Origin of the sequence: Aeromonas sp. 1805 (assembly GCF_013085525.1) — a bacterium.
Classification (GTDB): domain Bacteria; phylum Pseudomonadota; class Gammaproteobacteria; order Enterobacterales; family Aeromonadaceae; genus Aeromonas; species Aeromonas hydrophila.
The window spans coordinates 3,307,741-3,363,137 of record NZ_CP038515.1 but is presented as its reverse complement, the minus strand read 5'-3'; the positions used below and the strand labels follow the sequence as shown (position 1 = coordinate 3,363,137).

General features: G+C 62.5%; 54 protein-coding genes and 1 pseudogene (2 of these 55 only partly in view). 32 read left to right on the top strand and 23 right to left on the bottom strand.

Going from position 1 to position 55,397, the window contains the following annotated elements; all coding sequences use genetic code 11:
* Positions 1 to 345, bottom strand: partial view of a beta-aspartyl-peptidase gene (iadA, locus tag E5E96_RS15840; RefSeq protein WP_171282575.1) — the 5' end (the start) only. The gene continues 786 nt to the left of window position 1, outside the view; 345 of the gene's 1,131 nt are visible here — the first part of the coding sequence; the start codon lies at positions 343 to 345; its stop codon lies off the left edge, out of view.
* A gap of 175 nt (positions 346 to 520) precedes the next feature.
* Between iadA and E5E96_RS15835 the strand changes: the two genes are divergently transcribed.
* On the top strand, positions 521 to 1,141 hold the full coding sequence (locus E5E96_RS15835) for an ACP phosphodiesterase (protein ID WP_171282574.1): 621 nt from the start codon (positions 521 to 523) through the stop codon (positions 1,139 to 1,141).
* Between the two features lie 36 nt (positions 1,142 to 1,177).
* On the opposite strand, the gene E5E96_RS15830 is transcribed toward E5E96_RS15835, so the two are convergent.
* The 3 genes from E5E96_RS15830 to arsC all read right to left on the bottom strand — a co-directional run bounded on the left by E5E96_RS15830 (position 1,178) and on the right by arsC (position 3,285).
* Positions 1,178 to 2,248, bottom strand: a complete 1,071-nt coding sequence (locus E5E96_RS15830; RefSeq protein WP_171282573.1) for a linear amide C-N hydrolase — start codon at positions 2,246 to 2,248, stop codon at positions 1,178 to 1,180.
* Between the two features lie 294 nt (positions 2,249 to 2,542).
* A complete protein-coding gene (locus E5E96_RS15825; protein ID WP_016350325.1) occupies positions 2,543 to 2,938 on the bottom strand; it encodes a DUF2069 domain-containing protein in 396 nt (131 codons plus the stop codon).
* Positions 2,935 to 3,285 (bottom strand): arsenate reductase (glutaredoxin), encoded by a 351-nt coding sequence (gene arsC, locus E5E96_RS15820; RefSeq protein ID WP_171282572.1) that lies wholly within the window; start codon positions 3,283 to 3,285, stop codon positions 2,935 to 2,937. The genes E5E96_RS15825 and arsC overlap by 4 nt, the downstream gene beginning before the upstream one ends.
* A gap of 60 nt (positions 3,286 to 3,345) precedes the next feature.
* Between arsC and E5E96_RS15815 the strand changes: the two genes are divergently transcribed.
* The gene (locus tag E5E96_RS15815) at positions 3,346 to 3,828 is read left to right on the top strand and encodes a TlpA disulfide reductase family protein (RefSeq protein WP_171282571.1); all 483 of its coding nucleotides are present in this window, start codon (positions 3,346 to 3,348) and stop codon (positions 3,826 to 3,828) included.
* Between the two features lie 119 nt (positions 3,829 to 3,947).
* Here the strand turns inward: E5E96_RS15815 and E5E96_RS15810 are convergent, their stop codons facing one another.
* Positions 3,948 to 5,402, bottom strand: coding sequence for a M48 family metalloprotease (locus tag E5E96_RS15810; protein ID WP_348981351.1), 1,455 nt, complete (start codon positions 5,400 to 5,402; stop codon positions 3,948 to 3,950).
* 128 nt (positions 5,403 to 5,530) lie between these two features.
* Between E5E96_RS15810 and E5E96_RS15805 the strand changes: the two genes are divergently transcribed.
* From E5E96_RS15805 to E5E96_RS15795, 3 genes are read left to right on the top strand one after another with little or no spacing between them, the layout of a single operon-like run.
* Positions 5,531 to 5,773, top strand: a complete 243-nt coding sequence (locus E5E96_RS15805) for a sulfurtransferase TusA family protein (RefSeq protein ID WP_017409936.1) — start codon at positions 5,531 to 5,533, stop codon at positions 5,771 to 5,773.
* A gap of 15 nt (positions 5,774 to 5,788) precedes the next feature.
* A complete protein-coding gene (locus E5E96_RS15800; RefSeq protein WP_011705564.1) occupies positions 5,789 to 6,859 on the top strand; it encodes an AI-2E family transporter in 1,071 nt (356 codons plus the stop codon).
* A 35-nt stretch (positions 6,860 to 6,894) separates the two neighbouring features.
* On the top strand, positions 6,895 to 7,701 hold the full coding sequence (locus tag E5E96_RS15795) for a MipA/OmpV family protein (RefSeq protein WP_171282570.1): 807 nt from the start codon (positions 6,895 to 6,897) through the stop codon (positions 7,699 to 7,701).
* A gap of 72 nt (positions 7,702 to 7,773) precedes the next feature.
* Here E5E96_RS15795 and E5E96_RS15790 read toward each other — a convergent pair whose 3' ends face one another.
* Positions 7,774 to 8,574, bottom strand: coding sequence for an alpha/beta fold hydrolase (locus E5E96_RS15790; RefSeq protein ID WP_171282569.1), 801 nt, complete (start codon positions 8,572 to 8,574; stop codon positions 7,774 to 7,776).
* Between the two features lie 112 nt (positions 8,575 to 8,686).
* Here E5E96_RS15790 and ppk2 point away from each other — a divergent pair, with 112 nt between their 5' ends.
* The gene (gene ppk2, locus E5E96_RS15785; protein WP_045526273.1) at positions 8,687 to 9,502 is read left to right on the top strand and encodes a polyphosphate kinase 2; all 816 of its coding nucleotides are present in this window, start codon (positions 8,687 to 8,689) and stop codon (positions 9,500 to 9,502) included.
* Between the two features lie 115 nt (positions 9,503 to 9,617).
* Here the strand turns inward: ppk2 and E5E96_RS15780 are convergent, their stop codons facing one another.
* From E5E96_RS15780 to yejK, 5 genes are all read right to left on the bottom strand, one after another.
* Positions 9,618 to 10,754 (bottom strand): ABC transporter ATP-binding protein, encoded by a 1,137-nt coding sequence (locus E5E96_RS15780; RefSeq protein ID WP_011705560.1) that lies wholly within the window; start codon positions 10,752 to 10,754, stop codon positions 9,618 to 9,620.
* A gap of 69 nt (positions 10,755 to 10,823) precedes the next feature.
* A complete protein-coding gene (gene malG, locus E5E96_RS15775) occupies positions 10,824 to 11,714 on the bottom strand; it encodes a maltose ABC transporter permease MalG (RefSeq protein WP_005299600.1) in 891 nt (296 codons plus the stop codon).
* Between the two features lie 12 nt (positions 11,715 to 11,726).
* The gene (gene malF, locus E5E96_RS15770) at positions 11,727 to 13,379 is read right to left on the bottom strand and encodes a maltose ABC transporter permease MalF (protein WP_024943710.1); all 1,653 of its coding nucleotides are present in this window, start codon (positions 13,377 to 13,379) and stop codon (positions 11,727 to 11,729) included.
* A 75-nt stretch (positions 13,380 to 13,454) separates the two neighbouring features.
* A complete protein-coding gene (gene malE / locus E5E96_RS15765; protein WP_011705558.1) occupies positions 13,455 to 14,636 on the bottom strand; it encodes a maltose/maltodextrin ABC transporter substrate-binding protein MalE in 1,182 nt (393 codons plus the stop codon).
* Positions 14,637 to 15,031: 395 nt separating this feature from the next.
* On the bottom strand, positions 15,032 to 16,081 hold the full coding sequence (gene yejK / locus E5E96_RS15760) for a nucleoid-associated protein YejK (protein ID WP_171282568.1): 1,050 nt from the start codon (positions 16,079 to 16,081) through the stop codon (positions 15,032 to 15,034).
* A 73-nt stretch (positions 16,082 to 16,154) separates the two neighbouring features.
* On the opposite strand from yejK, the gene E5E96_RS15755 reads away from it, so the two are divergent.
* From E5E96_RS15755 to hdfR, 10 genes are all read left to right on the top strand, one after another.
* Positions 16,155 to 16,382, top strand: coding sequence for a DUF1414 domain-containing protein (locus E5E96_RS15755; protein WP_011705556.1), 228 nt, complete (start codon positions 16,155 to 16,157; stop codon positions 16,380 to 16,382).
* A 43-nt stretch (positions 16,383 to 16,425) separates the two neighbouring features.
* Positions 16,426 to 18,276, top strand: coding sequence for a DUF3413 domain-containing protein (locus tag E5E96_RS15750; protein WP_139389220.1), 1,851 nt, complete (start codon positions 16,426 to 16,428; stop codon positions 18,274 to 18,276).
* 306 nt (positions 18,277 to 18,582) lie between these two features.
* Positions 18,583 to 20,745 carry a TonB-dependent hemoglobin/transferrin/lactoferrin family receptor gene (locus E5E96_RS15745; protein ID WP_171282567.1) on the top strand — a complete coding sequence of 721 codons (2,163 nt, stop codon included), beginning with the start codon at positions 18,583 to 18,585 and terminating at the stop codon, positions 20,743 to 20,745.
* A complete protein-coding gene (locus E5E96_RS15740; RefSeq protein WP_171282566.1) occupies positions 20,745 to 22,808 on the top strand; it encodes a prolyl oligopeptidase family serine peptidase in 2,064 nt (687 codons plus the stop codon). Before E5E96_RS15745 ends, E5E96_RS15740 begins: the two co-directional genes overlap by 1 nt.
* Before the next feature lie 32 nt (positions 22,809 to 22,840).
* Positions 22,841 to 25,255: a proprotein convertase P-domain-containing protein gene (locus E5E96_RS15735; protein WP_171282565.1), complete on the top strand. Its 2,415-nt coding sequence runs from the start codon at positions 22,841 to 22,843 to the stop codon at positions 25,253 to 25,255.
* A 59-nt stretch (positions 25,256 to 25,314) separates the two neighbouring features.
* Positions 25,315 to 26,688, top strand: coding sequence for a DUF1566 domain-containing protein (locus E5E96_RS15730; RefSeq protein ID WP_171282564.1), 1,374 nt, complete (start codon positions 25,315 to 25,317; stop codon positions 26,686 to 26,688).
* Positions 26,685 to 27,242 carry a DUF1566 domain-containing protein gene (locus E5E96_RS15725; protein ID WP_029301308.1) on the top strand — a complete coding sequence of 186 codons (558 nt, stop codon included), beginning with the start codon at positions 26,685 to 26,687 and terminating at the stop codon, positions 27,240 to 27,242. The genes E5E96_RS15730 and E5E96_RS15725 overlap by 4 nt, the downstream gene beginning before the upstream one ends.
* A 231-nt stretch (positions 27,243 to 27,473) precedes the next feature.
* Complete coding sequence (gene eco, locus E5E96_RS15720; protein ID WP_005299572.1) at positions 27,474 to 27,956, top strand: serine protease inhibitor ecotin; 483 nt, start codon at positions 27,474 to 27,476, stop codon at positions 27,954 to 27,956.
* Positions 27,957 to 28,258: 302 nt separating this feature from the next.
* On the top strand, positions 28,259 to 28,621 hold the full coding sequence (maoP, locus tag E5E96_RS15715; protein ID WP_016350309.1) for a DUF413 domain-containing protein: 363 nt from the start codon (positions 28,259 to 28,261) through the stop codon (positions 28,619 to 28,621).
* Positions 28,621 to 29,496, top strand: a complete 876-nt coding sequence (gene hdfR, locus E5E96_RS15710; RefSeq protein WP_016350308.1) for an HTH-type transcriptional regulator HdfR — start codon at positions 28,621 to 28,623, stop codon at positions 29,494 to 29,496. Before maoP ends, hdfR begins: the two co-directional genes overlap by 1 nt.
* Before the next feature lie 72 nt (positions 29,497 to 29,568).
* Here the strand turns inward: hdfR and tyrA are convergent, their stop codons facing one another.
* The 4 genes from tyrA to glpD all read right to left on the bottom strand — a co-directional run bounded on the left by tyrA (position 29,569) and on the right by glpD (position 34,890).
* Positions 29,569 to 30,708, bottom strand: a complete 1,140-nt coding sequence (tyrA, locus tag E5E96_RS15705; RefSeq protein ID WP_171282563.1) for a bifunctional chorismate mutase/prephenate dehydrogenase — start codon at positions 30,706 to 30,708, stop codon at positions 29,569 to 29,571.
* A 118-nt stretch (positions 30,709 to 30,826) separates the two neighbouring features.
* On the bottom strand, positions 30,827 to 31,900 hold the full coding sequence (locus E5E96_RS15700) for a 3-deoxy-7-phosphoheptulonate synthase (protein ID WP_171282562.1): 1,074 nt from the start codon (positions 31,898 to 31,900) through the stop codon (positions 30,827 to 30,829).
* A gap of 320 nt (positions 31,901 to 32,220) precedes the next feature.
* A complete protein-coding gene (gene glpQ / locus E5E96_RS15695) occupies positions 32,221 to 33,300 on the bottom strand; it encodes a glycerophosphodiester phosphodiesterase (RefSeq protein ID WP_135320110.1) in 1,080 nt (359 codons plus the stop codon).
* A gap of 102 nt (positions 33,301 to 33,402) precedes the next feature.
* Positions 33,403 to 34,890, bottom strand: a complete 1,488-nt coding sequence (glpD, locus tag E5E96_RS15690; RefSeq protein ID WP_011705543.1) for a glycerol-3-phosphate dehydrogenase — start codon at positions 34,888 to 34,890, stop codon at positions 33,403 to 33,405.
* 104 nt (positions 34,891 to 34,994) lie between these two features.
* Here glpD and E5E96_RS15685 point away from each other — a divergent pair, with 104 nt between their 5' ends.
* The gene (locus E5E96_RS15685) at positions 34,995 to 35,204 is read left to right on the top strand and encodes a hypothetical protein (RefSeq protein WP_171281269.1); all 210 of its coding nucleotides are present in this window, start codon (positions 34,995 to 34,997) and stop codon (positions 35,202 to 35,204) included.
* 7 nt (positions 35,205 to 35,211) lie between these two features.
* On the opposite strand, the gene E5E96_RS15680 is transcribed toward E5E96_RS15685, so the two are convergent.
* Positions 35,212 to 35,970, bottom strand: coding sequence for a DeoR/GlpR family transcriptional regulator (locus E5E96_RS15680; protein ID WP_011705542.1), 759 nt, complete (start codon positions 35,968 to 35,970; stop codon positions 35,212 to 35,214).
* Positions 35,971 to 36,071: 101 nt separating this feature from the next.
* Positions 36,072 to 37,427 (bottom strand): glycerol-3-phosphate transporter, encoded by a 1,356-nt coding sequence (gene glpT / locus E5E96_RS15675; protein WP_011705541.1) that lies wholly within the window; start codon positions 37,425 to 37,427, stop codon positions 36,072 to 36,074.
* A gap of 487 nt (positions 37,428 to 37,914) precedes the next feature.
* Here glpT and E5E96_RS15670 point away from each other — a divergent pair, with 487 nt between their 5' ends.
* Positions 37,915 to 38,763: an MIP/aquaporin family protein gene (locus E5E96_RS15670; RefSeq protein ID WP_011705540.1), complete on the top strand. Its 849-nt coding sequence runs from the start codon at positions 37,915 to 37,917 to the stop codon at positions 38,761 to 38,763.
* Positions 38,764 to 38,817: 54 nt separating this feature from the next.
* Positions 38,818 to 40,320: a glycerol kinase GlpK gene (gene glpK, locus E5E96_RS15665; RefSeq protein WP_171282561.1), complete on the top strand. Its 1,503-nt coding sequence runs from the start codon at positions 38,818 to 38,820 to the stop codon at positions 40,318 to 40,320.
* Between the two features lie 166 nt (positions 40,321 to 40,486).
* Here the strand turns inward: glpK and E5E96_RS15660 are convergent, their stop codons facing one another.
* Positions 40,487 to 41,389 (bottom strand): LysR substrate-binding domain-containing protein, encoded by a 903-nt coding sequence (locus tag E5E96_RS15660; protein WP_171282560.1) that lies wholly within the window; start codon positions 41,387 to 41,389, stop codon positions 40,487 to 40,489.
* A 192-nt stretch (positions 41,390 to 41,581) separates the two neighbouring features.
* Here E5E96_RS15660 and E5E96_RS15655 point away from each other — a divergent pair.
* From E5E96_RS15655 to E5E96_RS15630, 6 genes and pseudogenes are all read left to right on the top strand, one after another.
* Positions 41,582 to 41,968, top strand: a pseudogene (locus E5E96_RS15655) (DUF6404 family protein).
* 20 nt (positions 41,969 to 41,988) lie between these two features.
* Positions 41,989 to 42,354: a VOC family protein gene (locus E5E96_RS15650; RefSeq protein WP_171282559.1), complete on the top strand. Its 366-nt coding sequence runs from the start codon at positions 41,989 to 41,991 to the stop codon at positions 42,352 to 42,354.
* A 154-nt stretch (positions 42,355 to 42,508) separates the two neighbouring features.
* A complete protein-coding gene (locus E5E96_RS15645) occupies positions 42,509 to 42,799 on the top strand; it encodes a hypothetical protein (RefSeq protein WP_171282558.1) in 291 nt (96 codons plus the stop codon).
* Positions 42,800 to 43,210: 411 nt separating this feature from the next.
* Positions 43,211 to 43,507: a putative quinol monooxygenase gene (locus E5E96_RS15640; protein ID WP_171282557.1), complete on the top strand. Its 297-nt coding sequence runs from the start codon at positions 43,211 to 43,213 to the stop codon at positions 43,505 to 43,507.
* A 47-nt stretch (positions 43,508 to 43,554) separates the two neighbouring features.
* Entirely contained in the window at positions 43,555 to 44,358 is an 804-nt protein-coding gene (gene dkgB / locus E5E96_RS15635; protein WP_171282556.1) for a 2,5-didehydrogluconate reductase DkgB, read from the top strand.
* Between the two features lie 540 nt (positions 44,359 to 44,898).
* On the top strand, positions 44,899 to 46,071 hold the full coding sequence (locus E5E96_RS15630; protein ID WP_171282555.1) for an MFS transporter: 1,173 nt from the start codon (positions 44,899 to 44,901) through the stop codon (positions 46,069 to 46,071).
* A 63-nt stretch (positions 46,072 to 46,134) separates the two neighbouring features.
* Here the strand turns inward: E5E96_RS15630 and cydX are convergent, their stop codons facing one another.
* Genes cydX through E5E96_RS15615 form a run of 3 tightly spaced genes read right to left on the bottom strand, consistent with a single transcriptional unit; the run spans position 46,135 to position 48,974 of the window.
* Positions 46,135 to 46,248 (bottom strand): cytochrome bd-I oxidase subunit CydX, encoded by a 114-nt coding sequence (gene cydX / locus E5E96_RS15625; protein ID WP_005310033.1) that lies wholly within the window; start codon positions 46,246 to 46,248, stop codon positions 46,135 to 46,137.
* Positions 46,249 to 46,275: 27 nt separating this feature from the next.
* Complete coding sequence (gene cydB / locus E5E96_RS15620; RefSeq protein ID WP_011705533.1) at positions 46,276 to 47,403, bottom strand: cytochrome d ubiquinol oxidase subunit II; 1,128 nt, start codon at positions 47,401 to 47,403, stop codon at positions 46,276 to 46,278.
* Positions 47,403 to 48,974 carry a cytochrome ubiquinol oxidase subunit I gene (locus E5E96_RS15615; RefSeq protein WP_171282554.1) on the bottom strand — a complete coding sequence of 524 codons (1,572 nt, stop codon included), beginning with the start codon at positions 48,972 to 48,974 and terminating at the stop codon, positions 47,403 to 47,405. Before E5E96_RS15615 ends, cydB begins: the two co-directional genes overlap by 1 nt.
* Before the next feature lie 120 nt (positions 48,975 to 49,094).
* On the opposite strand from E5E96_RS15615, the gene E5E96_RS15610 reads away from it, so the two are divergent.
* Positions 49,095 to 50,534, top strand: a complete 1,440-nt coding sequence (locus E5E96_RS15610; RefSeq protein WP_171282553.1) for a PLP-dependent aminotransferase family protein — start codon at positions 49,095 to 49,097, stop codon at positions 50,532 to 50,534.
* 45 nt (positions 50,535 to 50,579) lie between these two features.
* On the opposite strand, the gene E5E96_RS15605 is transcribed toward E5E96_RS15610, so the two are convergent.
* Positions 50,580 to 51,221, bottom strand: a complete 642-nt coding sequence (locus E5E96_RS15605) for a tellurite resistance TerB family protein (RefSeq protein WP_171282552.1) — start codon at positions 51,219 to 51,221, stop codon at positions 50,580 to 50,582.
* 63 nt (positions 51,222 to 51,284) lie between these two features.
* Between E5E96_RS15605 and E5E96_RS15600 the strand changes: the two genes are divergently transcribed.
* From E5E96_RS15600 to E5E96_RS15575, 6 genes are all read left to right on the top strand, one after another.
* Positions 51,285 to 52,133 (top strand): EamA family transporter, encoded by an 849-nt coding sequence (locus tag E5E96_RS15600; RefSeq protein ID WP_171282551.1) that lies wholly within the window; start codon positions 51,285 to 51,287, stop codon positions 52,131 to 52,133.
* Positions 52,130 to 52,429 (top strand): hypothetical protein, encoded by a 300-nt coding sequence (locus E5E96_RS15595; protein ID WP_171282550.1) that lies wholly within the window; start codon positions 52,130 to 52,132, stop codon positions 52,427 to 52,429. The genes E5E96_RS15600 and E5E96_RS15595 overlap by 4 nt, the downstream gene beginning before the upstream one ends.
* A 20-nt stretch (positions 52,430 to 52,449) precedes the next feature.
* On the top strand, positions 52,450 to 52,920 hold the full coding sequence (locus tag E5E96_RS15590; RefSeq protein WP_101148800.1) for an acyl-CoA thioesterase: 471 nt from the start codon (positions 52,450 to 52,452) through the stop codon (positions 52,918 to 52,920).
* Between the two features lie 81 nt (positions 52,921 to 53,001).
* On the top strand, positions 53,002 to 53,157 hold the full coding sequence (rsmS, locus tag E5E96_RS15585; protein ID WP_171282549.1) for a pleiotropic regulatory protein RsmS: 156 nt from the start codon (positions 53,002 to 53,004) through the stop codon (positions 53,155 to 53,157).
* A 39-nt stretch (positions 53,158 to 53,196) separates the two neighbouring features.
* Positions 53,197 to 53,664, top strand: a complete 468-nt coding sequence (locus E5E96_RS15580) for a GyrI-like domain-containing protein (protein ID WP_103827700.1) — start codon at positions 53,197 to 53,199, stop codon at positions 53,662 to 53,664.
* A gap of 111 nt (positions 53,665 to 53,775) precedes the next feature.
* Positions 53,776 to 54,975, top strand: a complete 1,200-nt coding sequence (locus E5E96_RS15575; protein WP_171282548.1) for an MFS transporter — start codon at positions 53,776 to 53,778, stop codon at positions 54,973 to 54,975.
* A 22-nt stretch (positions 54,976 to 54,997) separates the two neighbouring features.
* On the opposite strand, the gene E5E96_RS15570 is transcribed toward E5E96_RS15575, so the two are convergent.
* A protein-coding gene (locus E5E96_RS15570; protein ID WP_171282547.1) for a LysR family transcriptional regulator crosses the window boundary here: on the bottom strand, positions 54,998 to 55,397 show its 3' end. 449 nt of this gene lie beyond the right edge of the window; the window shows 400 of its 849 coding nt (coding positions 450-849); the start codon falls outside the window, past its right edge; the stop codon is at positions 54,998 to 55,000.

Here is a 55,397-nt window from a genome sequence, read left to right as displayed (position 1 = left end):
CTCGCGCACCTTGCCGAGCACCTGAGCCGGGCTGCGGGTCAGGCTGTCGGTACCGAGCGCCGCCACCAGGGTGGTGACCCCTGCGCTCAGCGCCTCTCTTGCCGCCAGCTCCGGCGTGCGAAAACCAAAGCCCCCCTCGCCGCCACCGCCGGTGATGTGGGCCAGCGGATCCACCAGCCCGGGCACCAGATAGCGGCCGCGGCCGTCCACCCGCGTCAGCGGCCAGTCGGCGGGGACTGACAAGCCCCGGCCGAGCCAGGCGATGCGGCCATCGGCCACCAACAGATCCTGGCGGCCCTGCGCAGTCGGGCCATAGAGTTCGGCGCCCTCGATCAGGGTCAACATGTGCATGCTCCTCGTGATGATGATGGGCGCCACAAAGCGCCAGCCATGCTGCACTCTACCCAGGCGGCGGTCATGGAGGGAAGCACTTCCTCACGGTCAAGCGCCCGTTCCCGTAGGCAAGGGCCGCCGGATCCGCTAGGCTCAGCGACAATCCCCCTGGCTGACGTCACACTTCATGAACTATCTCGCTCACCTGCATCTGGCAGCCCATACCCACAGCTCCCTCACCGGCAATCTGCTGGGGGATTTCGTCAAGGGTGCCCTGCCGAGCACGCTCGGCACCGAACTCGACGAGGGGATCTGGCTGCACCGCAAGATAGACGCCTTTACCGACAGTCACCCCGAACACAGGGCGGCAGTGGCCTGCTTCGAGGCCCCCTGGCGCCGCTTTGGCGGCATCCTGGTGGACATGCTCTACGACCACTGGCTCAGCCTGCACTGGCCGCAGTTTCATGACGAGGCCCTGCCCCGTTTCCTGCAGCAGAGTTACCGGCACCTGCTGGTGGATGCATACAGCCTCCCGGATGGGTTGCCGCTGCCCCTCAGACGGATGGCGGAGCAGGACTGGATCGCCTCCTATCAGCACAAAGAGGGGCTGGCGCAGGCCCTCAACGGCATCGGCCGCCGGCTGCGCCGCCCCCTGCCGCTCGGCGATGCGCTGCTCACCCTCAAGGAGGTGCAATGGCATGAATGCGAGGCGGGCTTTCTGCGCTTCTACCCCCAACTGATGAGCCATAGCGTGCAGCAGTTGGTCCACTATCGCGAGACCGGCGGCCACGCCGGCTTGCGGCCATAAAAAAGGCCCCGTGAGGGGCCTTCTCTGGGCTCTTCATCAGGCCCCTGGCGTGGCTGGCAGGAAGGTGAACGCCTTGGCGGGCACAAACTTGTCCGCCGTTTCCCCCGCATAGAGCTGACGCTCGGTCAGCGGGAGTTTCTTGACCGGGGCGCCCGCACTCAAGTCCAGCTGATCCATGCTCACCCAGAAGGTGTTGGGCAGATGGGTCAGCTCGAAGAAGTAGCGGCGATGCTGTTGATCCGACACGCTGCGCCACAGGGTGGTGGAGATGTTGGGTTGATCCGGGGTGCTGATCCCCATGGGCACCGAGACGTTGCGCATCACGCTCATCACACCGGCCACGGCCTCATTGGCCTGATCTGTCTTGGGCAAGGTCTTGATATAAAAAGAGGCCCGGGCGAAACGATCCGCCGACCGGTTGGTGCCCGGCAGCATGGTGAGCCCGCCTATCTCCTCCCAGTACTCGTTGAGTGCCAGCTGCTTGTCGAACACGGGGGAGTTGGTCATCACTTGATAGCTGGGGTCATGGTGGATCTGCAACTTGCCATCCACGTACTGGAAAATGGCAGAGTCACCGCTGGCATCCGAGATGGAGAGGTGCAGCTGGCCCGGCTTGCCATCGGGCGTCAGGGTGGTCACCACATAGAACTCGTCCTTCGACAGGGCGGCGACCGCCTCGCTGACGGTGGCAAAATTGTCCAGCACATACTGGGCCCAGAGGGAGATGGAGAGCGTCTTGCGCGGATCCTTGTCGCTCGGAGTCACATACTCGGACTCGGTCAGATAGAGCAGGTTGGCCACCAGCCCCTTTTCGTTCATGCCATCGGCGGTGCCCGCGTCAAACCCCGCAGCGACCAGGGAGCCATAGCGCGCGTTCCACGTCATGGAGTGCGGCCCGGCCGCCCCGCTCCGTTCGATGCCGCGCGGCAAGGCCCAGAGGTTGGTCGGCATGGCGGCGCGCCAGTCCATGGTGCGGCCGGTCACCACCAGACCGCCGTCGCCCTGATAAACGGCGCGGGTGCAGGCATCGGCCAGCGAGCTGACCGACAGGGCCATGGTCAAGGCCAACAGGGTTTTCTGGAACAGGGGGCGGGATTGGCGTTTCATAGGGTGCATCACTCAGGCTGGTGAAAACGACAGGCTAACGGCGGCCGCTGTATGGGAGCTTAATGAGGATAGTCAGCCGCCCACCCCCCTCCCACCTCGCGGCGGCCAAGATGTGATCAGGTCGACATAGTTGCTGCAAGATCAGCGAGATACAGCGGACATCTGCGCTGCCAGCAAGATTTTAACCCACCCGCTGTCACGTCAACCCCGGTCGTGTCATGCCAGGGCAGCGCATCCATAAAAAAACCGGACTCCAGGTCCGGTTTGCACAGGGCAGGCGCGCTGACGCGAGCCTCAGTGATCCTGCGCCGAAGGCTCACCCTTCTTCTTGCGAATGCTCAGGCCCAGCTCGCGGCCGCGCAGGCGGGCGTAATAGATGGTGCCGATAAAGGCGAGCACGGTGAACACCAGCTCCACCACCGCCAGCCACCGCTCCCCCTCATCCGTGGTGATCAGGGTCAGGGCGTGCAGGAAGTAAGGCATCAGCACGAAGTTGCCCCAGGCGTGGGTGTAGGGGTTGCCCTGCACGATCCCCTTGAGCGGGAACAGCAGCGGCACCGTCCAGATCACCGGCAGCAACCAGGGGTTGAGATCCGGGTGGGGCGAGAGCCACAGATGCCAGAGGATGACCCAGCCCAGCAGGCCGAAGAAGCCGACCAGGGTCAGCAGGCGGGCGAAGCGGGTGCTCACTTGAGGATCTCCAGCACCTGCTCGGGCGGACGACCGATGCGGGCCTGACCGTTCTTGATGACGATGGGCCGCTCGATGAGCTTGGGATACTGGCGCATGGCGCGAATGAGATCATCGCCGCTCACCTCGCCAAGCCCCAGCTCCTTGTAGAGATCTTCCTTGGTGCGCATCAGCTGACGCGGATCGCTGAACCCCAGCTGGCTCAGCAGGGTGCGGATCTCTACCTCGCTCGGGGCCTGCTCCAGATAGAGCACCACATCCGGTGCGATCCCGTGCTGTTCCAGCAAGGCCAGGGTTTCACGGCTCTTGGAGCAGCGCGGATTGTGGTAGATTTGGGTCTCGCTCATGATAACTCCCTGATTAATCGCAAGATGGGACAAGAAACGGCGCTATTGTAGGGGAAACTGATGGTCAGGGTAAGCGCGAGAGTGCAGGAATTGAAACGAATTTGTTGGCTGATTGTGGCCGGCCTGCTGACGGCCTGCAGCCCGCCCCCTCCGTTCACCGACAGCCAGAACCAGCCGGTGGTCCTGGCCGACTTTGCCGGCAAGCCGCTGTTGGTCAACTACTTCGCCCCCTGGTGTGCCCCCTGCCTGCGTGAGATACCGCTGCTGGAGGCGCTGACTCATGAGGGGCAGATCACCGTGGTGATGGTCAACTACGACCCGGCCACCCCGGCCGAGCTCGCCAAACTGGCCGGGCAGTACCACATCAAGGTGCCGCTGCTCATCGCCCGGCAGGAGGCGAGCCTCCCCTTCCCCCACCCCGCCGGGCTGCCCACCAGCTATCTGCTCGATGGTGAGGGCAAGCTCCAGCAGACCCTGGTGGGCGAGCTCAACCCATCGCGACTCGAAGCCCTCAGGGCACCCGTCAAGTCGATTGGCCACTGACGCCAACGCCGCTGGTAGCGGCGCCAGCCGGCTGGCGTTCCCGCCATTCTCTTCGCCATCATAAAACAACAAGGGCGCACCGAGGTGCGCCCTTGTTGTGGGTGAGAGCCACTGGCCCGTCAGCCCTTGAGGCTGTCGAGATCCTTCTTGGCCCGCTCCAGCTCGGTGATGCGCGCCTCCAGCCTGGCCAGGGTCAACTTGTCGTTGGTGGTGCCGCGCGCCACGATCAGCTCGTCGATGGCCGCCTGGTAGTCACCGCGCAGGGAGAGCATCTCGGCCCGTGCCATGTGCAGATCGGTCATCCTGCCCGCCTTGCGATAGGCATCGGAGAGCAGGCTCCAGGCCAGGTTGTTCTCTTCGTGCTCGCGAGCATAGGGGTCGAGGATGGCGATGGACTTCTTGTAGTTGCCCCCTTCCAGATAGGCGTTGCCGAGGTTCACCACCACCACCTCGTTGTCCGGCATCCGGGTGCGGAACTTCTCGAGCCGGGCGATGGCCTGGGCGCTGCGCCCCTTGGCCAGGTCGATGTCGGTGAGGGCATCCACCACGAACAGATCTTCCGGGTGGCGAGTCGCCAGCTCCTGCATCAGGGCGTCGGCCTCGTCGGTGCGCTTGAGCTGCAGCAGCGCCAGCGCCTTGCCGTAGGTGGCCGCATCCTTGAGCGGGTAGTCCCCCTTCTGCAGGCGGTTGTCAAAATAGGTGAGCAGGGCCTGCGGGCTCTCGGTGCCAAAACGCACCTGGATGCGCACCTTGGCCAGCCAGAAGTCGAGGCTCGGCGGCAGATCCCGACGGCCATAGCTGCCCGCCCGGGCGCGCGCCTCGCTGATCCGGGTCTCCGGCAGCGGGTGAGTCAGCAGCATCTCAGGCGGCTTGCTGGCGTAGCGGTACTCGGCCGCCAGCTTCTGGAAGAAGTTGGCCATGCCCATGGGATCGAAGCCGGCGTCGTAGAGGGTCTTCATGCCGATCCGGTCCGCTTCGTATTCGTTGTCGCGGGTGTAGTTGATGGCCGACTGCATGGAGAGACCGAGCGTGGTCTGCAGCGCGGCGATGCCCGCGGTGGGGTTGATCACCGCCAGCGCGATGGATCCCACCAGCCCGGCCAGGGTCATGGCGGAGCTGCTCGCCTGCGCTTCCATGTAGCGGGCGATGTGGCGCTGGGTCACGTGGGTGATTTCGTGCGCCAGTACCGAGGCGAGTTCGCTCTCGCTGTCGGCATAGAGAAACAGGCCGGTGTGCACCTTGACCCGCCCGCCGAGGAAGGCGGCCGCGTTGATGCTGGGGTCGTTGATGAGGAAGAAGGTGAACGGGAAACGCACACCATCGGCGTTGGAGAGCAGCCGCTGGCCCAGATCGTCGATGTACTGGCTCAAGACGGGATCATCGATGATCGGCAAGCCGGCCCGGGCAAAACGCATGAAGGCGTTGCCGTAGCGCACCTCCTGCTCGATGGGCAGGGCGGCCACCCCGGCGGTGCCGATGTCGGGAAGCTGGTTGTTGGCCTGAGCATGGAAAGTGGCACCCATCAGGGAAGCCAGCAGGGGGAGCGATGCCATCAGGGGGGAAAAGCGTGCCACGTTATCTCTATCTCCAATCAGACCCTACCGGGACACCGGCAGAATACCCTTGCCCATCAAGGGCTACAAGCGTTGTTTCGCGCTCTCATCACGGCCATAATAGCCGCCTCACGCGCGATGGAGCCTCCATGGAATACCTCGACCTGACCCCCTGGCGCTGCCCCGAGCCGCTGATCCGGCTCAAGCTCTGGCTGCGTCAGGCCAACGCCGGTCAATCCCTGTCCATCCGGCTGGCCGATGCCGGCTCCCGGCAGGACATTCCCGCCTATCTGCAACGCCAGGGTCATGCCTTCACGTTGCAGGAGGCGCCAGACAATACCCTCTCTTTGCAGTTGGTGGTCGGGGCAAAGCACCACGGCAAGCCCCAGTAACCTAAGGATGTCGCCATGTTAGAAGTCATCAAGCGCTGGTATCAGACCCGTTTCTCCGATCCCGATGCCGTCACCCTGTTTCTGCTGCTGGTGGCCTGTTTCGCCGTGCTCTGGTTGTTCGGTGATCTCTTGGCGCCGCTGCTGGTGGCGCTGGTGATGGCCTACCTGCTGGAGTGGCCGGTGAGCCGGCTGCAGCGGGCCGGGCTCTCGCGTACCCTGGCCACCAGTCTCATCCTGCTGTTGTTCATCGCCCTCACCGCCATGGCGTTCCTCGGGCTCATCCCGACCCTGGCGAGCCAGGGGCTGAACCTCGCCAAGGAGTCCCCGGCCATGCTCTCCCATGCCCAGGACTATGTGCGCACCCTGCCGGAGCAGTATCCCGAGCTCATCAACGTCACCCTGGTGGAGACCATCATCGACAACATCCGCCAGCGCATCCTGACCGGGGGCGAGCAGCTGGTGAGCGCCTCCCTCAGCTCCCTCATCAACGTGGTGGCCATCCTCATCTACGCCATCCTGGTGCCGCTGATGGTGTTCTTCATGCTCAAGGACAAGCAGATCCTGATGGGCGGACTGCGCCGCTTCCTGCCACGCAACCGCACCCTGGTCAACCGGGTCTGGGTGGAGATGAACGAGCAGATCCTCAACTACATCCGCGGCAAGGTCATCGAAATCCTGATCGTCGGGGTGATCAGCTATGTGGCCTTCGCCATGCTGGGGCTGCGCTACTCGGTGCTGCTGGCGGTGGCGGTCGGCTTCTCGGTGCTGATCCCCTACATAGGCGCCGCCGCAGTGACGGTACCGGTGGCCATGGTGGCCCTGTTCCAGTGGGGACTGACCCCGGAGTTCACCTGGCTGATGGTGGTCTACACCGTTATTCAGGTGCTCACCGGCAACGTGCTGGAGCCCATCCTCTTCTCCGAGGCGCTCAACCTCCATCCGGTGGCCATCATCATCGCCGTGCTGGTGTTCGGCGGCCTGTGGGGATTCTGGGGGGTCTTCTTCGCCATTCCCCTCGCCACCCTGGTCAAGGCGGTGCTCAACGCCTGGCCAAAACGTGAAGATCTGCCGAGCGCCGCGAAATAACCAACTTCCCATGCAATCGTGACAACGGAGTGTCCATGACCTTTTTGCGTCAAATCAGAGCAGCAGGGCTGACGGCCCTGCTCCTCGCGGCCGCCATGCCCGCCCGTGCCGATATCGACCTTGGCGCCATGGATCTGCTCACCAGCGACAGTCCCACCAGCCCGGTGCCACAAGGCTTTGTCGCCGGTGCGGCGCTCATCGGGGGACAAGCTCGCTATGAGGCGCAGGATAATGCCACCTACGCCATCCCGGGCTTTATCTACTTCGGCAAGCAGTTCATGTTTCTCGGCGATCGGGCGCGTTACTACTTCCACAAGGACGAACATGTCGCCCTGTATGGCTATGGCCGGGTGCGTTTTGGCAATCTGGATCCCGAGGAGTCGCCCGCCTTCATCGGCATGGAACAGCGCAAATGGCAGCTGGAAGGCGGGATCGGTGGCAACATCATCACTCCCTACGCCCTGCTGACCGTGCGGGCCAACAGCGACATCACCGGCCGCAGCAAGGGTCAGGAGCTACTGCTGTGGGCCGACTTCCCCATCCAGCGCGACAACCTGCTGATCATGCCGGGGATGGGGCTGATGCTGCGCAGCGACAAGATGGCCAACTACTACTTCGGCGGCATCTCCGAAAGCGAGGCCACCGCCCAGCGCCCGGCCTGGGATACGGGCTCAACCCTCTCCCCCATGGCGGCGCTCATCACCAGCTATCGCTTCAGCCCCAACTGGATTGGCATGTTTGCCATGAACTACGAATTGTATGATCGGGATATTAAAAGCAGCCCCATCGTCCAGCATGATAGCGAACTCTATGCAGGATTTGCCCTCGGCTATATCTGGTAACTGTGATTCGCCGTGAAATACGAACAAACAAAAGGGAGCCCTCGGCTCCCTTTTTCATCTGCGGCGCACGCCTTAGAGCGCAGCCAGAAACGCGCCGAGCTGCTCATTGACGAAGGCGGGGTTCTCCAGCGAGGCGATGTGGCCAGCCGCCGGGACCTCTTTGAACGGGCAACCCAGCACCTCGGCCATCAGATAGCCTTCCAGCACCGGCCGCGCCTTGTCCTGACTGCCGGTCATCACCAGCGCAGGCACGCTGATCGCTTCCAGCCACTCGATGCGATCCTCGCGGGTCACGAAGCTGCGGCCCACCGCCACCATGGCGGCCACCTTGTCGGCCGGCCAGGCGGCGAGGCGCGCCTTGAAACCGCTCATCAGGTCGGCATCCGGCTGGTCGGCAAAGAACAGCGGCGCCACCTGCTCGACGATGGGGGCCGGGATGGTGCCAAGCTGCTCGATCATCGCCAGCATGCCGAGGTAGCGCTCGCAGGTGATCTGCGGCTCAAGACCGACAAAGCTGTCCATCAGCACCAGGCCCTTGAGGCGCGCGGGAGCCATGCGTGCCAGCTCGACGCCCCACATGCCGCCGATGGAGAGCCCCACCAGCACGAACTCATCGATGCCGAGCGCATCGAGCAGCGCCAGATGATCGCGTGCCAGGGTCGCCAGGGTGCAGGCCCCTTCGGGCAGCGCGTCGGAATCGCCGTGGCCCCACAGCTCGGGCACGATGCAGCGATACTGCCCCTTGAGGGCCTCGACTTGCGGCGCCCACATGGCGCTGTCCCACAGGTAGCTGTGACCAAACAACAGTACCGGGCCCTGCCCCTCGTCCAGATAGGCCATTTGGCGGCCCGCGATCTCCATAAATTGCTTCATGTTTTCTCCTGTTTCTGGTGCCGACTATTGACGGGGCGGCAGTGTAGCACGACCCTCTTGGCAGTGACGCCTGCCTGGTGCAATCTGGAAAAGTGTCAATAAGGAGAAGAACATGCCGAAGGACAAGAGCAAGAAACGCCCGCGCCTGGACAAGAAAACCTACGAACACCACCTCGCCCATCTGCAGGAGGAGCTGGTCAAGCTGCAGGAGTGGGTCAAGCAGGAGGGGCTCAAAGTGGTGGTGCTGTTCGAGGGCCGCGACGCCGCCGGCAAGGGGGGCGTCATCAAGGCGATCACCGAGCCCCTCAACCCCCGGGTCTGCCGGGTCACGGCGCTGCCCGCCCCCTCGGATCGCGAGCGCTCCCAGTGGTACTTTCAGCGCTATGTGGCCCACCTGCCCGCCGCCGGCGAGATGGTGCTGTTCGACCGCTCCTGGTACAACCGGGCCGGGGTCGAGCGAGTGATGGGCTTTTGCAGCGACAACGAGTATCGCGAGTTTCTGCGGGCCTGCCCCGAGTTCGAGCGGATGCTGATCCGCTCTGGCATCACGGTGATCAAATACTGGTTCTCGGTCAGCGACGAGGAGCAGGAAAAACGGTTCAAGGAGCGGATCAACACCCCCATCAAGCGCTGGAAGTTCAGCCCTATGGACCTGCAGTCCCGCTCGCGCTGGGTGGAGTACTCCCGCGCCAAGGACGACATGTTCACCTACACCGACACCGAGGATTGCCCCTGGTTCGTGGTGGAGGCGGACGACAAGCGCCGCGCCCGCCTCAACTGCATCTCCCACCTGCTGGGCAAGGTCCCCTATGAGGCGATCCACTACGAGCCCATCACCCTGCCCCCCATCAACACCGAGGGGTATGAGCGCCCGCCGCTGGCCAACCAGCACTTCGTGCCCGACATTACCGCCGCACTCGAGGGCTGAGCCTTGCCACCTCGCCTGCCGTTCTCGCCAAACGGCAGGCAATAAAAAGCCGGTCTTGCGACCGGCAAAAAGGCATTGAATCTAAAGAAAGGAAAACCTCGGCAGCCGCCCCTGGTCAGGTGCGGATGTATTTGGCCGTGCGCGGGAAGGCTTGCTCCTTGGCATCGAACAGGTAGCAGGCTTCGGCCGGAATGCCGACGCTGTACTGCTGACCGGTGGCCACGTCCACGTCGGAGCTGGCCTTGACGGTGAAGTCGTGGCCTGCAACGTCCATGTAGACGAAGGATTCGGCCCCCAGGTGTTCAGCCACCTGTACCACCCCGCTCACCTTGCTGTCGGCATGGGGGTGATCCAGCGGCACCAGGTGCTCGGGACGAATGCCCAGCTCCACCTTGTCGCCGACCGCGCCGCTGCGGGCATCAACCCGGGCACGCACGGTATCGCCGGTGGTCAGCTTGACCACGCACTCCTGCTCGCCAATCTCCACCAGCTCGCCAGCCAGGAAGTTCATCTTGGGAGAGCCGATGAAGCCGGCCACGAACTTGTTGTCCGGGTTGTGGTAGAGCTCGAGCGGGGTGCCGAACTGCTCCAGGTTGGTGGTCGCCTCGCCCTTGAGCGGGCTCAGCACCACGATGCGGTTGGCCAGGGTCATGGCCTCCACCTGGTCGTGGGTCACGTAGATGATGGTGGAGTTGAGCTCCTTGTGCAGCTTGGCAATCTCGATGCGCATCTTGACCCGCAGGGCGGCATCCAGGTTGGATAGGGGTTCGTCAAACAGGAACACCTGCGGCTGCTGGACGATGGAGCGACCGATGGCGACCCGCTGGCGCTGACCGCCGGAGAGTGCCTTGGGCTTGCGGTCCAGCAGCGGCTCGAGACCCAGGATCTCGGCGGCGCGCATCACCCGCTTGTGGATGTTCTCCTTGTCCATCTTCTTGAGCTTGAGGCCGAAGGCCATGTTCTCGTAGATGTTCATGTGCGGATAGAGGGCGTAGGACTGGAACACCATGCCCACGTTGCGCTCTACCGGCGGCACGTCGTTCATGTAACGACCGCCGATGGTCAGCTCGCCGCTGGTGATGTCTTCCAGACCTGCGATCATCCGCAGCAGGGTGGACTTGCCGCAACCGGACGGACCGACGAAGACGATGAACTCCCCTTCCTTGATGGCCAGGTTGATATTGCGCAGGGTGTCCTTGTGAACAGCCGGGTCGTAATTTTTGCGAACGTTGTTGAGTACTACTTCAGCCATGTCGAGCTCCGCTCTTGAATCTTTGCAAATCGTGATGGCGGGGGGAGTCGGCTCCCCCGGCCATGAACCTTAACCTTTCACGCCGCCGGCAGTGAGACCACCTACCAACCAGCGCTGTGCGAGCAGGAACACCACTGTGATGGGGAAGCCCGACAGCACGGCGGCTGCGGCAAAGTCGCCCCACAGGTAGTTCTGCGGATAGAGGTACTGCTGAGCCCCGACCGCCAGGGTCAGATTGTTCACATCCTGCAGCAGGATGGAGGCCATGGGCACCTCGGTGATGGAACCGATGAAGGCCAGGATGAACACCACCGCCAGGATGGGTACCGACAGCGGCAGCAGGATCAGGCGGAATGCCTGCCACGGGGTGGCACCGTCGATGGCCGCCGCCTCCTCCAGGGAGGAGTCGATGGTCTCGAAGTAGCCCTTGATGGTCCAGACGTGCAGGGCGATGCCGCCCATGTAGGCCAGGATCAGGCCGCCGTGGGTGTTGAGACCCAGCCAGGGGATGTAGTCACCAATCTTGTTGAAGAGCGCATAGATGGCCACCAGTGCCAGCACCGCCGGGAACATCTGGAAAATCAGCATGCCCTGCAGGATGGTGGACTTGCCACGGAAACGCAGGCGGGCAAAGGCGTAGGCACAGGTGGTGGAGAGCACCACGATCATCAGGGCGGTGATGCCCGCGATCTTGATGGAGTTCCACAACCAGGTCAGCACCGGGAACGGCGGCGGCGTGATGCTGCCGTCGGCGTTGGTGATGGACATGCCCAGCGCCAGCTTCCAGTGATCCAGGGTCGGGTTGGAGGGGATGATCTCCCCTACCGCGAAGTTGCCGTTTCTAAACGAGATGGCGATGACCATGATCAGCGGGAAGATGATCAGTGCCAGGAAGCCCCACATCACCAGGTGGGTTGCCCACACCCGGTATTTGACTGATTTGGGTTGTACGATTGCCATGTTGAAGCCTCCTTACAGTTGCTTGTCGGCTTTGGACAATTTCAGGTTGAGCAAGGCCAGCGCACCCACGATGAGGAAGATGGCGGTGGCGATGGCACTGGCCAGACCGTAGTCCTGACCACCCGAGCCCTGGAACGCGATCCGGTAGGTGTAGCTCACCAGCAGGTCGGTGGTACCGGCCGGGGTGCTGGCGCCTATGATGTCCGGCGCGCCGTTGGTCAACAACTGGATGAGCACGAAGTTGTTGAAGTTGAACGCGAACGAGGCAATCAACAGCGGCGTCAGCGGCTTCATCAAGAGCGGCACTGTGATCTTGAAGAAGTTCTGCACCGGACCGGCACCGTCCATGGCGGACGCTTCATAGAGATCTTCCGGAATGGCTTTGAGCAGGCCCATGCAGAGGATCATCATGTAGGGGTAGCCAAGCCAGGTGTTGACGATGAGGATCATCACCTTGGCCAGGAAGGGGTTGGTATACCAGTCCGGCTTGATGCCGAACGCCGCTTCCAGGAACAGGTTGATCTCACCGAAGTTCTGGTTGAACAAGCCCTTGAACACCAGGATGGAGATGAACGCCGGGATGGCATAGGGCAGGATCAGCATGACCCGGTAGAAGCCGCGCCCCTTGAGGGACTCCCACTGCACCAGACAGGCCAGCACCATGCCGATGGCCAGGGTGAAGCCCACCGAACAGGCGGAGAAAATCACGGTCCAGATGAAGATCTGCAGGAACGGTGCCTGGATACCCGGATCGGTGACGATGCGGGCGAAGTTCTTCCAGCCCACGCTCACCACGAAACCTGGCGCTACGCTCTTGCCGACAAACTGGCCCTGCTCGTCGATGTATTGATAGAAGCCGGTGTCGCCGTTGGGCAGCATCAGCTCGCCGCTCTGGTTGTCACGCAGCAGGTTGCTGTCTTTGATCACCACCCCGGACTTGAGCACGGCACCGTCCAGCAGACGGGTGTACTGCTGCTTCTGGGCGGCGAACTTGCGCAGGCTGCTCAGGGTCAGGTGGGTTCCGCCATCCGGCAGCACCAGATCGAGTGCGCTCAGGTGGGTGCGATGGTCGACGATGGCCCGGATGGGAGCCACCTTGTCCACGGCCTCCCCTGCCAGGTGTTGCAGTTGAACAACTTGCACCGGTTCATGGACTCTGCCCTCGCGGACAGCCAGTTCACGGGCCTTGTTGCTCATCAGGGTAACGGGTTGACTGATAAAGGATTGGTCGTCCTGTTTCAGCAGCAGCTGAAACTGATTGTTCTCACCACCCAAGAGGGTGAAATCGAATTCACCGCCCGCCACCTTGTAGGTTTTTTTCAGATGGTAATCCCGCGCCTGCTCGATGGAGAGCAGGTTGGATCCCGAATAGTTGGTGAAGGCGATGCCGATCGTGTAGGCAAGAGGGAAGATGATAAAAACAACCATGCCGGCCACACCGGGGAAGATATAGCGGTGGGCATAGGTCTTCTTGTTCATGAAGACATACAGACCGACGGAGACCACCACCAGATCCAGCAGAGCGAATACCCACTCACCGCTGGCGTACATCATCACGGCTGCATAACCGTTGAGGATGGCTACCAGAGCAGCAATGGTCCACTTAAGCCAGGTGTGCTTATCCTTCGGACCGGCATAGGATTCAATAGAAGGTACTACTTCCATGCCAATTAACCTTTATAACGCCAAGAGAGATTTGAGAGAGTGGGAGGCCATTGCGGCCTCCCGGGTAGTGCGTGCTTACTGAACGATACGCTTGGCAGCGGTATCCAGGGCTTCGTCAACGCTCTGACGGCCGGAGGTTACGTTCTTGAGGGCAGTTTCGAAGGAGGACCAGAAACGGCTCATCTCAGGCACGGACGGCATCGGCTCGCCATTCTGGGCGTTTTGCATGGTTGCCTTGATGTGCGGATCGGATTCCAGGGTCTTCTGGAAGGACTTCAGCGCCACGGCGCCCAGCGGCTTGTCGGCGTTGACCGGTGCCAGACCGGCGTCGGTCAGCAGGTAGTTTTCCAGGAACTCGATGGCCAGATCCTTGTTCGGGCTGGCGGCGTTGATGGTGGCACCCAGTACGCCGACGAAGGCCTTGGCCGGTTTACCCTTCAGGGTCGGCAGCGGCGCTACGCCGTACTTGATGCCGCTCTTGTCCAGGTTGCTCCAGGCCCAGGGACCGTTGATCATCATGGCCACTTCGCCCTTGTTGAACTTGGCGTCCATCACACCGTAGTCGATGCCTTTTTCCAGGTGACCGGACTTGATCATCTCGGAGATGTAGCCGACACCAGCCTTGGCACCCGCGTTGGCGACGCCGGTGTCTTTCACGTCATAACCGGTAGCGGTTTTCTTGAAGGCATAACCACCGTTGGCAGCCACCAGCGGGTAGCTGAAATAGGGGGTGTCATAGGCCCACATGATGGCGCGCTTGCCGTTCTTCTTCAGGGTCTCGTCAATCTTGGCGATCTCTTCGAAGGTCTTCGGCGGCTCCGGCAGCAGATCCTTGTTGTAAATCAGGCTGACCGCTTCCACGGCAACCGGGTAGCCGTAGGTCTTGCCATCGACGGTCATGGCATCCCAGGCGAACTGTTCAAACTTGGCTTTGGTGGCTGCATTCGGGGTCACGGGGACCAGCAGACCGGCCTTGACCCACTCACCGTAACGGTCGTGAGCCCAGAAGAAGATGTCCGGACCGTTGCCGGTGGCAGCGGCTTGCTGGAATTTCACTTCCACCTGATCAGGGTGCGCAACCGTCACCTTGATGCCGGTTTCGGCTTCAAACTTCTTACCTACTTCGGCCAGACCATTGTATCCCTTGTCACCGTTAATCCAGATGGTCAGTTGACCTTCGTCAATGGCGGCAGTGGCAGAGCAAGCCACGCCCAGAGTAGCCAGACCGATCAGGGATGACAGCAATTTCTTTTTCATGAGCCTTTCCTTGTATTAGTTCCGCGCTGTAAGAGCATTGTGTGCGAGATGAATATTATCCCAAGCCGTTACCGCCTCACATGACGCAACTCGCATTTTTGAAACGCAATTACGTATTTTCTTCCAGAAAGTTCTGAAAACATTTTCTTATTTCAGGGGGTTATCGCTATTTATTGGCATATTTATCGCCAAATTAAGAAATTAAATTACCAAAGAGAAATAAAAAAACATGAATGAAAGGGTTTTCACCTCACTGAAAACCCTTTCACGGGGATTATTCTGTTTAATTTGTTAACAAAGCACCGAGTTGGTTTCGCTGCTGCCTACCCCGTTAAATAAAAAGACACCGCAGCGAAGTGCGGTGTCTTTTTGCCAAAACTGGAAAGCAGATCACATTACGACTGGCGCAGCAGCTGATCCTTGAGGTTGGGCGGGACCCCCTTGATGGTCAGGGTATCGGTCTGGGGATCGTAGAACACCCGGCTGTTGAGCAGCTTCTGCTCGAAGCTCAAAGTCAGGCCGCCACCGGAGCCGACGAACTTGGTCAAGCCGCGCAGGGTCGAACGGTCGGCCGGGAAGCGATCTTCCAGCTCGTACTCCTGACCGATGAAGCTGTAAAAATCGAGATCGCCATCGCCCGGCAATTCCGCCGACAGCTCCTTGATCTCGATCTCTTCACCGGCGCTGGCCTGCTCGGTGCAATATTTGAAGACCTGTTTCTTGTAGTCGTTGCGCTCGGCTGGCTCGAGCTGGCGGCTGTCGCAATAATCGTCCACCGCCTGCAGCAGCCCCTTATTCTGGATCTTGGCATCCATCCCCTCGCGGGCACCCAGTAGATCCATGAAAAAGTCACCCAGCTTGCGACCGACCCGACCCTTGCTGAAGGTGATATAACGGCGCGAATCCGGCTGGGTTTTCCATTCGGTCAGATCGATGCGGGCCACCAGATTCAATTTGCCGATATCCAGATACTGGATGTGACGCAGCTCCAGCGCCTCGCTGACGGTGACGCTCTCCTTGCCCTCCAGCAGGGCGATCATCAGATAATCCACCCCCACGTAGTTGTATTTGGCAAACAGCAGCACCCCCTGCTCGTCAAGGGCGTGCTCCACCAGCTGCTTGACCAGCAGTTGGGTCATCTCGACCGAGAAGGGGACGAAGTCGGTCTGTTCGCCGAGCAGCCGTTCGAGGGCGATGCGAAAGAGCGGAGAAGGCTGTTTGGGGACGCTCTCCCCCTCCGCCAGCTCGGCGACGGCGGCCTCGGGGTCGGCAAAGAAGCCGAAGCCCTTGCCCCCCTTGCCGTTGTAAATGCGATGCAGCTCCGCCATCAGCCCCTGTACCGCCTCATCGGCAGGCAGAAGCTGGCTGCGGGTGTCGGCGTGAGGTTGACCATCGCCGCCCTGGCGCAGGGAGTGAAGAATGATCTTGTCGATATCGAGACTCATGTCACAAAGCCATAGTGTTAGCCGAAAGGGTGAAGTATTATAAGGCGCTTTGAACCGAGATGAACCCAAGATTATGCCCATCGTATCAAAGTACAATAACGAGCAGTTTGACGCCCTGATGAACGACCTGATCACCGCCCTGGAGAAGCACAAGGCGCCGGTGGATCTGAGTCTGATGGTGCTCGGCAACCTGACCACCAATATCATCAATGGCATGGCCCCGGCCCAGCGTCAGGCGATCACCGAAAAATACATCCAGGCGCTCACCGCCTCGGTGGATCATCGCCACGATGCTCACTGAGTCTCTTCGCATTCTTTGATGTTTTTCAAGCAGATGGATCACTATGGTCGAAACCGGCAACCCCTATCGTGATAATGTTTCTCGCCTGATCACCTGGGGGCATTGGTTCTCCTTCTTCAACATCATTCTGGCCATGCTGATTGCCACCCGCTACCTGGGGGCGATCAGCTGGCCGTCGACCACGCTCGGCGTGACCTATCTCATCATCAGCTGGATCGGTCACTTCTCGTTTCTGAGCTTTGTCACCTATCTGTTGACGATCTTCCCCCTGAGTTTCGTGCTGCCCAAAGAGAAGCCGCTGCGCTTCATCTCGGCCATCATCGCCACCCTGGCGCTGGTGCTGCTGCTCATCGACACCCAGGTGTTCCAGCTGTTCAAGTTCCACCTCAACGGCCAGGTGTGGCAGTTGCTGCTGGATCAGGCTCAGACCGAGGAGGGCTCGATCTGGAGCATCATCTTCGTGGCGGTGCCCACCATCTTCCTGGTGCAGCTGCTGCTGTCGGCCTATGTCTGGCGCAAGATCAACAAGCGCAAGCGCCGTCAGTACGGCAATCAGGTGGGGCTGGCCCTGCTGGTCTGCTTCATCCTGACCCACGTGGTCAACAGCTGGGCCGATGCCACCCTGTATCAGCCCATCACCATGCAGCGCGCCAACTTCCCGCTCTCCTACCCGATGACCGCCAAGAGCTTCCTCGCCAAGCACGGCTGGCTGGATCTGGATCAGTACGAGAAGAAGGCCGAGTCGCAGGATGGTGACAATGCTAGCCGCTTGCGCTACCCGCTGCGTCCGCTCAGCGTCAACGCCCCGCTGACCCACAAGAACCTGCTGATCGTGGTGGTCGACTCCCTGCGGGCCGACATGCTCAACAACATCAACATGCCCAATCTGCAGCGCTATGCGGATCAGCACCTCAACTTTGCCAACCACATGAGCGGTGGCAACGACGATGTGATGGGGATGTTCAGCCTGTTCTACGGCCTGCCGGGTCACTACTACGACGACATTCGCAACGACAAGACGCCGCCGGTGCTGTTCGACGAGATGCTGCGCCAGGACTACCAGTTCGGCCTGTTCGGCGCGCTGGAAGATGCCCAGAAGTACCGCCAGAGCATTCTCTCCGGCCTGCGCAAGCAGGTGTTCGTCTCCGAGCAGACCGACGACACCCAGCTCATCGGCGACTGGCAGCAGTGGCTTGCCAAGCGCTCGCCAGACAGACCCTGGTTCTCGCTGGTCTATCTGTCGAGCCCGGGTGACTACCAGCTGCCGGCCAACGTGAAGGGGCCCTTCCAGCCGGAGCTCACCAAGTTCAACCCGGCCACCGCCTATCAGGCCGAGAATCTGGTGAAGCTGGAGAACCGCTACAAGAATGCGGTCTTCTATACCGACCAGTTGCTGGAACAGATGCTGGCCAAGCTGCAACAGCAGGGGCTCAGTGAGCAAACCATCGTCGTGGTCACCGCCAACCATGGTCAGGAGTTCAACGAGACCCAAAACAACAGCTGGGGCTATGGCACCAACTACTCGCCCTATCAGGTGCAGGTGCCGTTCGTGCTGGCCTGGCCGGGCAACGATACCCTGCCGACGAGCCCGGTGAGCAGCCACCTGGATCTGGTACCGACCCTGATGCAGAGCATGCTGGGAGTGCGCAATGCGCCACGGGACTACAGCATCGGCCGCAACCTGTTCGACACCAGCCCGCGCAACTGGCTGCTGGCGGGGGATCAGCGCGACTTTGCCATCTATCAGGGCAACACCATCACCCACTTCAACAAGCAGGGTGACTTCGAGCTGCTGGAGCGAAACAGCTACCGTCCCATCAAGCACGGCACCCCCGACATGGGCGTCATGATCCAGGTGATGAACGAGCTGAACCGCTTCTATCGCGCCCCCTGATAGCCGCCTCATGCCCCTTGAAAACCCGCTCCTGCAGCGGGTTTTTTATTGCCGATATCACCTTGGCATGAGCTGCCAAGCCTTCGGCCAACACCTTGCCACCCTCCGCCGTTTCATCCCCCGTCTGCCCGCCTTGCGCCCTGCAGGCGCAAACGTTGGCCCGCTTTGCTACTGATGCCTTCATCAAAAAATGCAGTCTGATCAGGATCATAAAAACAAAATGATAATGATTATCAATCGTTGATCTAACTGGACCTCTCTGCAATAATCCGCGGCCTTCAGGCTTAAATAATAATTATTCTCAACATGAAAACGCTGCTTCACTACTGGCCCATGCTGCTGTCCGGTACAGCGCTGGCCGCCGGCGATCCCGCCGGCATAGACACCTCCGGCACCACCCCGCCCAAGGCGCGCGAGACCATAGTGGTCAAGGGTCAGCGGGTCGAACAGAAACTGTCCGACATCTCGGGCTCCATCACCGTCATCACCGAAGAGGATCTGGAGCGCCAGATCGCCACCGAGCTCACCGACGTGTTCAAGAACGAACCCGGCGTCTCGGTAACAGGCTCGGCGGGCCGGCCGCAAAACATCAGCATCCGCGGCATCGGTGGCAACCGGGTGCTGATCATCAAGGACGGGGTCCGGGTCAGCGACGGCTTCGGTGCCGACGATCTCAACGACAAGGTGGGCCGCTTCAGCTTCGATCTCGATGACGTCAAGCAGATCGAGGTGGCCAAGGGAGCCGGTTCCGCCCTGCACGGCTCGGACGCCATCGGCGGCACCGTGGTCATCACCACCAAGCAGCCGGAAGATTACCTGCAGGGGCAGGATGCCTACCTCAGCAGCAAGGTGCTGCACGACGGCAGCAGCGACAAGCAGAAACTGAGCGCCACCGGCGCCGCCCGCTGGGGCGAGAGCGCCCACCTGCTGCGCCTCTCCGGCTGGCAGGGGCACGAGACCGCCAACTACGACCAGAGCCGCATCCCTGCGGACCTCGACGGCCTCAGCGCCTCCACCAGCTCCAGCCTGACCCTCAATGAGCAGCATCTGCTGCGCCTCGAACTCGACTACTTCGAAGACAATGCCAAGCGGGATCAGGGGCCGCGTGAAATGCCCCAGCCCGACGGCAAGTGGCAGGTACGCCAGTATCGCGAGAACGGCACCCAGCGCTCCCAGGGCGGCAAGCTGAGCTGGGAGGCGCAGGATCTGGGCCACCCGCTGGCCGACCGCTTTACCTGGAACCTGCACGGCAACTACGCCAAGAACACCGCCAACAAGCGCAGCCTGCTGCAAAATGACGAGCTGAGCGGCTACCCCCGCTATCGCAGCGAGCGGGAGCTGGCCACCTTCACCGAACAGCTGATCGGCAGCGAGCTGGATATCCGCCGCGATCTGGTCACCGGCCCCATCGAGCACAAGCTGAGCTACGGCATCGAGCTGGCGCGCACCCGGCACGAGCGCCCGGTGGAAAAAATGATGCTGGAAGCCGGCATTCCCCAGCCCACCCAGTCCGCCCCCTTCAGCAGCGCCCGCACCGATCGGGCCGGCATCTGGCTGGGAGACGTGGCGACCCTGGGCCAGTGGCAGTTCACTCCGACCCTGCGCATGGATCAGCAGTGGCTGAGCCCGCAGGATGGCCGGGGCGAGAGCAACCACAGCTGGCATATCTCGCCGAGCCTGGCCACCAGCTACCGCTTCAACGAGCAGTGGCGCAGCTGGCTGAGCTACGCCAACGGTTTCAGCGCCCCCTCCTACGACAAGGTGTACGGCAACATCCCCCACTACTTTGCCCTGCCGCCGTTCGAGATCATCGCCAACCCTAACCTCAAGGAGGAGACCAGCCACAGCTTCGAGTGGGGGGTGAGCGGCGAAGGGGATGAGTGGAGCATCAAGCCGGCGCTCTTCTACAACCGCTACTACAACTTCGTCGACTGGCGTCAGGTGGGCTTTCGCCTGAGCGACGGGGTCATGCTGCGTCAATACCGCAACGTCGCCAAGTCCGAAACCTGGGGCGCCGAGATCGCCGCCAGCTACTGGCTGACCCAGCAGTGGGAGCTGGCCACCAAGCTGGGCTGGGTCGACGGCAAGACCAGCCAGGGCGAATCGCCGCGCAACCTCACCCCGCTCGAGGGCAACACCCGCCTCAGCTATCAGGCCAACGACTGGAGCCTGGGGCTGCAGGCCGACTACGCCGCCGCCATGAGCCGGGTGCCCAGCTGTGGCAACAGCCTGACCCAGCAGCAGGGCGAGTGCCTGAAGAGCGCAGGCTGGCTCAGCTTCGCCCTGACCGCCGACTGGCAGATCACTGACGCTCTCAAGGCCAACCTCAAGCTCGATAACCTGCTCGATACCCGCTACACCCGCTATCAGGACGTTGCCGGGCTGGAAGCAGGCACGGATGCGGGCCTCTACACCCAGACGGGCCGCTCCCTGAGCGCCAGCCTGCGCTACACCTTCGTGGGGCTCTGATGCACGCACTCCTGATGCTGGCCAGCCTGCTGGCCAATCCGGCGCCGGTCCAGCCTGCCGATACCCAAAGCCAGGCCATCCCCACCTCGGCACCGCTCGTGGCCCCGCTTATTCCTCACCGCCCGTTGCCTATGCCGGGGGAGCGGGCCCGGCTCGATCCCTATGGCGGCTGGCGCGACGACAGCCGTCAGGATCCCGCCCTGCTGGCCCTGCTGGGCGAGCAGAACCGCTGGACCGAGCAGCAGCTCGCCGCTCAGCGGCCGCTGGAGCAGGCTCTGCAGGCCGAGTGGCAGGCACAAGAACGCGGCGAGCCCATGCCGCAAGAGTGGCTGAGCGAGGCGGGCAGCCAGTGGCGGATGGAAGCCGACGGCAGTCTGTGGCAGCGAGACGGCGAACAGGCTGAGCCCCGCCAACGGCTGGCGGCCCGCCAGCCGGCCAGCGGCTACTACGAGCTCGCCAGCTGGGCCCTGCACCCGAACGGGCGCTGGCTGGCCCTGGCCGAAGATCTGCAGGGCGATCGGGATTACCGCATCACCCTGCTCGACCTGGTCGACGGCAAGCCCCTGGCCATCCTGACGCACAGGGCCAGCGATCTGCTCTGGAGCCTGGACGGCAAGACCCTCTACACCATCACCAACGAACCCCGCACCCTGCGCCCCTGGCAGCTGTGGGCCTGGCGCGATGGCAAGGAACAGCAGATCCACCAAGAAGCGGATCCCGCCTGGCTGCTGAGCCTCTATCGCACCACGGATCGACGCCACCTGCTGCTGCAGAGCAACAACCACGACAGCGCCGAGCAGTACCTGCTGGACGCGGGCACGCCGGCTCTGCTCAAGGCTCGTCAGGCTGGCCTCGAGTACTACCTGGATACCCAGGGGGAGCGGGTGCTGCTCAAGAGCAACCGGGACGGTGCCCTCGGCCTCTATCAGGTGGCCGACCTGAGCCAGGTGGCCAAGGGAGAGTGGCAACCGCTCTGGTCTGGCGAGCAGAGGAGCCTCGAGAAGTGGCGCCTGTTTGCCGACTACACGGTGCTGCAGTATCGCCATCACGGGGATGACTGGCTCGACGTGCTGGATGGCCGCGGCCGGCTCAACCATCGCCTGCTGCTGACCGAGGGGGCCGGCACGGCCTGGATCCAGGGTGCCCACGACCCCGCCAGCGGGCAGATCCTGATCCGCCGCCAGGGCATGGCCGAGCCGCCGCACCAGCGCCAGCTCGATCTCGCCAGCGGCCGCTGGCTGCCAGACGCCCGGGCCGCCCTCCCCTCCCCCTACCAGAGCGAGCGCCGCTGGGTGGTGGGCAAGGATGGCGTCAAGGTGCCGGTATCCCTGGTATGGCGCAAAGATATTCACACCCCCAAGGCGCTACTGCTGTACGGCTACGGCGCCTATGGCACCCCCATGCGCCCCTACTACCAGCCACAGGTGCTGAGCCTGCTGGATCGCGGCTTCGTCTACGCCATCGCCCACGTGCGCGGCGGCGGCATGCTGGGGGATGCGTGGTATCTGGCCGGGCGCGGTCGCCACAAGCAGCACAGCGTGGACGACTTCCTGACCGTGGCCGCTGCGCTGGCCCGGGATCCCGCCATCGACCCCGCCCGGCTGTTTGCCATGGGCGGCAGCGCCGGCGGCCTGCTGGTGGCGGCGGCCCTCAACCAGGCACCGGCCCGATTCGCCGGGGCCGTGCTGCAGGTGCCCTTCGTCGATCTCATCGGCACCATGAGCGATCCCGAACTGCCGCTCACCCGCCAGGAGTACGCCGAGTGGGGCAACCCGGCCATTGCCGCCGATTACGCCGCCATGCACCGCCTGAGCCCTTACGACAACCTACATGCGGCTCCCTATCCCCCCGTCTATGTGACGGCCGGGCTGCACGACAGTCAGGTGCCCTACTGGGAGCCGCTCAAGTGGGTGGCCCGCCTGCGGGAACACAGCACGGGAGCGGGTCCCTATCTGCTCAGCACGGCCCTCGACGGCGGCCACCGCACCAGCCCGGGCAACGCGCGCCAGCAGGTGGCCCGCGAGTACGCCTTCCTGCTCACCCTGGCGGGTGCCCGCCGGTGATCCCTTTTCTCATTTTTGTGTTGGAGTAAACCATGAAGCCCTCTTCCCTGGCCCTCTGGCTGGCGGCAACCCTGCTCTCCCAGCCGCTGCTGGCGGCCGAGCTGCAGTTTGTCGATGAACAACCGCTGACCACGACGCCGAAGCTCTGGCTAGAACAGCGCCTGGGTGTGAGCCTGGCCCCCGACTACGAGCGGGCCAGTCTGCTCGGCCATCACTACAGCTTCCGCCAGCTGGTCAACGGCCTGCCGGTGCCCACCATCCAGGCCGCCGTCAGCGTCGATCAAACAGGCAAGCCCTGGCGCATCTATCACAACAGCCGGCCGCTGCAGAGCAGCGAACCCGGCTGCGACGCCGCCGGCACTCTGGATCCCCTGCTGGAGCAGCTGCGCGATGGTGGCAGCGACATCGACACCCTTGGTCCGGTCGAAGCCTGGTACTGGCGCGACGGCGACACCCTGGTGCCGGCCCTGCGCCAACGGGTACGCGAGCATCAGGCGGGCAACGCCAAGGCCAGCTATGTGCAGCTCTTCGCCAGCTGTGACGGCAGCCGCGAGCTCGGTCGCTGGATGGATGCGGCCAGCACCCAGGCCAGCCGCATCGCCGACGCCGGCGACACCCAGCTGGAGGCTCGGGTATTCGATCCGGATCCCCGTACCCAGCTGCGCGACGCCAGCCTGGTCTGGCACGAAGCCCTGCAACTGGCGGACGCCGCCTATCAGGACAAGGTGCCGCTGCCGGTCACCCTGGCGGGTGGACGCTATCTGCTGAGCGGCCCCCACGCCCGGGTGGTGGATGCCATGGAGCCGGACACGGCCCCCTTCAGCGCCGACAGTCCGCAGGCGTTTCGCCTCACCCGCGATGATCGCGGCTTTGCCGACATCAACGCCTACTACCACCTGGATCTGGCCCAGCGCCACCTCAAGCGCCTCGGCTTTGCCGATCTCATCCCGGGGGCGCTCGACATCGACACCGAAGCCGGCTATCAGGACAACTCCCTCTACGATCCGTTCGAGCGCAGGCTGGAGCTGGGCCGCAGCGGCGTGCCCGATGCCGAGGATCCCATGGTGATCTGGCACGAGTTCGGCCACGCGGTGCAGCATCACATAGTGCCGGATCTCGGGGACGAGGCTGACTGGGGCGCCATCGGTGAAGGTTTCAGCGACTACCTGGCCGCCAGCCATCGCCAGCGCAGCGAAGCCGGCCGCCAGTTCGAGCCCGCCATGGTGTTCAACTGGGATGCCCGCTTCACCGACCGCACCCCGCGTCAGCTGGACGATCTGCGCGCCCGCTACCACCCGGATTACAACTACCCGGCCCACCGCACCATCAACGGCAGCAATGGCGACCAGCTGTGGGGCACCCCGCTGTTCCAGGCGCTGCTGGCCGCGGTCGCCGAGCAGGGCGAAGGGGCGCGGGACGAGTTTGATCGCCTGATCATCGAGTCCCACTTCGGTCTCGGCCCGGCCATCCGCATGCCGCAACTGGCCCGCATCACGGTGGATACCGCCGCCCGGCTCTACCCGGCGCGCCCCTATGCCAGGCTGCTGGAGCAGGCGTTTCGCCAGCACAGCCTGTTGCAGGCACCGGTCAATGTCGGCCTCAGTGATGGCGGCGTCATCGAGCTGGGGCAGCGCCAGTCGGTGCAGCTGACCCTCACCAACCAGGGCAAGGCGCCGGTCACCCTCAATGAGCTGGCTCTCACCCTGCCAACCGGGTTGCAGGCCGATCCTTACAGCTGGCAACCGGCGACCCTCGCGGCGGGTGCCAGCATGACCACCACCCTGCGCCTGCTGGCCCAGAGCCCGCTCGCCTGTGGCGACGAGGTGGCGCTGCCGGTGAGCCTCGCCATGAGCGGCACCAGCCCGACCGAGCGCCAGTGGCAGCAGTCGCTGACCCTGCCCATCGGCGCCCCCATCGTCAGCCGTGCCAGCGGTCAGCCGCTCACCTTGAGCGATGCCATGAGCGACGAGGTGCGTGGCCTCAGTGAAACCAGCCTGCTGATCGAGAGCAGCGAGGCCAGGGTGAGCGATCGGCTGCAACTGAACCTGGATCTGCAACACCCGGCGCTCGATGAGCTGGAGATCTGGCTCAACTCCCCCTCCGGCACCCGCATCCAGATCTGGAACAAGGGCTACAGCCCATTGCCGCGCCTCAAGGGGGTGTTCCCCACCGAGCTGCTGCCCCTGCAGCCCTTCAGCGCGCTGGAAGGGGAGCCGCTGGCCGGCCGCTGGACCCTGGAGATAGTGGACAGCAAGCCCGGCAATCGGGGCCGCATCAACGGTTGGAGCATCAGCCAGCGCACCGGCGCCCAGTGCAGCAAGCCGATCACCCCGCCCGATGACGGCATCATCCACTTCCAGGTGGACGACGGCAGCGGCGGCGGGGCAGCCAACCTGCTCTGGTTGCTGCCGCTGGCACTCTGGCGCCGCCTGCGCCAGCGCACCTGAATCCACCCCATCCATATATAAGAAGAGGGGGCCAAGGCCCCCTTACCCAAGGACAAGAGATGACACCACATTACTCCCGCCTGGCCTGCCTGCTGGCCCCCCTGCTCACCGCCTGTGGCGGTGGCGGCTCGGACGAGGCGCCGCTGGCGGTCCCCGACTACAGCCTGACCGTGACCCTGCCCGAAGCCGGCACCCTGTGCGTCAACCTCAACCAGAATGCATCTTGTGATGCGGGCGAGCCCGGTGTCAGTGGCGCGGCCGGTACTCACCGGTTGAGCGGCAGCGCCCCGGCCCTGTTGACCAGCCCGCTGCTGTTCTTGCCGAGCAATCCGGCCACCCCCATGCTGCTGCACCCCGCCGCCCGGCTCGACGGCCAGCATCTGACCCCCAGCCCGCTCAGCACCCTGCTGCAATACCGCATCGCCGAGGGGCAGCCCCCGAGGCAAGCCCTCGACCAGCTGCTGAGTGCGCTGGCGCCGCTGCAACCGGACCAGGATCTGGCCGCCCTCTCCCGGCTGAACGACTTCAACCTGGCGCTGGGCCAGCTGCTGCAGGCGGTCGTCGAGACCGAACTACAGGCGCAGGAGGGCTTCTCGACCGCCACCCTGCATATGCTGGTGTGGCCGGCCATCGGCAGCCTGCTACCCGAGCTGGCCAGCCACTTTGCCCTGCACGGCGAGCTGGCCAGCCAGCAAGCAGACGTCCGCGCCCGGCTGCTGCAACAGCACTCCCATCCACTGATCACCGGCAGTGGCGTCACCACCTACACGGACGGGGTCGACTACCTGCTCACCCAGGAGCCCGCCGATCACCCGGGGCAGGAGGCCAGCCTCAACAAGGCGCCGTTGCGCTATCGCAAGCTCGACGGCCAGGGTCAGCCGCTGGCCGATGACGCCCCCGCCTGGGAGTGCGTGGAGGATCTCAATACCGGCCTGGTCTGGGAGAAGAAGCTCGATGATCCCGCCAGCCCGCGCGATCTGCACCGCACCTTCGCCTGGGAGCTTGGTGACTATCACCCCACCCAGGAGGAACGTGACTACGCCTGCCCGGATGGCGAAGCCATCTGCACCACGGAGCAGTACCGCCAGTGGCTCAACGCCCAGCAGCTGTGCGGCATCACCAGCTGGCGCATGCCCCACTCGCGCGAGCTGATGAGCCTGCAGCACTACGGCTCCCTCGCCCGCCAGGACGGCCAGCCGGTGAGCATGGACGTGCGCTACTTCCCCGATGTCGGCACCACCAGCAAGGATTTCAGCGGCTACTACTGGAGCCAGACCCTGACCCCTTCGCGCCGGCTGGAGAGCGCTCCCATCAGCGCCATCGCCCACATCTTCCTTGGCGATGACGCCGGCACCGACTACGCCACCACAGTTCAAAACAGCGATGATGCCAACGGTCTGCAACTGCGACTGGTGGCGGAGGTAACCCGATGAACCGCTTGATGTTGACCCTGCTGCTGACCCTTGGCAGCCCCCTCGCCCTGGCCACCGCCATCTGTGATGACAACATGCCCAGAACCAGCCCCACCGCCCGCTTCATCGACCGCGGCAACGGCACCGTCACGGATCGCTCCACCGGCCTGACCTGGATGCGCTGCCAGCTCGGCCAGACCTGGCGCAACCAGAGCTGCCAAGGCGAGCCGACCCGGCTTTACTGGCAGCAGGCCCTGCTGACCGCCGAGCGGATCCGCACCGAGCCGAGCCATGCCCTCTACAACTTCGGCGGCCACGGCGGCTGGCGCCTGCCCACCATCAAGGAGCTGGCCAGCGTACTGGAGTCCGCCTGCTACAAGCCGGCGCTCAACGAAACCATCTTCCCCCGCGCCATGGCCGGCGAAGGAAAAGAGGTGAACGACGGCTATGTCTATCTCTGGTCCTCCACCCCGGTACCGGCCAGCAAGGGGGTCGCCTATCTGGATATCACCAGCGGCGCCGTCGGCATGCGGGCGCCCGGCGCCTGGGCCAAGCAGGTATTGCTGGTGCGCTGATGAAGCCGGGTGGCCAGGGGATCCCGATGAGCACAGGATCCCGGCTGGCCACCCGCGTTTGCCACCCGGCCTGTTGTTCAGCCGAACTTCCGTCCTGTCAGAAAATAGCCAGAACACGTCATTGTGTGCCGGATCTGCGTCATTTTACGCAGTTTTTACGTAGCAGATCGCTGGCATGAAACGGGCAGAGCGGTTAGTCTAGCGGCGTTGAACCAACCCCATGAGGTACAGATGAAAACCGTATTGCGTTTTAGCCTGCTGGGCGCCTTGTTGCTGGGCGGCCATGCCTTCGCCGCCGAACCGAAAAAATTTGATATCAGCATGTTCCCGGCCGCCGAAGTGAACCAGGAACGTGTGGTGATCCGCCTGCCGGAAGTCGAGAACGAAGCCGACATGATGGTCGAGCTGCAGGTCGGCAAGAAAATGATGGTCGATTGCAATGTGCCGCGCTTTGCCGGCAACCTGGAACAGCACAGCGTCAAGGGCTGGGGCTACAACTACCTGATGCTCGGCAAGGTGTCCGATCCCATCAGCACCCTGATGGCCTGCCCGGATGGCCAGAAGAAAGAGACCTTCGTCCAGATCTACGGTCAGGGCTTCTTCGTGAACTACAACTCCAAGCTGCCGTTCGTGCTCTACGTACCGCAGGAGTATGAAGTGCGCTACCGTCTGTGGCGTGCCGACACCCTGGCTCAGCCAGCCATGATAGAGTGAGTCTCCATCGAGACCAAACCTCCCGCTTTGGTTCATGAATACAACAAAATAGAGCGCCGAATGGCGCTTTATTTTTAGCCAAATGTCGTCTGACCAGAGGCTCCAACCTTTACAGAACCTGACATAACTCCGCTTTTTTTCTCACTTTTTTGCCCTTCCCCCCGGCTCAGACCCACTGGATCATGGCTAAACCGCTTTCGATTAAAAATATTTATCCATATAGTGAAAAAATTGATTTTGCACTCTGCGACGGCCTGATGATACTTGCCCGCAAAGGTCAAACTAACCAGAAAAAGAGCACTATGAGCTTCGAATCAGACAAGCGTTTCAACGACTTCAAACATTTTCCCCGTGGCCTGCGTCGCAGTGGCGAATTCACTGTGGCCGAAGCGGACAGTCTGGAAAAATACGGCACCGCCATGCTCGCGCTCTATCAGGGCAACCTGGCCCCGCGCGATGACGTAGAAAGCGCCTTTATCGAACAGGTCAAATCCGGCGCCGCCGGCAGCAACCCCCATGCCAAGGTGTGGTTCAAGTATCTGAAGGTGATCGGTCCCAAGCGCGTACACCGTCTGTGCACCGTCGCCGGCGGTGCCAACGAGGAGACCGGCGGTGGCGGCTTTGAAGGTGGCAGCGGTGGTGGCAGCGACGAGTCCATCGATTAATGGATACCGAACTGCTTCGGACGTTTATCGAGGTCAGCAAGACCCGGCACTTCGGCCGGGCAGCTGAAAATCTCTACCTGACCCAGTCGGCGGTGAGCTTTCGGATCCGCCAGCTCGAACAGCAACTCGGGGTCAGTCTGTTTGCCCGTCATCGCAACAACATCCGCCTGACCGCCTCCGGTGAGCGTCTGCTGCCCTACGCAGACGCCATCTTGCATACCCTGGGCCGCGCCAAGCAGGATGTGGCCCTCTCTCCCGGTTTCAGCCAGCAGCTCGCCATCGGCGCCCCCGCGGTGTTCTGGGAGCTCGACTTCAACGACTGGCTCAACCATGTCTATGCCCTGGCCCCCGGCCTCGCGGTGCGGCTCGAGACCGCCTCCCGCGAGCACCTGTGCCGCCAGTTGCTGGAGCGCTCCCTCGATCTCGCCCTGCTCTCCGAGCCGACCAAGATCGACGAGATTGCCCTGCACCCCATCGGCGAGCTGGTGTTCGAGCTGGTGAGCCGGGATGCCGCCGCCAACGCCGACAGCCTGATGCAGATGCCGCACATTCATCTGGATTGGGGCACCAGCTTCGAGCCCCAGCCCAGCCGCTTGCAGAGCCTGCAAAAAACCCCGGTGCTGCACTCGAGCTCTGCCAACATGGCGCTGCAGTTCGTGCTGGCCAACGGTGGCGCCGCCTATCTGCCAAGGCGCATGGTGAGCCCCTTCCTGGAACAAGGGCGTCTGCACCTGGTGGAAGGCGCCCAGGCCTTGAGTCGCCCGCTCTACCTCGCCTATCTGGAAAAATCCGATCGGCGGGAGCTGATCGATCAGTTGCTGACCCTACCGCTGGGCTGGGATGGCGCCGATCTGCGCTTGCCGCAGCCAGAATAAAAACGCCGCAGCACGCAAGCGGGAGTGCAAAAGCAAAAGGGGCCGACAGGCCCCTTTTGCTTTTCGTTATTCTCAGCCGTGATGGCGACGATCGTTGGCCTGCGCCAGCAGGGTGCGGCTTTCACGCAGGAACTCGTCCGCCCGCTCACCGAAGAAGCCGGAAACCTGGCTGAAGGCCTCGATGAAGCCCTCCCGGTCCCCCCGCTCCAGCAGACCCAGCGCCTCGCCGAAGTTCTGATAGTAGCGGCGGATCATCGCCAGATTCTGCGGCGACGACAGTATGATGTCGGCGTAGAGGTGGGGATCCTGGGCGAACAACCGTCCCACCATGGCCAGCTCCAGCCGGTAGATGGGGGAGCTCAACGCCAGCAGGCGGTCGATGTTGGCCTGCTCGCGGGAGAGGTGCCAGCCGTAGGCGAAAGTGGCAAAGTGGCGCAGCGCCTGGATGAAGGTCATCGCCTCGTCGTGGGCCTTGGCCTCCACCTGCTGCAAACGCGCCCCCCAGATGGTCATCTGCTCCAGCAGCCACTGGCTGGCGGCGGGCTCGCGCCCCTGACAACAGACGATCACCTGCTTGGCGAGGCTCGCCACATCCGGCCCGAACATGGGGTGCAGCCCCAGCACCGGCCCCTGGTGTACCGCCAGCATATGGGCAAGCGGTTCACTCTTGACGCTGGTCACGTCCACCAGCAGGCAGTTCTCAGGCAGGTTGCCGAGCCGATCGATCACCTCGCAGGTGACGTCGATGGGCACCACCACCATCACCAGCCCGGCCCCGTGCAGGATCTCGTCGGCGCGCGGCCAGTCGGCCTGACCCAGGGTCTCGACCCGGTAGCCCGAGAGGCTGAACAGGTTGCCGAACAGGCGGCCAAGCTGCCCCTCGCCACCGATGATCACCACCTTGCCGAGTTCAGGCTTCATGCACTTGAAGTGGTGCTCCTTGTCGCTGGCGGATTCCAGAATATAGGATTCGCGCATCACCCGGCGCAGCACGTCTTCGATAAGGTCCCCCGGCACCCCCAGTGCCTCGGCCTCGGCGCGGCGGCGGGCCAGCATGCTCGCCTCCCGATCCGGTGCATAGATGGGCAGGCCGTGCCGGCTCTTCACTTCCCCTACTTCCCCCACCAGGGCGAGACGGGCAGCCAGCAGATCAATCAGCTGCTTGTCCACCGCATCGATTTTGTCCCTGAGGGCATTCAACTCTTCAGCCATATCCGGTCCCTGCGGCGCCGCCCGCAGCGACGCCCTGTGATTCAAGAGGCAACGAGGTGTCACCGCCTCGGCCGGTGACACCTCGATTGTTCAATCAGTGCTGACAAGATACCACGGCTTATGCCTTGGTTCTGGCCAAAAGTGGTGCCGCCAGCTGGCTGTGGCAGCGGGCCAGCAGCGCATCCGTGGTCTCCCAGTCGATGCAGGCATCGGTGATGGAAACGCCGTAGCGCATCTCGCACTTGGGCTGCTCGCTGGACTGGTTGCCTTCGAACAGGTTGGATTCGAGCATCACCCCGATGATGGAGCGGTTGCCCTCCTGGATCTGGTGGATCACGTTGTCCGCCACCTTGGGCTGCAGGCGGTGATCCTTGCTGGAGTTGCCGTGGCTGCAATCCACTACCAGGCCGGGCAGCAGGCCTGCCTTCTCCAACGCCTCTTCCGCCAGCGACACATTGACCGAGTCGTAGTTCGGGTGCTTGCCGCCGCGCAGGATCACATGACCATCCGGGTTGCCCTGGGTCTGCAGCAACGCGACCTGGCCCTGCTGGTTGATCCCCATGAAGGCGTGGGGGCTGGAGGCCGCCTGCAGCGCATTGATGGCAGTGCCCAGGTTGCCGTCGGTGCCATTCTTGAAGCCGACCGGCATGGAGAGGCCGGAGGCCATCTCCCTGTGGGTCTGGGATTCGGTGGTGCGGGCACCGATGGCCGACCAGGAGAAGAGCTCCGCCAGGTACTGCGGGCTGATGGGGTCGAGCGCCTCGGTCGCCAGCGGCAACTCCAGCTCGGCCAGCCAGCAGAGCAGCTCGCGGGCGCGGTGCAGCCCCAGCTCCACGTCGAAGGTGCCATCCAGATTCGGATCGTTGATAAAGCCCTTCCAGCCGACCGTGGTGCGCGGCTTCTCAAAGTAGACCCGCATGACAATGTAGAGAGAGTCCTGATAGGCGTCATGCAGCGCTTTGAGTCTGGTTGCGTACTCTTTGGCGGCGTCCATGTCGTGGATGGAGCAGGGACCACAGATCACCAGCAGTCGGTGATCGCGACGGTGGATGATGTCGGCGATGGTATTGCGGGCCCCTTGCACGAATGCCAGCGCGCGCTCGGAGATGGGCAGTTTCTCCTTGAGCTGGGCAGGCGTGATCATCACTTGTTCGGACTGGATATGGATGTTGTTCAGGGGATCTCTTTGCATGTTCTCATTCTCTCTACTGTTTCAAGCCAACCGCACCGACCGTTCATTTTTATTTACACAAAGTCAGTACTTTGTTACGCAACCGCCCTCACCTTACCAATTAAAAACAAACAATCAAGTGAAACAAGTGGGTTTATTCGCTGACAGATGGATAAATGACCACAAAAGAGAGCCTTTCGGCCAGAAAGTAGTGCTCCGCGCATGCTCCACACACCACAATTGTAAACATATGATTACACCAATTCTGTCTTCCCTTGCCCACCGACATAAAAAAGCGGGGCACCTGGCCCCGCTTGCATTCCCGTGTTGCTCTTCTTTTATTATTTGCCGTGAGCCTTGATCACCTCGACCGCCTTGTCGGGGAAGTCGCTGAATACCCCGTCCACATCGGCCTGATAGAGGAAGATGTTGAGCAGATCGGTGAAGTCTTTCGCATAGGCCGGGATCTGGCCCTCATCCTGACGGAAGGTATAAGGATGCACTTTGAGGCCGGCCGCATGGGCCTCTTTTACCATGCCGGTGAAGGTCGGTTTGCCCAAGGTACCCGGCTCCGGCACTATCATCGGCTTCCAGGGGCCGATCCCCTCGGCATAGCCGGCGATCTCCTTCATGGCACCCGGCTTGAACATCCAGTCATAGCTGTAGGGGGTCGCCTTGCCCTTGGCGTCATAGACCATGGTCTCGTTCCAGTCGGTCTCGGCCATCAGCTGCACCAGTTTCAAGTCCATGCCCATGGCAGGCATCAGTTCGCTATTGATGCGCTTGAGTTCGTTGGTATCGAAACACTGCAGATAGACCTTGTCGCTCTTGCTGGTGTAGCCGTACTCCTTCAGTACCTTGAGTACCGCCTTGGAGATGTCCTTGCCCTCGTGGCGGAACAGCCAGGGGGCTTTTATCTCCGGGTAGATACCGATGTTCTTGCCGGTGCTCTTGTTGAGCCCCTGGATCATCTCGATCTCTTCCTGGAAGGTATGAATCTTGAAGCTCGACTTCCACAGCGGGAAGCGGGCCGGATAGACCGGCACCTGCTTGCCGTCCACCAGCTGGAACGGCTCGGTCATGCGCAGGGAGCGCACCTCATCCAGGGTGAAATCCACCACATAGTAGCGACCATCCGGGCGGGCCCGGCCGGGGAAGCGCTCAGCCACATCGGTGATGCCATCGAGGAAGTGATCGTGCATCACCACCAGCTGGTCATCCTTGGTCATCACCAGATCCTGCTCCAGATAGTCGGCCCCCATGCCATAGGCCAATGCCTTGGACTCCAGGGTGTGCTCGGGCAGGTAGCCGGAGGCCCCCCGGTGAGCGATCACTATCTTGCCTTCATCGGCCGCCAGTGCGGGCAATGCCAGGGCGGCCCCCAGACCAAGGGCAAGCAGGGAGAGAGTGTGTTTTTTCATGCGCGGTGCTCTTTGTTATTGTTTATGGGATGTAGGTTATTGTTATAACAGAGGTTTATTGCATTTTTACGGCGGGCGGCCAGGGCCGCCCGCCAGGGGTGATCAGCAGGCTTCGGGCAGGGCGTGGTGGTGTTCGCTGAGCCAGGCAGCCAGTTGCTGCTGCTCGGCTTCGGACAGACGCAGCCCCAGCTTGCTGCGGCGCCACAGAATGTCTTCCAGGCTGCAGGCCCACTCCCGCTCGATAAGGTAGCGCACCTCAGATTCGTACAGTCCGGCACCAAAGTGCTGGCCACGCTCCTGGTGCAGCCAGAGGCGGGCATGGGCGCCATAGGCCTCGGCAATGCGCAGGGCACTGCGATCATCGAGCCAGTCAAATTCCAGCGCAAAGGCGCGCGCCAGCTCGCGGACCGAGCAGTCGAACTCGCCACCGGGCAGCCGGCTGTTGGCGGTCCAGTCATCCCCCATCTGGCTGAACCAGGGCTTGAGCTTGTTGCAGGCAGCCTGGGCCAGCTTGCGATAGGTGGTGAGCTTGCCGCCAAACACCGACAAGAGCGGCGCGCCGTCGGATTCGCCGGACAGTTCGAGGGTGTAGTCGCGGGTCACCGCCTGCGGCGAGTCGGATTCGTCATCGCACAGCGGGCGCACCCCGGCATAGGTCCAGATCACGTCTTTGGGGGCGATCTGACGGGTGAAGTGGGCGTTGACCACCTTGCACAGGTAGTTGATCTCGGCGTCGCTGATCTTGGCTTCACGCGGGCTGCCCTTGTGCTCCACGTCCGTGGTGCCGATCAGCGAGTAGTCCTGCTGATAAGGGATGACGAAGACGATGCGGTTGTCCTCGTTTTGCAGGATGTAGGCCTCTTCGCGCTCATGGATGCGCGGCACTATCATGTGGCTGCCCTTGATGAGGCGAATGCCGCGCGGAGATTTCTCGTGCAGGCTCTCGTCATAGAAGGTCTTGACCCAGGGGCCGGCCGCATTGACCAGACCGCGGCAGGTGACGTTGAACTGCTCGCCCCCTTCCCGCTCCAGCGTCAGGGTCCAGTGTTTGGAGCCGCGCACCGCCTTGACGCAGCGGGTGCGGGTCTGCACGTCGGCGCCCTTGTCGCGCGCCATCATGGCGTTGAGCACCACCAGCCGGGCGTCGTCGACCCAGGCGTCCGAATACTCGAACCCCTTGCTGATGCCGGCGGTGAGGCCGTCCTGCGGCAGGAAGCGCACGCCGCAGCTGCCCTTGAGCTTGTCACGCTTGGCCAGGTTGTCATAGAGGAACAGGCCGGCGCGGATCATCCAGGCCGGGCGCAGGTGCGGGCGATGGGGCAGCCGAAAACGCATGGGACGGGCGATGTGGGGGGCCATGCCGAGCAGCACCTCCCGCTCCGCCAGCGCCTCTTTCACCAGCCGGAATTCGTAGTGTTCGAGGTAGCGCAGGCCGCCGTGGATCAGCTTGCTGGAGTTGGAAGAGGTGGCAGAGGCGAGATCGCGCGCCTCGAACAGGGCAACCTTCAGACCCCGCCCCGCTGCATCAGCCGCAATGCCTACCCCGTTGATGCCGCCGCCGACGACGACCAGATCATAATGTTCGCTCATGTTCACCTACTTTCTTATTTTGACCTTGCGAAACCGTCGCAATGTTTGATTTCGCTCATATTAGAGCATGAAAAAATGATAAACGAACATTTTATGGAGAAAATGTGATCGCGATTGTTTTGGCAATGCTAAAAATGCTGCCGGTCGGTGATAAAGCGGCGCAGCCTGGGGAAAACGGGGGCAAGGCTGTGAGCGAGATCGCGCTTTTGGGGACATCAGCACGGCATTGGCGGTGGAATGAGGGCGAGCAGAAGTGCAAGGAGGCTGAAAACGAAGCGGCCGCCCGATGGCGGCCTGGTGCTGAAACGGGTTAACGGCGACTCAGCAGATGTGGCACTCGATCTGGTGCTGGGACATCAGCCGCATCAGCTTCTCCGGCGGCTCCTGATCGGTGAACAGGGCGTGGATCTGGCTGAGGTTGCCGAGGTTGACCATGGCGTTGCGACCGAACTTGGTGTGGTCGGCGGCCAGGAACACCTGGCGGGAGTGGGCGATGATGGCCTGGGCAATCTTCACCTCGTGGTAGTCGAAGTCGAGCAGGGAGCCGTCGCTGTCGATGCCCGAGATGCCGATGACGCCGTAGTCCATGCGAAACTGGCCGATGAAGTCGCGGGTCGCCTCCCCCACGATGCCGCCGTCCCGGTTGCGAATTTCGCCGCCGGCGATGATGACGGTGAAGTCATCCTTGGCGGTGAGGATACTGGCCACGTTGAGGTTGTTGGTGACGATGCGCAGCTCGCGGTGATCGAGCAGGGCGCGGGCGATGGCTTCGGTGGTGGTGCCGATGTCGATGAACAGCGACGAGCCGTCGGGAATATTGGCGGCCACTTCACGGGCGATACGCTCTTTCTCCTTGAGCTGCATCACCTTGCGGGCGCTGTAGGCGGTGTTGACGGTACTCGAATGCAGGGAGGCCCCGCCATGGTGGCGCCGGATCTTGTTCTGCTCGGCGAGATCGTTGAGATCCCGGCGAATGGTCTGGGGGCTGACGTCAAAGTGGGTCACCAGATCCTCGGTCGAGACAAAGCCCTGCCGCGTCAGGACGTCCAGGATCTCCAGATGTCGTTGGGTTTGCTTCACGCTTGAACTCCGATGATGAGACGAAAAAAGGCCCCGGCAGATGCGGGGCCTTGGGGAGTTTACCTGATCCCTTTTCCAATCGATAAGGGCAGGATCACGTTTTATGCCTTATGGGCAGCCGCTTTGGCGGCAATCGACTGGTTCTCGTGCTTGAGGGTCATCGCCAGCAGGATGATGGAGAGCACGCAGGAAGCGGTCAGCACCATGAAGCCGCCATCCCAGCCGAAGTGGTCAACGGTGTAACCCAGCATGGCGTTGGCCGCGACCGCGCCACCCAGATAACCAAACAGACCGGTGAAGCCTGCCGCAGTACCGGCGGCCTTCTTCGGCGCCAGCTCCAGGGCATAGAGGCCGATCAGCATGACGGGGCCGTAGATCAGGAAGCCGATAGCCACCAGCGCCATCATGTCGACGGTCGGGTTGCCGGCCGGGTTGAACCAGTAGACCAGCACGGCCACGGTCACCAGCACCATGAACAGGATGCCGGCCGGCGCACGGCGGCCCTGGAACATCTTGTCTGAGATCCAGCCGCACAGCAGGGTGCCCGGAATACCCGCCCACTCGTACAGGAAGTACGCCCAGGAGGAGTTGTCGACGCTGAAGTCCTTGGCCTCTTTCAGGTAGGTCGGCGCCCAGTCCAGCACACCGTAACGGATGAGGTAAACGAAGGCGTTGGCAATGGCGATGTACCACAACAGCTTGTTGTGCAGCACGTACTTGACGAAGATCTCCTTGGCGGAAAACTCCTGCTCGTGGCTTTCGTTGTAGTCCTTCGGATAGTCGTTCTTGTGCTCTTCGATGGGAGGCAAACCGACCGATTGCGGGGTATCGCGCATCACGAAGAAGGCAATCACCGCGATGGCGGCAGCGGCGGCAGCCGGCACATAGAAGGCACTGCGCCAGTCGTTGAACCAGCCCATCCCCAGAATGAACAGCGGACCTATCATGCCGCCACCCACGTTGTGGGCCACGTTCCAGACCGCGACCACTTCGCCACGCTCTTTCTGTGACCACCAGTGCACCATGGTACGACCGCAGGGCGGCCAGCCCATGCCCTGTGCCCAGCCGTTCAGGAACAACAGCACGAACATGATGGCGATGCTGGAGGTGGCCCAGTGCATGGTCCCCATCATGAACATGATGCCGGCCGACAGCAGCAGACCGGCGGAGAGGAAGTAGCGGGCGTTGGAGCGGTCCGACACGTTCCCCATCAGGAACTTGGAGAGACCGTAGGCGATGGAGACGCCGGACAGCGCCAGACCCAGATCGCCGCGGGAGAAGCCCTGTTCGATCAGATAGGGCATCGCCAGACTGAAGTTTTTCCGTACCAGGTAGTAACCGGCATAACCGAAGAAGATCCCGAAAAACACCTGCCAACGCATGCGTTTGTAGAAGGGGTCGACCTTGTCGGCCGGGAGCCTGTCTATGTGTGGTGCAGGCCTGAAGAGACTAAGCATGTTCTGCTTCCTTATTGTTGTTGTGGGCGGTTGAGGGTGCCCTGTCCATGCTGACCAATCAGATGAGTCCTGATTCGAAAGCGAGCCTATTGTGCTCATATGTGAACATTTAATCTGTGATGGAGGCTGAAATATTGCAGTTTTATTACAAAAGAAAGTGTCAAATGAGCAATCACTCATCAGCCGCAATCCCTTGTGTAGCAAGGCTTTTAGATACCCACTAAGTGGTATAGCCACTGTATCAACTTGCTTTCCGTCACATTTTCTTAGCAATGAGTGGGATCTTGTCCACATTTCCTGCGGGGAGGGAGTGGTGAATGGGCGATTTAGGTTTATTTTCTCTCTCGTCCGAGAACGAGCGCAAACGAGCATAACGTTTGCGTCAGCTCAAAAAACAAGAAGAAACGTTTTCGGACGCAATAATGGGAATGAAAAACAACAAAACGGAACATCAAACCTACTCTGGGTGGATATAAGGAATAACGGTATGAGCATACAAAGACCCAATACCCTGCTTGGTGAATGCATTGCCGAGTTTATCGGAACCGGCCTGCTGATATTTTTCGGCGTCGGCTGCGTGGCCGCACTGGTGCTGGCGGGAGCCAACTTCGGGCAATGGGAAATTTCCATTACCTGGGGTCTGGGCGTCGCCATCGCCATCTATGTCACCGGCGGTATCTCCGGTGCCCACCTCAACCCGGCAGTGACCCTGGCGCTGATGACCTTCTGCGGGTTCGACAAGCGCAAAGTGGTGCCCTACATCATCGCCCAGGTTGCCGGCGCCTTCTGCTTCGCGGCGCTGGTCTACTTCCTCTATGGTAACCTTTTCACCCAGTGGGAAGTGACCCACAACGTGGTACGCGGCAGCGTCGAGAGCCTCGGCAGCGCCGGCATCTTCTCTACCTACCCGAACGCCCTGCTCTCCAACATGCAGGCCTTTGCGGTCGAGATGGTGATCACCGCCGTGCTGATGCTGGGCATCATGGCGCTGGGTGACAACAACAACGGTGCCCCCAAAGGCTTCGCCGCCGCCCTGCTGATCGGTATCCTGATCGCGGTGATCGGCGCCTCCCTTGGCCCGTTAACCGGTTTCGCCATGAACCCGGCCCGTGATTTCGGCCCCAAACTGTTCGCCTTCCTGGCTGGCTGGGGTGATGTGGCCATGACCGGTGGTCGTGACAACCCCTACTTCTGGGTTCCCATCCTCGGCCCCATCGTCGGTGCCCAGATCGGTACTGCCCTCTATGTAAAAGTGTTGGCTCCCTGTGTGCCGGGCAACCGCGTCGCCACCGAAGAAGCCGCCAAGCTGTCTAACAAAGAAGAGGCCGCCGCCTAAGAGCGGCCCTCCCCAACGTGTAAAAACGTGGAAAATAAAAACGTGGAGAACATCATGTCTGCTGAAAAGAAATATGTCGTCGCTCTGGACCAGGGTACTACCTCTTCCCGTGCCATCGTGTTTGACCAGGACGCCAACATAGTCGGTACCTCCCAGCGCGAATTCACCCAGCACTACCCGAAAGCGGGCTGGGTGGAGCACGACCCGATGGAGATCTGGGCGACCCAGTCCTCCGTCTTTACCGAAGTGCTGGCCAAGACTGGCCTTCGCAGCGAAGAAATCTCCGCCATCGGCATCACCAACCAGCGTGAAACCACAGTGGTATGGGAAAAGGCCACCGGCAAACCCATCTACAACGCCATCGTCTGGCAGTGCCGCCGCACCGCGGCCATCTGTGAAGAACTGAAAGCGCGCGGCCTGGAAGAGTACGTGCGTGAAAACACCGGTCTGGTGCTGGACGCCTATTTCTCCGGCACCAAGGTGAAGTGGATCCTCGACAACGTCGAAGGGGCCCGCGAGAAGGCGATGAACGGCGAGCTGCTGTTCGGCACCATCGACACCTGGCTGGTGTGGAAGATGACCAACGGCGAAGTGCATGTCACCGACCCGACCAACGCCTCCCGCACCATGCTCTACAACATCCGCGACCTGAAGTGGGATCAGAAGATGTTGGACGAGCTGGGCATCCCCATGTCCATGCTGCCACAAGTGAAACCCTCTTCCGAAGTGTACGGCTACACCACCCGTGGCGGCGGATCCCGCATCCCCATCGCCGGTATTGCCGGTGACCAGCAGTCTGCCCTGTTCGGCCAGCTCTGCTTCGAGAAAGGGATGGCCAAGAACACCTACGGCACCGGCTGCTTCATGCTGATGAACACCGGCACCGAACCGGTTCGCTCCAGCAACGGCCTGCTGACCACGGTCGCCATCGGCCCGAAAGGGGAAGTGAATTATGCCCTCGAGGGTGCGGTATTCATGGGTGGCGCCACCATCCAGTGGCTGCGTGACGAGCTGAAGATCATTCACGATGCCCGCGACACCGACTATTTCGCCTCCAAGGTGGGCGACACCAACGGCGTCTACCTGGTACCGGCCTTCGTCGGTCTGGGCGCCCCCTACTGGGATCCGTATGCTCGCGGCACCATGGTCGGCCTGACCCGCGGCGCCAACCGCAACCACATCATCCGTGCCGCGCTGGAATCCATCGCCTATCAGAGCCGCGATGTGCTGGATGCGATGCAGCAGGACTCCGGCATCAAGCTGGCGGCCCTCAAGGTAGACGGTGGCGCGGTAGCCAACGACTTCCTGATGCAGTTCCAGGCCGACATGATGCACACCCCGGTAGTGCGTCCGACCCGGATCGAGACCACCGCCATGGGCGCCGCCTTCCTGGCCGGCCTCGCCGTCGGCTTCTGGAAGAGCTCGGAAGAGCTGGAAGACAAGTTCAGCGTGGACCGCGAGTTCATCCCGCAGATGGACCGCGACGATCGCGCCAAGCGCTACAACGGCTGGAAGAAGGCGGTGGAACGTTCACGCCGTTGGGCAGAAGAGGAGTGATCGGGTAACCGACCCAGCCTTGAGCTGAAAAACGTGAGAGGCCGACAGCAATGTCGGCCTCTCTTTTTTAGCGCTGTCCTGATGATGACGCCCCCTATCCTCCCTCGGCAGACACCCCAAGCACAACGGGCTCGTTCTGGCGGGCAGCCCGGTCAGAGTAGGGGCGCTAGAGCATCTCGCTGCCGAGCTGTTCTTTGAGGAAATCGAGCCAGACCCGCAGCCGGATGTCGCGCTGGGCATCGGAGTAGAACACCGCATTGATGGGACGCGAGGCACCGCTGTTGCTGCGGGCCAGCACCTCCACCAGAGCCCCGCTCACCCGATCCTGCCCGGTCATGAAATCCGACAGACAGACGATCCCCTGCCCCCGCAGCGCCAGCTGGCGCAAGGTTTCACCGCTGCTGGCGCGCAGGGTCGGGGTGATGGGAAAGCGGTCCCCCTGCTCCTGGCTCAGCAGTGGCCAGTGGTTGAGGTGATCGGGGTGCAAAAAACCGAGCAGCTCGTGCCCGCTCAGCAGATCCGCCGGCTGGCGCGGGGTGCCATGCTCGCGCAAATAGTCGGGGGATGCCAGCAACCGCAGCCGCGAGCGGCCCAGCGGCAGCGCCCGCAGGGAGGAGTCGGTCAGCTCGCCGATACGAATGGCCATGTCCACCCGCCGCTCCATCAGGTTGATGAAGCCCTCGGAGCTGTGCAGTTGCAGCTCGATGGCGGGATAGCGGCGGCGAAACTCGCCGATGATGGGCACCAGCCGGTGCAGGATGAAGGGGGTGGCGGCATCGACCCGCAATACCCCCTCCGGCTGCTCGCGGCGCATCAGCAGCAGCCCCTCCGCCTCGCTCATCTCGGTCAGGATCTTCACCGCCCGCTGGTAGAACCAGCTCCCCTCCTCGGTCAGGCTGACCCGCCTCGTGGTGCGGTTGAGCAGCACGGTCGAGAGCTTCTCTTCCAGCCGCTTGATGCCGCGACTTACCACCGAATTGTCCATGCCGAGGTTCTCCGCCGCTTGGCGAAAACTGCCCGCCTCCACCACCGCCACAAACAGGGTCAGTTCATCAGAATGGGTCTTCATTGCTGCAATCCAGACAAGAGTAATGGGCCTTTATAGGCGTATTGTCCTTGAGTTGGCAAGGCCGTATGGCGCAGCATTCTGTATTTCCACGGATAAATAACGTGATGACCTGCGCATACCAGGTTCGCCCTTTGCCGGTACAATGCAGCCAAAACGGCATCGTATGGCGCCACGCCATAACAAGGACGACCTATGATATTCGACAACAGGCTGGCCGCCGCCCACCGGGAGCTAGCAGAGAAGGGAGTGCAGACGCTCAACTACAACCCGCCGATCACCTGGCTGCTGCGAAAGGCTGGGTTCACCATCAGGCCACCCCACTACGAACGCTTTCTGGTCAATGTCCTTGCTCTGGGGATCCCCACTGGCGCTATCTGGGGGGTGTTGATGTGGTTCTTCGGCTGGCAACATGAGGTAACGCCAGCATTCGCCCTGCGCCAGAGCCTGCTGTTTGGCATAGGGGTCGGTCTGCTGATGGCGACCTGGCTCTAGTTTCGGCGCAAGCAGCTCAAACTGACTCCTTGGGACGCTTTGCCCCACTCCACGAGCCGCACGCAAAAACGCTGGCAACCGAAATAATCACCGACAAGGAGAGCCTCATGACCAGGTCCCATGAAAAACTGAACTATGTGGAGTTTGCGGCCAGAGATCTTGCCGCCACCAAGGCCTTCTTTCAGGCCGCTTTCGGCTGGCAATTTGCCGATTATGGCCCCGATTATTGCGCCTTCGAGGGGGAAGGGCTGGATGGCGGCTTCTATCGCGCCGATCTCTGCAGCCAGAGCGCGCAAGGTGGCGCCCTGCTGGTGTTCTACAGCGCCGATATTGAAGCGACCCAGAGCAAGGTAGCCGGCACCGGGGGCACCATAGTTCGCCCCCTGTTCGATTTTCCCGGTGGCCACCGCTTTCACTTTGTCGAGCCCAGCGGCAATGAATTTGCGGTCTGGTCCGAGCCGGCCAATACCTGATTATATGGGGCAAGAGATATAATCTCTCTGTCCCAATTAATATCCTAGCTAGACACAGCCCCCTTATAAAAGTAATTTACTAGCTATGACAATAGCTTTTATGTGAGAATATTATAATTTTTAATGCTCACAATGATTTTATTAAGGTAACTATATGAACATAGAAGAAACTGCACTACTTACAGAAGCAATAAAGGCAATGACAATTAAAGAGCCTAACGAATGGATTCCTGTGATTGCAGCCATTGGAGGGGCAGTAATAGGTGCATTATCTTCATTAGTACCTACCATTTTCATTGAAAGTAAAAGAGAAAAGGTATTCTCACAGCAGATAACAAAATGCCTTCTTGCTGAAATATCAGCTTTGATGAGATTAATCGAAGTCAGAAGAATTATAGATAATATTGAGGATGCCATATCCCACTTAAAAAAACAATCCAAATGAAACATACATAATTGCATCAGAAATACCTCTTCATTATTCTCTCGTCTATCAAGAGAACTGTAGGCACTTAGGTGCTGTTGATAAGCAAGTTGCGCAGCAAATAATTCATTTTTACCACTTAATCGATGCAGTCGTTCAGGACATAAAATATGGAGGCACCTTCAGTAAAGCTCCAACTATTGATGGCTATAAAGAGACACTCGAAATACTCGTGCTAGCAGTGAACATTGGACGTAATTTAGAAAAAACTACAAATTCTTTATAAGGGTTTTATTACTTTCAATATAACTCTTTCATATTTATATAGTTTTCTATTGCTGCTCTATTCTCAATACTGTTTTGCGACAGCGGCCCTGTTTCTGGCAAGTCTCGGTGGGCATACTGACCCTTCGTTTTTGCAAGGAGGTTCCGATGTCATCACCCGTGATTGTGATTGCCCAGCTTGAAGCCAAACCCGAATTCGCCCCCCAGTTTCGCGCCGCCCTGGATCCGCTGATCGCCGCCACCTTGCTGGAGGCTGGCTGCCTGCGCTACCAGCTGCATCAGGATCTGGACAATCCCCACAGCTGGATGCTCTACGAGGTGTGGGAGAGCGAGGCCGCCCTTCGCGCCCATCAGGGCCAGCCCCACTTTACCGACTTTGTCGCCAGGGCCGAGCCCTGGTTTGCCAGCAGCACCATTCGCCGCTATCAGCCGCTGGACGCCTGATTTGCCGCGCCGCTGAGCGCCCTTTTGCCACCTATTTGAGGAACAACATGATGAAGATACCCAACCTGGGTCTTGGTACCTTTCGCCTGACCGGCCAACCCCTGCGCGACTCTCTGCTGCAGGGGCTCGAGCTTGGCTACCGCCATATCGATACCGCCCAGATCTACGCCAACGAGGCCGAAGTGGGCCAGCTGATGAGCGAGAGCGGTATACCCCGCCAGGATATCTACCTGACCACCAAGGTGTGGACCAGCGAGTTCGGGCCGGGCAAGGTGATCCCGAGCCTGGAGGTGAGCCTGGAAAAACTGGGCACCGACTATCTGGACCTGACGCTTATTCACTGGCCCTCCCCCAAGGATGAGGTGCCGATGGCGGTCTATCTGGAACAGTTGGCCGAGGCCAAGGCTCGGGGCCTGACCCGCGAGATCGGGGTTTCCAACTTCACCGTGGCCCAACTCAAACAGGCCATCGAGATCCTGGGGCCGGGCGTCATCGCCCATCAGCAGGTGGAGATCCACCCGCTGCTGCAAAACCGCAAGGTGGTGGAATTCTGCCTGGCCCACGGCATCGCCATCACCGCCTATATGCCGCTCGCCTATGGCAAGGTGCTCACCGAGCCGCTGCTGATGGAGATCGGCAAGCGCCACGGCGTCTCGGCGGCCCAAGTGTCGCTGGCCTGGCTGCTGGCCCAGGGCATGGCGGTGATCCCGAGCTCCACCAAGCGGGAGAATCTGGCCGCCAACCTGGCGGCGCTGAAGGTGCAACTCAGTCGCGATGAGATGGCCGCCATCGCGACCCTGGAGCGGGGCGAGCGCTGCGCCAACCCGGACTTTGCGCCGGATTGGGATTAAATAGGAGTGGAGCCATGACCTCTCGCTTCGGCGGCGGGTACCGGCAACCATCACGAGCCTATTGCAGCCACGAGCTATCCCCTCTCCCTACGGGAGAGGGTTAGGGTGAGGGGCAAGCGACGGCCCCCTCATCCCCAACCCTTCTCCCGCAAGGGGAGAAGGGAGCAAATAACGCTCAATGACATTCTTCAGCACCAGCGGGAGGCATCATGCCTCCCGCTTTTTGTCTCCAACACCGCGGCACAGCCGCCTGTGCCGCTCTCCCAAAGCCTTCCCTCAACCCTTTATCTCTTACCTCTTTCCTCTTTGTCCCTGCTCGCTATGTACTGATTACTGCCGTACACGTTGTCTCTGCCCCCACCTCGCACGCTACGAGCTGTTCTTACCACTCTGCTTCAACCACTCCTACAACCCTATTTCACGGTTCCATTGCTGCTAATTTGGCAAAAGTAATTTGATGTCACCGTCATTTTTACCAACAAACACCCTCGGCATACTGGTGCCATTCTCCCGTCGGGAGTCCCTATCCAAGGAGTTGTTATGCCACTGGCGTTATTTGCCCTCACCCTGAGTGCCTTTGCGATCGGCACCACTGAATTTGTGATCGTGGGACTTATCCCCACCATCGCCGAACAGCTGAATGTCTCGCTCCCCTCGGCGGGCCTCTTGGTCAGCCTCTATGCCCTTGGCGTGGCCATCGGCGCCCCAATCTTAACGGCGCTCACCGGCAAGGTGCCACGCAAGTGGCTGCTGGTGGGGCTGATGGCGCTCTTTACCGCCGGCAACCTGCTGGCCTGGCAGGCCCCCGGTTACGAGAGCCTGATCGTGGCCCGCATCCTGACCGGGCTGGCGCACGGGGTCTTCTTCTCGGTGGGCAGCACCATCGCCACCGGCTTGGTGGCCAAGGAGAAGGCGGCCAGCGCCATCGCCATCATGTTCAGCGGCCTCACCATCGCGCTGGTGACCGGCGTGCCGCTCGGCACCTGGATTGGTCAGGTCTTTGGCTGGCGCGAGACCTTTCTGGCAGTGAGCCTGCTTGGCCTCGTCGCCATGGTGGGCAGCCTGCTGCTGATCCCGAGCAACCTGCCCAAGGGGGCGGCCTCGACCATCCGCGAGCAGCTCTCGGTGCTCACCAAAAAGCCCTTGCTGCTGGTCTACGCCAAGACGGCGCTCGGTTACGGCGGTGCCTTCACGGCGTTTACCTTTCTCGCCCCCATCCTGCAGCAGGTGAGCGGCTTTAGCGCCGGTGCGGTGAGCCTCATTCTGCTGGTGTACGGGGTATCGGTCGCCGTCGGCAATATCTGGGGTGGCAAGCTGGCTGACAAGATGGGCCCGCTGCCTGCGCTGAAGCTGCTGTTTGCCGGTCTCGCATTGGTGTTGCTGGTGCTCACCTTCACCGCGCCGCACCCGGTGCTGGCGGTGCTGACCGTGCTGGTGTGGGGCGCGTTTGCCTTTGGCAACGTGCCGGGTCTGCAGGTGCTGGTGGTGAAGCAGGCCGAGCAGCACACCCCCAGGGCGGTGGACGTGGCATCGGGCCTCAATATTGCCGCCTTCAACGTCGGCATTGCGCTGGGCTCCGTCGTCGGCGGCCTGGTGGTGGAACACCTGGGTCTGATGCACACCCCCTGGATCGGGGCGCTGATCGTGCTGCTGGCCTACGGCCTCACCCATGTCAGCGAGCGGCAGGCCGCCCGGGTTGCCCTCCCCGCCTAAGTGACCCTTCCAGCAAGATGCAAAAAAGGCCGACACCTGTGTCGGCCTTTTCATGGCTGCGTCTCAAGACTCCTTGAGATCCTCATCGGCGGCCCAGCGCGCCTCCAGCCAGAGCAGGTTGACCAGCCCGCACAACAGGGCGAAGCCCAGCCCCAGAATCCAGGTGAAATACCACATATCGCATGATCCTTTGGTTGAAGAGGGTTAGTAGAGGCTGTGGCCGTGCTGGCGGATCTGCTGGGCGCTCATCTTGCCGCGCACCACCCGGTAGACCCAGAGGGTATAACCGATGTTGATGGGCATCAGCACCCCGACAATCCCCAGCATGATGAAGAGGGTGCGCTCGCTGGAGGTGCTGTCCCACAGGGTCAGGCTGCTGGACGGATCCAGCGACGAGGGCAGCACGAACGGGAACAGGGCGATGGCGATGGTCAGCATCATGCTGGCGCAGGCGCCGCCACTGGCGAGCAAAGCCGTGCGCGGCAGTTCGCGGGCGCTGGCCAGGCTGCTCACCATGGGCAGCACCAGGCCGAGCGCCGGCACGCACCAGAGCCAGGGATGGGCCACAAAGTTGGCAAGCCAGCCCTGCTGGGCCACCCCCACCTCCTTCATCAGCGGGGTGAGCGCCCCGTTGATATCCCCTATCTCCAGCACCCGGTAGCCGGCCATCTGGCTGAGCCAGACGCCGCCCAGGGCAAACAGGCCGCTCGCCAGCGGGCCGAGCCAGAGGCTCTGGCGTGCGCAGCGCCGGGCGATCTCTCCCTGGGTCTTGCACTGCAGGAAGCTGGCGCCGTGCAGCAACAACAGCGCCAGCGCTGTCCCCATGCAGGTCAACAGCAGCGGCCAGTGGAAGTCAAAGGCACCGTAGTGGATGCGAAGGGCCGCATCGAAGCGAAACGGCAGCCCCTGCAGCAAAAAGCCCAAGGTAGCGCCAAACACCAGGGTCGGCAGCAGGCCACCCACCACCAGCGCGCGATCCCACCAGCGGCGCCAGACCGGGTCCGCCAGCTTGCTGCGATAGTCAAAGCCGACCGGCCGCAGGAACAGGCCGAACAGCAGGAACATGAAGGGCACGTAGAGCGCCGAGAAGGCGGCGGCATAGACCAGCGGCCAGGCGGCGAACAGGGCGCCGGCCCCGGCGATGAGCCACACCTGGTTGCCCTCCCACACCGGCCCCACGCTGTTGAGCAGCACCCGCCGCTCCTCGTCGTTCTTGGCCACCACCGGCAGCAGCATGGCCACGCCGAGATCGAAACCATCCATCACCACGAAGCCGACCAGCATGAACAGCACCAGCCCCCACCAGATCAATTTCAGGGTTTCGTAATCCATCAGGCAGGACTCCCGTTTTGCAACACTTCACCTTGATAGCGACCCGTCTGCAGGCTGGCGGGCCCTTTGCGGATCACATGACGCAACAAGAACAACTCCACCACCAGCAGGCTGGTGTAGATGAGACAGATGGAGATCAGGCTGAACCAGAGCTGGCCCGGGGTCAGCAAGGAGACGGACGCCGACACCGGCAGCACGTCGCTGATGGTCCACGGCTGGCGACCAAACTCGGCCACGAACCAGCCCGCCTCGATGGCAATCCAGGGCAGCGGAATAGACCAGAACAGGGCCTTGAGCAGACGCGGGGATTGCACCAGCTTGCCCCGGCACAGCTGCAGGAAGGCGGCAGCAAACAGCGCCAGCAGCACCACGCCGATGCCCACCATCAGCCTAAAGCTCCAGAACAGCGGCGCCACCTGGGGGATGGAGTCCGCCACCGCCTTGGCGATGGCCGCCTCGTCCGCCTTGCCAATCTCCTTGGCATAGGGGGTGAGCAAGAGGCCATAGCCCAGATCCTGCCGATGACGATCGAAGATCGCTCGCGCCGCCTGGTTGCTGCCGTCCGCCCGCATCGTTTCCAGCGCCTCGTGGGCCAGCATGCCGCTGCGAATGCGCTCCTCGTGCCGCGCCTTGAGATCTTTGAGGCCCGTGACCTGCTCATCGAGGGAGCGGGTGGCGATGATGCCCATCAGATAGGGGATCTTCACCGCGGCATGGGTGGTCTCGGCGGTCTGATCCGGAAAACCGAACAGGGTAAAGGAGGCCGGCGCCGGCTCGGTGTGCCACTCCGCCTCGATGGCAGCCAGCTTCACCTGCTGCACCTCGCCGGTGCGATAGCCCGACTCGTCGCCGAGCACGATGACCGAGAGGATGGCTGCCAGACCAAAGCCCGAGGCGATGGCAAAGGAGCGCAGGGCGAAGCGCACCTCCATGCGGCGCAGCAGATACCAGCTGCTCACCCCCATCACGAACAGGGAGGCCGCCACATAACCCGCCGCCACCGTGTGCACGAACTTGACCTGGGCCACCGGGTTGAAGATCACCGCGGCCACGTCCACCAGCTCCATGCGCATGGTCATGGGGTTGAACTCGGCACCGACCGGGTTTTGCATCCAGCCGTTGGCGATGAGGATCCAGAGCGCGGAGAGGTTGGAGCCGAGCGCCACCAGCATGGTCACCAGCAGGTGTTGACCACGGGAGAGCTTGTCCCAGCCGAAGAAGAACAGACCCACCAGGGTGGACTCGAGGAAGAAGGCCATCAGCCCCTCCACCGCCAGCGGCGTGCCGAAGATGTCGCCGACATAGTGGGAGTAGTAGGCCCAGTTGGTACCGAACTGGAACTCCAGGGTAATGCCGGTGGTCACCCCCATCACGAAGTTGATGCCAAACAGCTTGCCCCAGAAACGGGTGATGTCTTTGTAGATCACCTTGCCGGTCATCACGTAGGCCGACTCGGCAATCACCAGGATCCAGGACAGCCCCAGGGTGAGGGGCACAAACAGAAAGTGGAACATCGCCGTCGCCCCGAACTGCATTCGGGAGAGGCTGACCACATCATCCAGGCTTATCATGCATGACTCTCTATGTTGCATTTAACAGACAGGTTTTCGCCCGTTAAGTACATCACGGTCCATGACACCTATAACAGATGCAGTTATAGTGAAATACACCTATAACAGTTTAAGCCCACCATGTCCCTATACGGCCAGCTGGCAGATCAGCTGCAACAGCAGATAACGAGCGGCCTCTGGCAGCCGGGGGAGCGCATCCCCTCCATCCGCCAGAGCTGCAAGACCCATGGCCTCAGCCCCATGACGGTGTTGCAGGCCTACCAGCTGCTCGAAAGCCGCGGCCTCATCCTGGCGCGGCCCCAATCCGGCTACTACGTCAAGGCCGCCCCCTCCCGCCAGGCAGTCAGCCTGCCCCAGCAGGCGCACTACAGCGGCTCGGTGGACATCAACGATCTGGTGTTCGAGGTGTTGCAGGCGAGCAAGTCGCGGGAGCTGGTGCCGCTCGGCATGGCGGTGGCCGACCCCACCCTGTTCCCCCACCCCCAGCTCGGCCGGGCGCTAGCCAGCAGCATGCGCCGACTCGACCCCTTCAGCACGGTGGCAGATCTGCCTCCCGGCAACGAGGCGCTGCGCCGGGCCATCGCCCAGCGCTACGCCGGCGAGGGGCTGGCGGTAGACCCCCAGCAGATCATCATCACCACCGGCGCCATGGAGGCACTCTCCCTCAGCCTGCAGGTGCTGACCGAGCCCGGCGACTGGGTAGTGGTGGAGTCCCCCACCTTCTACGGCGCCCTGCAGGCCATCGAGCGACTCAAGCTCAATGCGGTGGAGATCCCGGTGATCCCGGGGGTGGGCATCGATCTCGCCCTGCTGGAGGAGGCCCTTGCCCAGCGCCCCATCAAGGCGTGCTGGCTGATGGGCAATGTCCAGCACCCGCTCGGTCACACCATGCCGGATGACCACAAGCAGGCACTGATGGCGCTGCTCAACCGGCGTGGGGTCGCGCTGGTGGAGGACGACGTCTATGCCGAGGTCTACTTCGGCCGCGAGCGGCCAAGGCCCATCAAGTATTGGGATACCAGTGGCGACAGCCTGCTGTGCAGCTCCTTTTCCAAGTGCCTGGCGCCCGGCTTTCGGGTCGGCTGGGTGGTGGCCGGTCGCCACGCCGAGCGGGTGCAGCGACTGCAGCTGATGTCGACCCTCTCCACCAATGTGCCAAGCCAGCTGGCGCTGGCCGAGATGCTGCGCCAGGGCGGCGTGGATGCCCACTTTCGCCGGCTGCGCCACACCCTGGCTCAGCGCCAGCAGCAGATGCGGGCCGCCCTGCTGCGCCTGCTGCCGGGGGAAGTGAGCATCTCCTCCCCCGATGGCGGTTACTTTCTCTGGCTCGAGTTTGATCCGCGCCTCGACAGCCGCGCCCTGCACGCCCAGGCGCTGGCCAGCGGTTTTTCACTGGCCCCCGGCGCCCTTTTCTCCAGCAAGGGGCTGCACAATCACTGCCTGCGCCTCAACAGCTCCCATCCCTGGAGTCCGCAACTGGAGGCCGCCCTGATCCGGCTGGCCGAGCTTATTCATCGGCAACTGACCGCCGTGCCCGCCAAAAACAGCAAGGCCCCGTAACGGGGCCTCATCGACAATCCTTGTCCCTGACGGGGTTCAGGCCGGCTACGCCAGCTGGGCCACCTGCCGCTCTATGCTGCCTTTGAGGTTGTCATCAAGCTTCAGGGCGCGCGCCAGCTCGTCCAGATAACCGCGCTCCATGAAGTGATCCACCTCGATGGCGAGCAGGGAGGCGAGGTAGACCTCGGTCGCCAGCTCCATGTCGGTCACTTCCCGCGCCAGGGCATGGGGGTCGAGCGGGCGGGCCAGCTCGGCATCGATCCAACGAGCCGCATCGCTCTGGCCCTGCTCGGTCAGGTACTGCTGGATCTTCTGGCGCTCGTCGCCATCGATATGGCCGTCGGCCCTGGCTGCCGCCACCATGGCGCGCACCAAGAGCGCAGCTCTGGCATCCAGCGCATTGCCTTGCAGGGTATCGAGGGGCTGGGTCGGCTGGGCCGGGCTTGACTGCTGGGCCTGCCAATCCTGATAGAGCTTGTAGGCCAGCCCGCCGAGCGCCGCCGCGCCCCCCACCGCCGCCACCTTGCCGCCATATTTGCGCATCTTCTTGTTGCCAAGCAGCAGGGCCATGGCGCCGGCCGCGAGGCCCCCTTGCGCCATCCCCTTCATCTGCGCCTTGCGGCTGTCGCCGCCTTCGTTGAGCCAGCCCTTGCCAGCGCCCATCAATTGCTCCAGCATTTGTTTCATAAGACCTCCTCTTTTGCATGATTTTCCATGCTGGGCTGCGCCCACTGAACTCAAGGTGAATGGATGCCACTGCCACGCCTGTTGCTGCTGACCCTGCTGACCCTGATGGCGTTCGCCGCCAACTCGGTGCTCTGCCGGCTGGCCCTGTTCGAAGAACGGATGGATCCCGCCCTCTTCACCCTGCTGCGCCTGACCAGCGGCGCCCTGGTACTGGTGCTGCTATGCGGCGCGCGCAAGCAGTCGCCCCGCCAGGGAGACTGGGGGGGAGCCCTGGCCCTGGTCACCTATGGCGCCGCCTTTTCGTTCTCCTACCTCACCCTGACGGCGGGCACCGGCGCCCTGCTGTTGTTTGCCGCCGTCCAGCTCAGCATGCTGGCACCGCCCTTGCTGCGCGGGGAGTCCCTGCCCCGGTGTCAATGGCTCGGCCTGCTGCTCGCCATGGCGGGTTTGCTGGTGTTGCTGCTGCCCGGCCTCAGTGCGCCGGATCCGCTGGGGGCGGCCCTGATGATCCTGGCCGGCATCGCCTGGGCCAGCTATACCCTGCGGGCCTCGCGCTTTGCCGATCCAATCGCCGCCAACGCCGGCCACTTTCTGCGGGCCAGCCTGCCAGCCGCCCTGCTCTATCTGCTGCTAGGGCAGTTGCAGACCAGCCCCGCCGCCATCGGCTATGCCCTGACCTCCGGTGCACTGGCCTCTGGCCTTGGCTATGTGCTCTGGTATCTGGTGCTGCCCCACCTTGGTCACACCCTGGCCGCCAGCGTGCAGTTGCTGGTGCCTCTGCTCGCCGCCCTGGCCGGGCTCATCTGGTTGGATGAGTCCTGGTCGCTGCGGTTGTTATTGTCATCACTGGGCATTCTGGGGGGGATAGCCCTGGTCATCGCGGGACGCCCCCCTTCAGGAGAAAAGCCATGAAAATTACCATACTGCTGCTCGGTTGCAGCCTCTCGGCCAGCCTGCTGGCCGCGGTAGAAGACAGGGATGCCAAACAGGCCAAGCTGGATGCCGCCTGCCAGCAGGCCCAGCAGCAGCTGGTCGAGCAGGGCAAGCAACAGCGGATCGACGCCTGCATCAAGGCGGGTGGCAAGGCCGCCAAATGCCAGCAGGAGTTCGCCAGTTTTGGTCAGCGCGAGGGCAACAAGCGGCCCGACCTCAACAACCTGGCACCCTGCCAGCAGGCTGACGCCTATCGCAAGAGCTACCGGCAATGACCCTCAATCAAGGAGCACCCATGACCCCACCCCGCGAGCTGACCCTGCAGTTTCTGGCCGAGCCCGCCGACGTCAACTTCGGCGGCAAGGTACACGGCGGCATGGTGATGAAGTGGATCGATCAGGCGGGCTACGCCTGCGCCGCCGGCTGGTGCGGCGGCTACGCGGTGACCGTCTACGTGGGGGGGATCCGTTTTCTGCGCCCCATCCAGATAGGCCAGCTGGTGGAGGTGCACGCCCAGGTGATCCACACCGGCACCACCAGCATGCACCTGGCGGTGGATGTCTACAGCCGCCACCCGGCCAGCCGGGAGCGCCACAAGACCACTCACTGCATCATCATCTTCGTGGCCATGGACGAGAACGGCAAACCGACCCAGGTGCCCCAGTGGCAACCGCAAAACGAGAGCGATCGGCAGTTGCAGCAGTACGCCCTCAAATTGATGGCCCTGCGCGAGCAGATCGAGCAGGAGATGCGCCAGCACCTCTAGCCGGGTCGCCCGCAACACCAGACAGGTCCCCATCCGGGCGCGGCCCTGTATAATGGCGTTTTCCCCGTTACGGAGTCTGTCATGTCATTGGAAACTGCCCCGCCCGAGGTCCAGCTCGCGGTGGATCTCATCGAACTGCTGGAGACCAACCTGATTGAGCCGGCCCTCGCCCTGGCGGCGCTGGCCATCGTCTCCGCGGACTATCAACGCAAACTCAGCGAAGGCAAGGAGTGCTGAGCGCGCAGCGCTGCCACCCCATCTTGCACAGGAGGTGTCATGACAGACCCCATCCGTTTTGAAACCGGCCGCCCCATGCTGCTAGGCGGCCTGCGTCGTCACCATGCCTTCGCCCACGCCGACTTCGGCGGCCAATGGCGCGATTTCAGCGCCCTCGGCCCGCTGCCGGGCCAGCTGGGCGAGCATGCCTATGGCGTCATCTGCGGCGTGACCGCGACCGAGTGCGAATACATGTGTGCGGTGGAGGTCGCCGCGCTGGAGGTGCTGCCCAAGACGCTGGGGCGGATGCGCATCGAGCCCCAGACCTATGCCGTTTTCCTGCATCAGGGGCATGTCTCGACCATGCCGCACACCTGGCAGCAGGCGCTGGACTGGCTGGCGCAGTCCGCTTACCAGTCGGCCCACAAGCCCGATTTCGAGCGCTATGGCGCCGCCTTTGACCCGGACACCGGCAGCGGCGAGGTCGAACTCTGGCTCGCCGTGCTGCCGCGCCAAGCCATCGCCTGAGCATCCAGTGCTCCCTGTCCTGATAAACCGGCAAGGTTTAACCCAGACGAGGGGCTGACTCGGCGCTCGGGCAGTGCAAGGATATGGCTCCCTTACTGCCCGAGAGTTGTTATGGATAACCAGGAATGTCTCGACCAGGCCGGTCTCTGGAGTCGCTCCGCCCGCATTATGACGCTGGCCTGCCTCATCGTCTTCATGGCCCAGATGGCCACCACCGTTTACCTCCCCTCCCTGCCCGTGGTGATGACGGATCTCGCCATGACCCGGCAAGGGGCCGAGCTCTCCATCTCGCTGTTCGTCATCGGCGCCGCCCTGCCGGTGCTGTTCTGGGGCGCCGCCGCCGATCGCTACGGTCGCCGCCTCCCCCTCGCCCTGTCACTCTTGCTGTTTGTCGGCCTCAGCCTGCTGCTGGCCACCACCAGCCAGGGGCCGCTGCTCTTGATCCTGCGCACCCTGCAAGGGGTGGCGGCCGGCGGCGCCGCCATCATCGCCCGCATCCTGGTGCGGGATCACTGGCACGGCGATGAGCTGGCGCGCCGCCTCTCGGTGCTCTCCATCGCCTTCATCACCGCCCTCGGCGGCGGTCAGTGGATAGGCGGCCTCATCAGCCGCTATGCCCATTGGCAGCTGGGATTCGTGCTGATGGCCGGGGTTGGCGTGCTGGCGCTGCTCTTGATGAGCAGCCTACCGCTGCAGGGGCCCAATCCAGCGGCGGCGAGCAGTGGCATGTGGGCCCGTTACGCCAGCCTGCTGCGCCGCCCCGGCTTTTTCTGGCCGGCCTGCGCCGGCGGCATCGGCTTTGCCATCACGGTGACCCTGCAGGAGGTGAGCCCCTTCGTGCTGCAGCAGGGGTTTGCCCTCCAGGTCACTACCTTCGGCAGCCTGGGGTTGCTGATCGGTATCGCCTACTTTGCTGGCGCCATGACGGTCAACCGGCGGGTCGCCCAGGTGGGAGGCCGCCAGCTGATGCGCCAGGGGGCCGCGCTCATACTGCTGGCGGCCAGCGGCATGCTGCTGCTCTGGGCACTGAGCGCCCTGCAGGGCAGCGGTGGATTGGTGGCCATGATGACCTGCTACTGCCTCATCATCTTCGGGCAGGCGGTGCTCTTTCCCAACAGCATGGCGCTGGCGGTAAGCGATGGCCGCGAGCACGGCGCCTACGCCATGGCCCTGTGCGGCTTCCTGCAGCAGGGAGTGGCCGGGGTGGCTGCCGCTGGCGCCACCCTGGTGAGCCATCACGGTGCCTGGGCTCCGCTCGTCTTCACCCTGGCGCTCATCACCCTGCTCATCGTGCGCACCAGGGTGCGCTAAGCAGGCATCTGCCTGCGTCCCCTCACCGCTCAGCGGGCCCCATCACCCGATCACACAGGCTGATAAGGGCCTCACAGAGGCGAGTGAGCGGCTCGCCGCGCTCCGCCCCCAGGTGCAGCGCCAGCTCCACCGGCACCACCGCTGGCCAGTGGGTCAGCTCCTGCTGATCCGGCTGCAGCAAACGCCGGGGCAGCAGGCTGACCCCGATCCCGGCGCTCACCGCCCCCTGCAGGCTGGCCAGGCTGGCACTGACGTAGGCGATGCGCCAGCGCCGCCCCATCCCGTCGAGTGCCTCGGTCACCTGCCGCCGATAGAGCCCTTCGCTCGGGAACACCACCAGCGGCAAGGGATCCCGCTCGCTGGCGGGCCAGGCACGGCTGTCGACCCAGGCCAGCGGCTCGCGCCAGCAGGCGCGTGGCGCC

What these genes read in the sequence shown, in the direction of transcription:
- E5E96_RS15835 (WP_171282574.1), top strand. Translation starts at nt 521, where the DNA reads ATGAACTATCTCGCTCACCTGCATCTGGCAGCCCATACCCACAGCTCC.
- E5E96_RS15830 (WP_171282573.1), bottom strand. Translation starts at nt 2,248, where the DNA reads ATGAAACGCCAATCCCGCCCCCTGTTCCAGAAAACCCTGTTGGCCTTG.
- arsC (WP_171282572.1), bottom strand. Translation starts at nt 3,285, where the DNA reads ATGAGCGAGACCCAAATCTACCACAATCCGCGCTGCTCCAAGAGCCGT.
- E5E96_RS15815 (WP_171282571.1), top strand. Translation starts at nt 3,346, where the DNA reads ATGGTCAGGGTAAGCGCGAGAGTGCAGGAATTGAAACGAATTTGTTGG.
- E5E96_RS15805 (WP_017409936.1), top strand. Translation starts at nt 5,531, where the DNA reads ATGGAATACCTCGACCTGACCCCCTGGCGCTGCCCCGAGCCGCTGATC.
- E5E96_RS15800 (WP_011705564.1), top strand. Translation starts at nt 5,789, where the DNA reads ATGTTAGAAGTCATCAAGCGCTGGTATCAGACCCGTTTCTCCGATCCC.
- E5E96_RS15795 (WP_171282570.1), top strand. Translation starts at nt 6,895, where the DNA reads ATGACCTTTTTGCGTCAAATCAGAGCAGCAGGGCTGACGGCCCTGCTC.
- E5E96_RS15790 (WP_171282569.1), bottom strand. Translation starts at nt 8,574, where the DNA reads ATGAAGCAATTTATGGAGATCGCGGGCCGCCAAATGGCCTATCTGGAC.
- ppk2 (WP_045526273.1), top strand. Translation starts at nt 8,687, where the DNA reads ATGCCGAAGGACAAGAGCAAGAAACGCCCGCGCCTGGACAAGAAAACC.
- E5E96_RS15780 (WP_011705560.1), bottom strand. Translation starts at nt 10,754, where the DNA reads ATGGCTGAAGTAGTACTCAACAACGTTCGCAAAAATTACGACCCGGCT.
- malG (WP_005299600.1), bottom strand. Translation starts at nt 11,714, where the DNA reads ATGGCAATCGTACAACCCAAATCAGTCAAATACCGGGTGTGGGCAACC.
- malF (WP_024943710.1), bottom strand. Translation starts at nt 13,379, where the DNA reads ATGGAAGTAGTACCTTCTATTGAATCCTATGCCGGTCCGAAGGATAAG.
- malE (WP_011705558.1), bottom strand. Translation starts at nt 14,636, where the DNA reads ATGAAAAAGAAATTGCTGTCATCCCTGATCGGTCTGGCTACTCTGGGC.
- yejK (WP_171282568.1), bottom strand. Translation starts at nt 16,081, where the DNA reads ATGAGTCTCGATATCGACAAGATCATTCTTCACTCCCTGCGCCAGGGC.
- E5E96_RS15755 (WP_011705556.1), top strand. Translation starts at nt 16,155, where the DNA reads ATGCCCATCGTATCAAAGTACAATAACGAGCAGTTTGACGCCCTGATG.
- E5E96_RS15750 (WP_139389220.1), top strand. Translation starts at nt 16,426, where the DNA reads ATGGTCGAAACCGGCAACCCCTATCGTGATAATGTTTCTCGCCTGATC.
- E5E96_RS15745 (WP_171282567.1), top strand. Translation starts at nt 18,583, where the DNA reads ATGAAAACGCTGCTTCACTACTGGCCCATGCTGCTGTCCGGTACAGCG.
- E5E96_RS15740 (WP_171282566.1), top strand. Translation starts at nt 20,745, where the DNA reads ATGCACGCACTCCTGATGCTGGCCAGCCTGCTGGCCAATCCGGCGCCG.
- E5E96_RS15735 (WP_171282565.1), top strand. Translation starts at nt 22,841, where the DNA reads ATGAAGCCCTCTTCCCTGGCCCTCTGGCTGGCGGCAACCCTGCTCTCC.
- E5E96_RS15730 (WP_171282564.1), top strand. Translation starts at nt 25,315, where the DNA reads ATGACACCACATTACTCCCGCCTGGCCTGCCTGCTGGCCCCCCTGCTC.
- E5E96_RS15725 (WP_029301308.1), top strand. Translation starts at nt 26,685, where the DNA reads ATGAACCGCTTGATGTTGACCCTGCTGCTGACCCTTGGCAGCCCCCTC.
- eco (WP_005299572.1), top strand. Translation starts at nt 27,474, where the DNA reads ATGAAAACCGTATTGCGTTTTAGCCTGCTGGGCGCCTTGTTGCTGGGC.
- maoP (WP_016350309.1), top strand. Translation starts at nt 28,259, where the DNA reads ATGAGCTTCGAATCAGACAAGCGTTTCAACGACTTCAAACATTTTCCC.
- hdfR (WP_016350308.1), top strand. Translation starts at nt 28,621, where the DNA reads ATGGATACCGAACTGCTTCGGACGTTTATCGAGGTCAGCAAGACCCGG.
- tyrA (WP_171282563.1), bottom strand. Translation starts at nt 30,708, where the DNA reads ATGGCTGAAGAGTTGAATGCCCTCAGGGACAAAATCGATGCGGTGGAC.
- E5E96_RS15700 (WP_171282562.1), bottom strand. Translation starts at nt 31,900, where the DNA reads ATGCAAAGAGATCCCCTGAACAACATCCATATCCAGTCCGAACAAGTG.
- glpQ (WP_135320110.1), bottom strand. Translation starts at nt 33,300, where the DNA reads ATGAAAAAACACACTCTCTCCCTGCTTGCCCTTGGTCTGGGGGCCGCC.
- glpD (WP_011705543.1), bottom strand. Translation starts at nt 34,890, where the DNA reads ATGAGCGAACATTATGATCTGGTCGTCGTCGGCGGCGGCATCAACGGG.
- glpT (WP_011705541.1), bottom strand. Translation starts at nt 37,427, where the DNA reads ATGCTTAGTCTCTTCAGGCCTGCACCACACATAGACAGGCTCCCGGCC.
- E5E96_RS15670 (WP_011705540.1), top strand. Translation starts at nt 37,915, where the DNA reads ATGAGCATACAAAGACCCAATACCCTGCTTGGTGAATGCATTGCCGAG.
- glpK (WP_171282561.1), top strand. Translation starts at nt 38,818, where the DNA reads ATGTCTGCTGAAAAGAAATATGTCGTCGCTCTGGACCAGGGTACTACC.
- E5E96_RS15660 (WP_171282560.1), bottom strand. Translation starts at nt 41,389, where the DNA reads ATGAAGACCCATTCTGATGAACTGACCCTGTTTGTGGCGGTGGTGGAG.
- E5E96_RS15650 (WP_171282559.1), top strand. Translation starts at nt 41,989, where the DNA reads ATGACCAGGTCCCATGAAAAACTGAACTATGTGGAGTTTGCGGCCAGA.
- E5E96_RS15645 (WP_171282558.1), top strand. Translation starts at nt 42,509, where the DNA reads ATGAACATAGAAGAAACTGCACTACTTACAGAAGCAATAAAGGCAATG.
- E5E96_RS15640 (WP_171282557.1), top strand. Translation starts at nt 43,211, where the DNA reads ATGTCATCACCCGTGATTGTGATTGCCCAGCTTGAAGCCAAACCCGAA.
- dkgB (WP_171282556.1), top strand. Translation starts at nt 43,555, where the DNA reads ATGATGAAGATACCCAACCTGGGTCTTGGTACCTTTCGCCTGACCGGC.
- E5E96_RS15630 (WP_171282555.1), top strand. Translation starts at nt 44,899, where the DNA reads ATGCCACTGGCGTTATTTGCCCTCACCCTGAGTGCCTTTGCGATCGGC.
- cydX (WP_005310033.1), bottom strand. Translation starts at nt 46,248, where the DNA reads ATGTGGTATTTCACCTGGATTCTGGGGCTGGGCTTCGCCCTGTTGTGC.
- cydB (WP_011705533.1), bottom strand. Translation starts at nt 47,403, where the DNA reads ATGGATTACGAAACCCTGAAATTGATCTGGTGGGGGCTGGTGCTGTTC.
- E5E96_RS15615 (WP_171282554.1), bottom strand. Translation starts at nt 48,974, where the DNA reads ATGATAAGCCTGGATGATGTGGTCAGCCTCTCCCGAATGCAGTTCGGG.
- E5E96_RS15610 (WP_171282553.1), top strand. Translation starts at nt 49,095, where the DNA reads ATGTCCCTATACGGCCAGCTGGCAGATCAGCTGCAACAGCAGATAACG.
- E5E96_RS15605 (WP_171282552.1), bottom strand. Translation starts at nt 51,221, where the DNA reads ATGAAACAAATGCTGGAGCAATTGATGGGCGCTGGCAAGGGCTGGCTC.
- E5E96_RS15600 (WP_171282551.1), top strand. Translation starts at nt 51,285, where the DNA reads ATGCCACTGCCACGCCTGTTGCTGCTGACCCTGCTGACCCTGATGGCG.
- E5E96_RS15595 (WP_171282550.1), top strand. Translation starts at nt 52,130, where the DNA reads ATGAAAATTACCATACTGCTGCTCGGTTGCAGCCTCTCGGCCAGCCTG.
- E5E96_RS15590 (WP_101148800.1), top strand. Translation starts at nt 52,450, where the DNA reads ATGACCCCACCCCGCGAGCTGACCCTGCAGTTTCTGGCCGAGCCCGCC.
- rsmS (WP_171282549.1), top strand. Translation starts at nt 53,002, where the DNA reads ATGTCATTGGAAACTGCCCCGCCCGAGGTCCAGCTCGCGGTGGATCTC.
- E5E96_RS15580 (WP_103827700.1), top strand. Translation starts at nt 53,197, where the DNA reads ATGACAGACCCCATCCGTTTTGAAACCGGCCGCCCCATGCTGCTAGGC.
- E5E96_RS15575 (WP_171282548.1), top strand. Translation starts at nt 53,776, where the DNA reads ATGGATAACCAGGAATGTCTCGACCAGGCCGGTCTCTGGAGTCGCTCC.